Source organism: Shewanella sp. SP1S2-4, assembly GCF_031932075.1.
Classification (GTDB): domain Bacteria; phylum Pseudomonadota; class Gammaproteobacteria; order Enterobacterales; family Shewanellaceae; genus Shewanella; species Shewanella baltica.
Genome location: NZ_JAUOET010000003.1, coordinates 288,358 through 346,028 on the forward strand (window position 1 = coordinate 288,358; position 57,671 = coordinate 346,028).

Sequence of the window (57,671 nt, forward strand, 5' to 3'; positions counted from 1 at the left end):
CTTCATCGGATGAATACTTCACTTTCATGCTTTCACGCAGTGCGACTAAGTCTGTTAAATCAAACTCTTCGCAATAGGTAAAGTGCGGAATGCTCGACACCGACTCAACCATCATGCGTGCCATCACAGCTTTTACGCCGCGAATAGGCTCAACCGTGTCAGCGCGTTGAGTCACTGTAGATGTTTGGACTTGGGTTTGAGATGCTTGCGTCGCTTGAACTGGCGCCTCTTTTACCTGAGTCGCACTTGGAGCAGAAACATTGCTCGCGCCTTGTTGGAAGCGAGTGATGTCTTCCTTATACACACGGCCGTGCTTTCCTGTGCCAGGTACTTGGCTCAAATCGATATCTAACGACCGCGCCATACGACGAACCGCAGGGCTGGCTAAAGCTTTACCTTGGCGAGCAGGTTCTGCATTCACAGTCTGCGCTGTTGGTGCCGCATTGGCCACAGTATCAGTGTTTGTTGCTGCAGGTGCAGAAGCCGCCAGTTCAACTTCAATGGCAAATAAAGGCGCATGCACTTTAGCTAGCTGACCTTTGCGATAATGCAGTTTGGCAATTTTACCCGCTTTAATGGCAGGAATTTGCACCAGCGCTTTATCTGTCATCACGTCGGCAATCGGTTGATCTTCCTCAACCCAATCACCTTCACTCACTAACCATTCAACGAGTTCACATTCAACAATGCCTTCGCCGATATCCGGTAGTAAGAACTCTTCTATGCTGACGGATGAACTGGATGACGTATTGACAGTTGTTGCCGCCACAGACTCAGTCACTTTTGCAGTCGTCGCAGCAGGTTCAGTCGCGGATTCTTCACCCGCGATTTCAACGGCACCTTCAATTTGTACGGCATAGAGCGGCGCATGCACATTCGCAATATCGCCCTTAGCGTAATACAGCTTAGTGACCACACCCGCAAAAGGCGCAGGGATTTGCACTAGGGCTTTGTCTGTCATGACATCGGCAATCGGCTGATCTTCAACGACTGTGTCGCCTTCTTTGACCAACCATTCAACCAATTCACATTCCACTACACCTTCGCCAATATCCGGCAAAATAAAATCTTTAATCATACCGGACTCCTAGAAGGTCACTGATGCTTTGATGGCTTCAAACGTTTTGAACGCATCAGGCATGTATTCTTTTTCATGAATCAGTGGGTACGGGGTATCTAAACCACAAACGCGGCTGATGGGCGACTCGAGATACAAGAAGCATTCTTGCTGGATTGTCGCGGCAATTTCACCGGCAAAACCACCTGTTAATGGCGCTTCATGGTTAACCAGCAAACGTCCTGTCTTTTTAACTGAATCGGCAACGGTATCGATATCCCAAGGTGACAAGGTGCGTAAATCAATAATTTCGCAGGAGATCCCTTCTTTAGCGGCCATGTCGGCGGCTTTTTCAAGGATTTCCATTTGCGCGCCCCACGCCACTAAGGTGATGTCTTTACCTTCGCGAACCACTTCAGCCTTGCCCAGTTCAATTTCATAATCGCCCGCTGGTACTTCGCCAACCGATGCGCGATATAAACGCTTAGGCTCAAAGAAGATCACCGGGTTTTTGTCACGGATTGACGCCAATAGCAGGCCTTTGGCTTGCTCTGGGTTACGTGGCACAACGACTTTTAACCCCGGCGTCTGGGTAAAATAAGCTTCGGGTGATTGCGAGTGATAATGTCCGCCCGCGATACCGCCGCCATAGGGCGTACGGAACACTAATCCACCGACATCGAACTCATTACCGCTACGGTAACGGAACTTAGCCGACTCGTTGACGATTTGATCGAACGCCGGAAAGATATAATCGGCGAATTGGATTTCAGCCACAGCAGTCATGCCATTTGAGGCTAAACCATTAGCAAAACCGGCGATACCTTGCTCTGTCAGCGGGGTATTGAAGCAGCGATCGCGACCAAATTTTTCTTGAAGACCGGAAGTGGCGCGAAATACCCCGCCAAAGTGCCCCACATCTTCACCAAAAACCACCATGCGCTCATCGGCTTGCATGGCTATCGACAAGGCCTCATTGACGGCCTGTAACATATTCATTTCAGCCACGGCTTATAGTCTCCCTGCACTTTTTGGATAGGCTTGCGGATATTTTTTGATATGTTCTTTAAGATCGGCGAGTTGCTTTTTCAGCACAGGCGTCGGCTTGTCGTACACATCTTCAATAATTTCATCCAGCATAGGCACAGGAATTTTTTCAGCCACTTTTACCGCAGCCAATACTTCTTCACGATATTTCTCATGCAGTTTCACATCATCCGCTTCAGCTAACCAACCTTTGTTGATAAGCCATAATTTGAAGCGTTTGACCGGATCGTGTTGCTGCCACTTGGCTTCTTCATCTTTCGAGCGATAACCTGATGGATCGTCTGATGATGAATGCGCGCCGAGACGGTAAGTCATGGCTTCGATCAGCACAGGGGCATTATGCTCAATCGCATAGGCGCGAGCTTGCTGCGTTGCGGCTAACACGGCCAGCATGTCATTGCCGTCAACACGAATGGTGTGCATGCCATAACCCACACCGCGACTCGCAATACCGTTACCAGCAAACTGCTCTTCAGTTGGGGTTGAAATGGCGTAGCCATTGTTACGACAGAAGAAAATCACTGGACACTTCAATACTGCGGCCATGTTTAGACCGGCATGGAAGTCCCCTTCCGATGCAGCGCCTTCGCCAAAATAGCAAACCGCGACTTTGCGCTTACCTTGCATTTTTAAGCTGTAGCCCACACCCGTCGCCTGCGGGATTTGTGTCGCAAGGGGTGAAGAAATCGTTTGATAATGCAATGCCGCACTGCCGTAATGAATGGGCATTTGGCGACCTTTACCGAGATCTTTCTCGTTACTGAACATCTGATTCATAAACTGTTCAGTAGTAAAGCCGCGATAACGCAACGCCGCATGCTCACGGTATTGCGCGAGGATAACGTCTTCTTGATCGAGAGCGGCCACACTGCCGACAATCGCCGCTTCTTCACCCGTACAGGTCATATAGAAGCTGATGCGCCCTTGGCGCTGGGCACCTAACATACGTTCATCGAGTACCCGAGTGAATACACAGGTATCGTAAATTTTAGTGGCTAAGGTTTCATCTATCACAGGCAAAACCGCGGTTTCATAAGTGGTGCCGTCGGCTTGTAGAATTCGAAGGATAGGAATGTGTAGCGATGCCTTATCCAAGAAGCCGACACGGTGCACTGTATCAGTGTTGAGTGTTGCTTTGCTCATATTGTGCTCTTGTTATCTCATTACGCACCAAAGCGTTTTGATGCGTCTGTTTATACGAATATGCCCGACGAACATTACGTTAACGTAAACTACCTATCAACCATTGGCATAGCTCAAACCACAAGTTATCCCTGCTCCGCATGTATATATTGCTTTACAAGCCTAACGCACGTCCGCATTCACCGCAGGGATCAGGCAAATCACAGTGCGATTGCCAATAGGCACTTTGGCATTAGGGAACACGACAGACTCAAACTCATGTTCCACTTTAATTTCTTGCCCACCTTCCCGCGCTAAAACAAAGCCCTTCGGGAAAGATCTGAAGTTTTCGACATCAGTTGCGAAGGTAAATTCAAAATCATCGAAATGTTTATTGATGACGCGGCACACTTGATACAAGTTAACCTTATCGGCATCAAATGCATCCAGCTCCAACGGCTTAGCGGTGATCAAGCGCATAAACATTTCATGGGTCGCGATAAAACGCGTCATGTCGTTCTGCCCCATGGGATAGACTTTGCCAAGCTCAATGGTAAAGGCATCGGCGCCGTAGTGTTCGGAGGAAAAATAGCTGAAGGTCGTGGTCGGTTCGTGGTGAAAAAGAACCGTATCAACGCCGCTAGCGGCTAAAAACATGATTTGCTCGCCGCTAAAGGCACGCCCTGGACGATAGGGATAGATAGCGAACTTTTCATGCTTCGAGGCGCGCATCGCCGTGTGCAGATCATAATGAATGCGCTGACGACCATCGGCAGCCGCGGTATAAAAACGGTCGACATAGGCTTCGAGTTTTTTGGCGCGCACTCGCTCAGGATTGACTAATCCCGGAGGATTGGAATGCTCACCACTAAAGAGACGATTCATGTTCTCATCGATAATCCGCGTGCCGTTATTAATCGCTAATGGATTACCAATCAGGAATAAAGTGCGCTGTTTCGCGATGATCTTTTGCTGTAAAAGCTGCTTAATTAAGCCATTGCAGAGTTCAATGGGCGCGGTCTCGTTACCGTGAACACCGCAAGAAAGGACAACATCTTTTCCTTCATTCTGGGCGGGCTCAAAAACGATAACGCCAGTATCCCACACTTCAACTTGGGTATGGTCGCCTAAGCTAAATGAAAACTCGCCATCGAACTGTTCAGGATGGGCTAAGGTGAGCGCTAAAAAATCCTTTGAATCTAACAGAGCTTGTAACACAGAATTCTCCTTATAATGGTGTGTAACAGTAACGGCGCAATAGCATCAGTGCAGATAGCAATAACCACTCAAGCATTCATCTCACCGCGGTTAGGCTTACTCGCACCTTAAAAAGCGGCTTCAATACTAACACATGTTTTTAATGCTGTTCTCAGACATTTATCGCCATAGGACCCAGTTTTGAACGGAATAAGATCAACGCGGCGCTTTGCTATGCCGAGTGTAAATTTCCAATCATCTTATCGAAAAATCGTCCTGCATAAATATTCCTGCTAGAGGCTTGCTTTTGCGCGCGAGTTTTATCACAATCCTTAGCCATCTAGACTTCTATTGGATTTAATTATGGCGTTAGCAACCTTTGGTGCCGGCTGTTTCTGGGGCGTAGAGTATTTTTTTAGACAAGTGAACGGCGTATCGAATGCCACCTGCGGTTACATGGGCGGCAATAATAGCGCGACCACCTATGAAGAAGTCAAAAAAGGCAAAACTGGCCACGCCGAAGTGGTACAAGTGGAATTTGACCCTGCCCTGGTCAGTTATGAAGACTTGCTCGAGGTATTTTGGAAAAACCACAATCCAACCAGTCTGAACATGCAAGGTGGAGATATAGGCACTCAATACCGCAGTACGATTTTCTTCCATGACCGCGAACAAAAAGCCGCGGCAGAAGCCTCAAAATTAGCTTTTGCCCGCTCAGGTCGTTGGGGATTACGCCATATCGTGACTGAAATAGTGCCATTGCAACAGTTCCATGTGGCTGAGGAATATCACCAAAATTACATTGATAAGAATAACTTACCGAGTTGTCATATCGAATACTAAATACGGTCAAATCAGCATGAGAAAATACTCATAACTGACATTAGACACAAACAAAAACGCACTCAAAACTAAGTGCGTTTTTTTTGATACTTTATAAACCTACTGCTGCATTAAGCGTTCAGCGCCTTATCAATTAATGCCTGCGCATCTTTGATGATCTCAGCTAGATGCTGCTCACTGATAAAACTCTCGCCGTAAATCTTAAATAACGCTTCCGTGCCCGATGGACGCGCCGCAAACCAACCATTCGCCGTAGTCACTTTAATGCCACCAATGGCAGCATTATTGCCCGGTGCATGGGTTAACACGTTTTCGATTGCCTCACCCGCAAGCACTGTGGCATTTAAGGTTTCAGCATTTAATAACGCAAATTTGGCCTTGTTTTCAAGACTGATTGGGCTATCGATACGCTTATAAAAGCTTTGGCCAAACTGTTTTACTAGCTCTTGATGGCGTTGACCTGGAGTTTTACCTGTCACCGCAAGAATTTCTGCGGCAAGTAACCCTAGAATAAAGCCGTCTTTATCTGTACACCACGTAGTGCCATCACGGCGCAAAAACGCCGCGCCAGCGCTCTCTTCACCGCCAAAGGCGATGGTGGCTTCGGCTAAACCATCAACAAACCACTTAAAACCCACAGGCACTTCGAGTAACTTTTTGCCATGGAAAGCACAGATTTTATCGATAAGCGCACTCGATACTAAGGTTTTACCTATGGCTAAGCTATCGCTCCAATCCGGTCTGTGCGTCAGTAAATAATCGATAGCGACCGCAAGGTAGTGATTAGGGTCCATCAAGCCTGTATCAGGGCAGACAATGCCGTGGCGGTCATAGTCAGGATCGTTACCAAGGCATAAATCAAAGGATTCTTTATGGGCGAGTAACCCAGCCATCGCATAGGGAGAAGAGCAATCCATGCGGATTTTGCCGTCTTTATCCAACGGCATAAAGCTAAAGCTTGGGTCAACTTTATCATTAACTAAGGTGATATCGAGCCCATAACGCGCGGCAATCGGTGCCCAGTAGAAAATCCCTGAACCACCGAGCGGGTCAACACCGATACGCAGCTTAGCGTTGGCAATCGCCTGCATATCGATAACATTCTCTAAATCAGCCACATAGGGCGTTACCAAATCAATGGCGTTGACATAGCCTGAGGCCAGCGCTTCGGCATACGCTAATTTTTGCACGCCAGCTAACGCTTGGCGTAAGTAATCATTAGCACGCGACTCAATCCAAGCCGTGATATTACCTTCGGCAGGTCCGCCATGGGGTGGATTGTATTTGATCCCGCCATCTTGAGGCGGATTATGGGAAGGCGTGATAATCAAACCATCGGACAGTGCCGCACCTGTGATATTTGCTTCGCGATTGGCGCAAATCACCCCATGGGACACCACAGGCGTTGGCGTGAAACCATCATTCTGCTGGATATGCACTGTGACTTTATTTGCCGCCAGCACTTCAATGGCCGATAAATAAGCGGCGTAGGATAACGCATGGGTGTCAATACCGAGGATCAACGGCCCATTAATATTCACCGATTGGCGATAATCCACCACAGCTTGGGTAATCGCCCAAATGTGTTGTTGGTTAAAACTGCCATTAAAAGCGCAGCCTCTGTGCCCAGAAGTGCCAAAGGTGACGCGTTGTTGTACGTCATCCATATTTGGCGTGATGCTGTAATAATGGCTCATCAGTTTTGGAATATTGACCAGATCCGTCTGATTAGCGATTTGTCCTGCCCTTTGATGTATTGCCACCTATGGCTCTCCTGCACTCAATTACAATTAAAAACAATGATTAAACTTAGCTCAATGACTGATTAAATGGCTCGCCCGCGGATTAAACGCGCTCGGCGATGCCCGCAGCAACCGTTGCATCACAGCCAAATTGCACTAAGACTTCGGATAAAATGGTGCGTTTCTTGGCGGTATTGTTGTTGCTTGTTACCCAGAAACCACTGGTACCGATCTCTTTAGGATTCGCCGATGCGCTCGCTTCCAGTAATTGCTCTTTAGAGCGGGCAAAATACAAACGATCGCGCCCTTGGATCTGCAGAATTTGCGAGAACTGCTCTGGGGCTAATTGATACAGACTTTCGAGCAAAAAGAGGAAACGCCCTACCGCGCCTTTTTGTTGCGATAACAGATGTTCATCGACTAAGCGACTGAAGTCATTCACAGCAGGTGCAGCTTGCACCGCCACAGCTTGAATCGGCTCAGCCTCTAAACTTGGTTGGCTTATCGCCAAAGGCTGAGGATGTTCGACCGCATCGACGGAAAGGCCGAGTAATCGACGAAGAATGTCAGAGGCGCTCTCACCAATACGTTCTGTTTTGCTGGCAATATGACGATAGAGCTCTTCATCAACTTCGATATATTTCATAACCTTAATTATCCTTTGTTATTCGACAGGCTTAACCGAAAAAAGTGTACCACAGCGATCGGGGCAGATCATTGCGATCGGTTACCAGTGTATCCATGTCTATCAATCTGATAAAGCGCCATTATTCTAAAAATGCGTGAAATAGCACAGCAAACTAGCAGATAATCGACAATTGCCGAAAAAGCGCCCAAGTTAATCGCCGCATATACGCTAAAGTAGCAACTGACTTGTCAAGCCAACGGCATTAAGGGCACAATTCGCGCCACGTTAAGCTAAACATATTCAACAGGAATCACCATGAACTTTGTTTCTACAGGCCAAGGACCCGCAGTACTCTTGATCCACGGCTTGTTCGGCAACCTAGATAACCTCAAAGGCCTAGGGCAAGTATTAGAAAGCCAGTATCAGGTTATTCGTGTCGATGTGCCCAATCATGGTTTAAGTGAGCATTGGGATGAGATGGATTACCCTCGCCTCGCCACGGCCATGGTTGCATTACTCGACGAACTGGCTATTGAACGCGCCCATATAGTGGGTCACTCCATGGGCGGTAAAATCGCCATGGCGACAGCGTTAGCTCATCCAGAGCGCATTATCAGCATGGTGGCAGCCGATATCGCCCCCGTCGCCTATGAGCCAAGACACGACACAGTGTTTACTGCATTAGAAAGTCTGCCCTTAGAAGGCCATACCGACAGGCGCTTTGCCCTAAACCACTTAATAGACAATGGTATTGACGAAGCGACGGCACAATTTTTACTCAAAAATCTACAACGCACTGATACTGGCTTTCGTTGGAAAATGAACTTAAGTGGCCTAAAGGCTTGTTATCCTAATATTATTGGCTGGCAAAATCAGACGCCAAATCCAGTACAAAGCTATGCTGGACCAAGTCTGTTTATTCGCGGCGGCGACTCAAATTATGTCACTAGCGAGCACAGAAGCGCTATCATGGCGCAATTCCCCGCGGCACAGGCAAAAACACTTGAAGGATGTGGTCATTGGTTGCATGCACAAAAACCCGTCATTTTTAACCGGATCGTGTCTGAATTTATTGACAAACATTCAATGTAAATCAGCAGCAAACTCGACCGAAAGCATATGGCAGCCGCCATCTTGTTGTGATATATTCGCGCCTCTTTTGGCCTTAGAACACTCTCAAGGACTAAGAAAGTATGTTATCTCAGTACATGGAACAAATTGAAACCATCGGCCTGAACCTGTTTTTTGCCTCGATATTTTTCTTTATCGGCATGGCCATCCACGATGTGCTTAAACAAGGTAACGTGCCGAAATTTGGTCGATTTATTGTTTGGTTAGTGTTATTTCTCGGCTGCGCCGGGTTTATTGTAAAAGGTATTATCCAGATCACTTGGGAAGGCTCAGGGATCGGTTAACAATAAGAACATGGCAAAAGAAGCGACAGACAGAACCACCATTGACCTTTTTGCCAATGAAAAGCGCCGGGGCCGCCCACGAAGTAATCCTTTGTCCCGTAGCCAGCAGCTTAAGGTCAACAAACGCAATCAAATCCAGCGCGATAAAGCCAACGGATTAAAGCGAATAGAGTTAAAGGTGTCACAAGATTTGTATGACGCCTTGAATGAGCAGGCATTGGCCAGTAACATCAGCCGTAGCCAGTTAATCGAATTAATTCTTCAGCAACAAGTTGAGTGCTGAACGAGTACCAGCAAGATTAACGTAATAAGTGAACTAGACATTAAAGGATAGACAATGGCAACTGTAGGTCTTTTTTTCGGTAGCGACACAGGTAACACCGAAGCCGTAGCCAAGATGATCCAGAAAAAACTGGGTAAAAAAATGGTTGAGGTGAAAGATATCGCCAAAAGTACCAAAGAACAGATTGCAGAGTATGACTTGCTGCTGTTCGGCATCCCAACCTGGTATTACGGCGAAGCTCAATGTGACTGGGACGATTTCTTCCCTGAATTAGAGCAAATTGATTTTACTGACAAACTTGTCGCTATTTTTGGTTGTGGTGATCAAGAAGACTACGCTGAGTATTTCCTTGATGCCATGGGCATGGTTGGCGATATCGTTCAGGCGCGTGGTGGTATCATCATTGGTCACTGGCCAACTGCAAGCTACAACTTCGAAGCCTCTAAAGGTCAAGTTGATGACGACCACTTTATTGGTTTAGGTATCGATGAAGATCGTCAGCCAGAGCTGACCGAAGAGCGTGTCGATGCTTGGGTTAAGCAAATTTACGAAGAAATGTGCTTAGCTGAATTAGAAGACTAATTGGGCTAACTATTCGATTAAAGCGGCCTTAACGCCGCTTTTTTTATGCTTATATTTCTACTTGTTTCAATTATCTACTTGTTGTAAATAAGAATAACGACTTACCACACTCATGACCAACACACCCCGCTCCACTCATTGGGATATTTTTTGTACCGTCGTCGATAACTATGGCGATATTGGCGTCACTTGGCGTTTAGCCAAACAAATGGCTAATGAGTACCAGATTCCCGTTAATTTGTGGGTCGACGACCTCGCAAGCTTCTCGCACATATTACCGACACTCGATCCACTAAAAACCGCTCAAAGCTTCAATGGTGTGAATATTCTTCATTGGACTAAGCCTTTACCCGTAGCGTTTGTCGCAGGGGAAGTACTCATCGAAGCCTTTGCCTGTGAATTACCCGAACAGGTAAAAGCGCAGTTGGTATATTTACATCAGAACGCCCCCGAATCTGTGCCTATCTGGTTGAATTTAGAATATTTAAGCGCTGAGGATTGGGTCGAAGGCTGCCATGGTTTGCCTTCATTACAAGCCAATGGTTTAAAGAAGTATTTTTACTTCCCAGGCTTTGGCGCAAAAACCGGTGGGCTCATCTGCGAGCAAGATTTGTTTGCCGAGCGCGATGCTTGGCAAGCTAACTCAGCTAACAAATTACAGCTTTTTAGTCAGCTAGGTCTTAAGGGGATTGAGGCTCAAGATACTGTGATTAGCATCTTTAGCTATGAGACCGAGGCACTCCCGGCGTTATGCGAGTTATGGCAGCAATCGGCCGAGAAAATTCATGCGTTAATCCCCAAGGGTCGCAGCTTAAACAGTCTGACGCAGTTACTGCCCTGTGATATTGCCGCGCTAGTACCGGGTCAGCAAATAAATCATGGCAATTTAACCCTGCATATTTTACCCATGACAGACCAACAGGGGTTTGATCGTCTGCTCTGGAGCTGCGATTTTAATATCGTCCGCGGTGAAGATTCCTTTTTACGCGCCCAATGGGCCGCAAAACCCTTCATTTGGCACATTTATCCCCAAGAAGATGATTATCACCTCGTAAAATTAGAAGCTTTTCTCAAACTTTACTGCGATAATCTGCCACCTAAAATTGCTTGTTATTGGTCTGAATTGAATCTTGCGTTCAACCAAGCACAGCAATCTGCCGTGAGCCTTCACTGGCAAAACCTTAATCCTGTTAATTTGCCCTTGTTGCACCATGCTAAACAATGGCCAATTAATGCATTAAATGCTGCAGATCTCGCTACTCGACTAGTTCAGTTCGTTAAAAACAGCTAAGATACTGCGCGAAAACAGAAAAATCTAAATATAGGAAATAGTGTAATGAAAACTGCTCATGAAATCCGTCCTGGTAACGTGATCATGTTAGATGGCAGCCCATGGGTTGTGCAGAAAACTGAAACAACTCGTTCTGGCCGTAACGCTGCTATCGTTAAGTTAAAGTTGAAAAACTTACTGCTTAACTCTGGTACTGAAACGACTTTCAAAGGTGAAGATAAGTTAGAAGACATCATCCTAGATCGTCTTGATTGTACTTATTCTTACTTTGCTGATCCTATGTTTGTATTCATGGATGCAGAATATAACCAATACGACGTAGAAGCTGAAAACTTAGGTGATGCAGCGGCTTATATCGTTGACGGTATGGAAGAAACTTGCCAAGTGACTTTCTACGATGGCAAAGCTATCTCTGTTGAAATGCCAACCACTATCGTACGTGAAGTGATCTACACTGAGCCTTCAGCTCGTGGCGATACTTCAGGTAAAGTGATGAAGCCTGCAACTATCACTGGCGGCGGCACTGTTACTGTTGCTGACTTCGTGAAAGTTGGCGACAAGATTGAAATCGATACTCGTACTGGCGAATTCAAGAAGCGCGTTTAATCGCCCTTCTCGTTTCCAGACGAAGAAAAGCCAGTGCTTGCACTGGCTTTTTTGTTGCTGTTTTTTAGTCGCGTGATTTGTGGGATCTATTTGTGGGATGTTGAGTCACTCAAGGAAATAAAGCGTTATCCAGCAACATCCCCTCAGCAATTAAGCGCTAGCATTGCGGCCCTAAGAAACGTCGCTCCCAAGCACCTATCTCACTCAAATAACTTTGAAACTCAATCTCCTTCACCGACACAAAACCCGTGACAAAATCATCCCCGAGTAAACGCCTTGCCGAATCACTTTGGCGCATTTGCGTTAATGCAGCCAGAAATGTCTGCGCTAAGTCATGGCTGCTCTCATAAGCGCTACCGGTTTCTGGCGCGCTTGGGGATAGTTTTTCTTCCATTCCCGCAAGTCCCGCAGCCAATGAGGCCGCAATCATCAAATACGGATTGGCATCGGCGCCCGCAATGCGATTCTCAACCCGTCGCGCCACTGGAGCACTCAATGGCACACGTAAGCCTGTGGTGCGGTTATCTACGCCCCAGCTCAAATTAATCGGCGCTTGGCTGCCGGAAATGTAACGTCGGAATGAATTGATATTGGGTGCGAATAACAACATTAAATCAGGTAGATACTTTTGTAATCCGCCGATGTAATGGTGAAAACGTTCAGTGTCACTACCATCTGCATGGCTGAAAATATTGTTGCCTTTATCATCCACGACACTTTGATGTAAATGCATAGAACTGCCGGGTTGGCCTGCTATGGGTTTCGCCATAAAAATCGCGTTCAAGCCATGTTTAATGGCGATTTCTTTCGCCGCGTATTTAAACATAAAAGCTTGATCCGCTAAGGCCAGCGGATCGCCATGCACTAAGTTGATTTCATATTGCGATAGCCCCATCTCATGGATCCAGGTATCACCTTTAATCCCAATCGCATCGATGGCGGCATTAAACTCATCCCAAAATGGCGCGAGTTCATTGAGCATATTCATACTAAACGCAGATTGACCGTTTTCAGCTCGGCCACTTTTTGAAATGGGCGCCTGATACGGCTCACTCGGATCGGTATTGGCTTCAGTCAGATAAAACTCAATCTCAGGGGCCACCACGGGCGTTAACCCAAGGGCTTGGTAACGGGCCAACACATTTTTTAAAATGGAGCGCGGCGCAAATGGGCATAAATTGCCATCGAGCAACACACAGTCATGGATGGCAAATGCGCGCGGCACTGTGCTCCACGGGATCATTTTTAGGGTGCTGTAATCGGGGACGAGTAACAGATCAGGATCGGCATCGGGGAAAATTGGATCGTAGGAATACTCACCGGTAATCGCCTGCATCGAAATCGCTTGGGCAATACGTAACTCAGCACTCTGAGCAAAGCTTCGGGCTGGCATGAGCTTCCCCCTTGGATAGCCTGAGATATCAGGGAATAAACATTCGACATCACGTATTGTGCCGTGCTGGAAAAACGCAGTAAGAAGGGTTGAGTCCATTTGATTCGTTTGCCACTAATGTTGAAAATAACACCATGAAGGATGCAAAGTATAATCAGGCTTTGATTTGAAAAGCTACATGGCAACGATGAAATGTGTAAAATATAAATGACAATACCGTAAAATATAAGTTGACATCAGCTGAGCGTCTTCATTTAAGAGTGTAATCACGGTTATCCTAGTTCAAGCCTAGCCACCCTCCACTCGCCTTTTCCCCACTTCAACCGCTGAACCCAATGACGGCAGATATAAAAAAACCAGCCGCAGCTGGTTTCTTATTCTAACAGTGACTAATTCAATAGTGACTTAGTTTACGCAATCACAATAAAGCCGATAAACGCCAGTACAGCGGCGATCAGCGCATAAGGCAACTGAGTCACAGCATGGCTCACTAAGTTACAACCTGAGCCTTGGGCGGCCAATACGGTTGAATCTGAGTAGAAGCACGCTTGGCTACCAAATGATGATGCCGACAACAAGGCACCAATCACTAATGGGATATCCGCGCCCACCGATTGCGCTAATGGCATAACGATAGGAATGGTCACCGCAAAAATGCCCCAGCTCGAACCCGTCGCAAACGCGAGGATCGCCATGGATAAAAACACCACTGCAGGCAGCAATTTAGGCGTCATAAACGGGCTTAAGGATTCAATCACGTACTGCGGCAGTAATAACTGATCGCATACGTCCTTAAACACAAATGCCGCAATCACAGTGCTAATCGCCGGTAACATGCTCTTAAAGCCATCAATCATCTGGTCCATCATCTCGGATAACGGCATCAAACGCTGCACAGCATAATAAGGGATAGTGATGACTAAAGTCGCCAGCAAGCCTTTCCACACGTCGATATCAAAGTACACGGTAAAAGCCACTAACAAACCAATCGGCACTAAAAAGTTATGCAGCTTGCCATGATTATCGGCGTGCTTAAATTCCTCTTCTATGGCTTTAACCGCATACTCATCCGAGGTTTGCACTTGGTCGAAATCCACCTGGGCTTCTGCTGGCTCGCCTTGGGCGGCGCGCAGCTGCGCAGTCTTCATCGGACCAATGGCAGGCACTATGCCGAGTACTACAAGTAGCACCATAGCCACGGCTAACCAAGCGTAAAGCATGTAAGGAATCGCTTGCATGTAGACAGCAATGCCCTGACCTTCGGCCGCCACACCGTTATCGACCAATAACCCACCAAAGAATACTGCCCAAGTCGATAATGGCACTAACACGCACACAGGCGCGGCAGTGGAATCCACAACATAGGCGAGCATCTCACGGGACACTTTAAATTTATCCGTTACACGCTTCATGGTTTCACCCACGGTCAGCGCATTGAGATAATCATCAATAAAAATCACGATCCCAAGAATAAACGTCATCAACAATGAAGATTTGGGTCCCTTAGCAAATCTCAGTGCATTACGACCGAACGCTAATGCGCCGCCAGTGCGGACCAAAAGCGCAATCAGCGCACCAAAACCACCACACACCAGAATCAACCAACCTATGGTTTCATCGGCCATGACCTTCAATGACACACTGGCAAAATTGTTTAAGACTTGACTGGGATCGAGTAACAGGAAACCGGTTACCGCACCTATGATCAGAGATAAAATGGGACGGCGTAACCAAATAGCTAACACCAATACCACCAAAGGTGGGATGAGACTTAACGCTGTCGGTTCAGACATGCACTTAGGTCCTCTAAATAAATCGCCTAAAAGGCAAATGGTTTTAGAATAACGTCTGAAATCAACATGATTCAGAACGTCAACACAGCTGCTTCATGATGACTAACCCTGAAGATAAAACCCGCAAATTGCTTGCTATCTGAGGTGCCTTGCCAAAAACATCGCGCAGAAAATAAAGCGCATCGAATATTGAGTCAACTATAAATTTAACTTGATTGAAAATAATTTTAACGGCTGCAAACAAAATCAATATAACATCATGACTTTAAAGTCTTTTAACTCACTCGCAACGAAACCGTTTATGATCCTCTCAGCTTAATAAGCATTCAATAAATATGCCTATTTATCACAAGGTCATATACAGCTTGCATAAGTTGATCTTATCGAGGAACTGTGATTAAAAATCAATCATTAAGCTTTTGCTAAAATACACTTTTCCCCTACTAAGATTTATAGGACAAACAAATAAAACGAAATAGCCGTCAACCACTGAAAATGCATTTCCATCAAGCGTGATTATTTTCTTCCTACATGCCAAAAACACGTAAAGCGGGTTTTATTTACCACCAACATTAGCTAAACACTCTTAAAACCATCCAAAAGTCAGAATATAAAACTTGTTCTTATTTCATTAATTGACTGTTAAAGCATATTTAACTAAGCAGTATTTACAAAAAAAGTCCCATTCTGTGCAGTTCCCCCCTTTCATCTACAGTGAAATTTCGTTATGGTGCGCTAACTTAAGCCAAACTTTATGCATGTTCCGAGGTGTAAATGCGCCCTATCATCAAATCCAACAAGCTGGATAGCGTTTGCTATGACATCCGCGGCCCAGTGCACAAGGAAGCCAGACGTTTAGAAGACGAAGGTCATCGGATCCTCAAACTTAACATTGGTAATCCTGCCCCCTTCGGTTTCGAAGCGCCGGAGGAAATTGTGCGCGATGTGATCCTTAATTTACCCAGTGCCCAAGGCTACTGTGAGTCAAAAGGATTATTCTCTGCCCGCAAGGCCATAGTGCAGCATTATCAAGCCCAAGGGATTTTTGGTGTCGATATCGAAGATATCTATATAGGCAACGGCGTCTCTGAACTCATTATGATGGCGATGCAAGGTTTGCTTAACACCGATGATGAAATTTTAATCCCCTCGCCTGACTATCCACTGTGGACGGCGGCTGCCAATCTCGCTGGCGGCAAAGCGGTGCATTATCGTTGTGATGAAGAAGCGGACTGGTTCCCCGATCTCAACGACATTAAAAGTAAGATTTCATCGCGTACCCGCGGTATTGTGCTGATCAACCCAAACAATCCTACAGGCGCGGTTTACAGCAAAGAATTACTGCTGCAAGTGGTTGAGCTTTGCCGTGAACACAGTTTGATTTTATTTGCCGATGAAATTTACGACAAAATTTTGTATGACGAAGCCAAGCATGTTCCTGCGGCTGGCCTGTCGGACGATATTTTAACTGTTACCTTCAATGGTCTATCAAAGGCTTATCGCGCAGCGGGCTTTCGCGTCGGTTGGATGATGTTGTCTGGCAATCTTAAGGCAGCGAAGAGCTATATCGAAGGTTTAGAGATGCTGTCCTCAATGCGCCTATGTGCAAACGTGCCCAATCAACATGCGATTCAAACCGCGCTCGGTGGCTATCAAAGTATTAACGAGCTAATTTTACCTAAGGGTCGCCTGACAGTTCAACGGGATGCCTGTTACGAGCTGTTGAATCAAATCCCGGGCGTCAGCGTGAAAAAGCCTAAGGGCGCACTGTATGCTTTCCCTAAACTGGATATGAAGAAATTCAATCTGCGGGATGATGAGCGCTTAGTGCTGGATTTACTCAGAGAAAAGAAAATTTTGTTAGTGCACGGCACCGCCTTTAATTGGCCTGAGCCCGACCATTTACGCGTGGTTTTCTTACCCTATAAAGAAGATCTGAAAAAAGCATTTACCGAGTTTGGTGCATTCCTCGAAAACTATCGACAGTAGGTTTAGCCTCGGCTAACGGTTTGAGTCATAAAGCGATCCTAGTGGTCGCTTTATTTTTAGCGATTTTTACAAAATCTCCCGCTCATACTCACGTGTCATCCGAGGCTGTGATAATCTAAGACTTCATTAGCGTCAATACTGCTTATTCAACCCGTGTCACGTCTTCCAATGCAGCTTGTCGCCTTTCTACTCACTCATTAGCAGGCAAACTAAGAGTCATTTATGTGCCGTTTTTAGAAAACGAATGACGCTTATCCAACGCTGACCCTCGAATTAACAGGAAAACTATGAGTCACTTATTTGCCCATTTAGCTCGAATGAAGCTTATCCAACGCTGGCCTTTGATGTACAACGTTCGCACTGAAAATGTTCAAGAACACTCGCTACAAGTCGCCATGGTGGCCCATGCACTGGTGATCATCAGTAATAAAAAGTTCGGCACGACGCTTGATCCCCATCAAGCTACAAGTCTGGCGATTTTTCACGATGCCAGTGAAATTCTCACGGGTGACTTACCGACGCCGGTGAAATACTTCAACAAAGAAATCGAAGCCGAGTATAAAAAAATTGAGGCGATTGCCGAGCAGCGCATGCTGGATATGGTGCCTGAGGAATTTAAAGAAGATTATCGCAGTCTGTTCATCAGTGATTACGCCGATCCCATTTACAAGACCATAGTGAAATCCGCCGATACTCTGTGCGCTTACCTTAAATGTCTTGAAGAAAACCGCGCCGGCAACAGTGAATTCAATACCGCCCGTAAGCGTCTCGAAGACATGCTGGCGACAAATCCTGATCCCGCAGTACAGTATTTTATGAGCTGCTTTGTGCCAAGTTTCACCTTGAATTTAGACGAAATTAACAAGATGCTTTGATTTTCCACTCTCGCTAGGAATGCATATGACTTCAAGTGTTTGGCAAGAACGCCGTCATGGTGAAGATAAACAACGGCGTAACGATCACCGCAGCCCTTACCAAAGAGACAGGGCGCGTATTCTCCACTCGGCCGCCTTTCGCCGCCTGCAGGCCAAAACGCAAGTGCTCGGCGTTGGCATGAATGACTTCTATCGCACTCGATTAACCCACTCACTCGAAGTCTCGCAAATTGGCACTGGCATAGCCGCCCAGCTCAGACGTAAATATCCACAGCATAAGCAGCTGCTTTGCTCTATGAGCCTATTAGAGTCCCTGTGTTTGGCCCACGATATTGGTCATCCTCCCTTCGGCCACGGCGGCGAAGTCGCATTGAATTACATGATGCGCGACCACGGCGGCTTTGAAGGCAATGGCCAAACTTTTCGAATTCTCTCTAAGCTTGAGCCCTATACATTAGATTTCGGGATGAACTTATGTCGGCGTACCATGCTCGGGATTTTGAAATACCCCGCGCCGCACTCGAAGCTATTTGTTGCGGGCGAGCATAGTGAAATCACCAACCATAGACAGCTCAAACCGTCACAATGGCCGCCGGTTAAGGGCATTTTCGACGATGATAACGACATCTTCGCTTGGGTACTTGAGCCTTTGTCTGAGGCAGACCGCAGTCGTTTTACATCGACGCAGCAAGGATCACACCCTGCCCTACACCACTATCCACATCTGCGCACTCAGTTTAAATCCTTCGATTGCTCGATTATGGAACTGGCAGATGACATTGCCTATGCGGTGCACGATCTCGAAGATGCGATAGTGATGGGTATAGTCACGGCATCCCAGTGGCACCAAGATGTTGCACCAACACTCACAAACAGCGGCGATACGTGGATACGACAAGAGCTTGCCGATATTGGCAACAAGCTGTTTTCCCATGAGCATCACCTACGTAAAGATGCCATAGGCACCCTCGTTAATGGCTTTGTCACCGCGATTGTTATCTCAGAAGATGACGAGTTCGAAGAACCATTATTACGCTTTAATGCCACGTTAGAGCCGGAATTTGCCATTGCGCTCAATGTGCTCAAGCAACTGGTTTATAAATATGTGATCCGTAAACCTGAGATCCAAATGCTCGAATATAAAGGCCAGCAGATTGTGATGGGCTTATTCGAAGCCTTCGCTTCCGATCCTGAGCGTTTACTGCCACTGAACACCCAAGAGCGCTGGCGTGAAAGTGAGCAACAAGGCTTAAACAGTCACAGAGTGTTGGCGGACTATATTTCAGGGATGACAGATGAGTTCGCGGGGCGACTGTATCAACAGTTATTTAGCCCCAAAGCGGGTTCGAATGTGGAACTGAGCAAGGAAATGTAGGCAAGCAGACATTGCGCTGCCCGACTTGCTATAAAGCCAGACCGTTTGTAAATGTGCGAATTTCTATAAAAGCTAAACTTTCTATAGCGCCCGCTGTCACAGACATTCTTTATCAAAGGCGAAAGATGAAAGACAAAAAACCACCTTGCGGTGGTTTTTTATTTTTGTCGCTATTTCAAGCTCGACCTATAAAGCGCCGATGGCGTCTTTACAAAGTTGAGTGATACGATCCCAATCGCCGTGTTCCATTGCATCCGTTGGCGCAATCCAGCTGCCACCAATACAATCGACGTTCTTCAGCGCTAAATAATCTTTATAGCTGCTTGGCGTAATGCCACCTGTTGGGCAGAAGCGAATATCCGCAAGCGGACCCGAGAAGGCTTTCAGTGCATCCACACCACCCGAAGCTTCGGCTGGGAAAAATTTAAAGTGGGTGTAACCAAGCGCCATACCCGTCATCACTTCTGAAATGCTCGCAACGCCTGGTATCAATGGTACAGGACCATGCATACCGGCTTTGAGCAGTTCAACTGTCGCGCCTGGGGTGATAATAAATTGCGCACCAGCGGCAATCGCAAGATCTAGCTGAGCTTCGTTTAAGATAGTACCCGCGCCCACTAAGGCCTCTGGCACTTCTTTGGCGATTTTAGTGATAGCTTCGAGTGCGCAAGGCGTACGCAAAGTCACTTCTAACACGCTAATGCCGCCAGCAACCAGTGCTCGCGCTAATGGCACTGCATGTTCAATCTTGTTAATCACCATCACAGGAACAATAGGGCTGCGTTTAAAAATATCTTGTGGCTGTAGTGACCAGTTATTCTCAAGCATTGCGTTATTCTTCCTTTGTTTTAATAAAGTTCATCGATGGCATTAGTACAACGCGCACCAGTTTCTGGACTGCTTAGATTGGAACGTAGCGCGCTAAACAACTCGCGGCCCATGCCATAACGTGAGCGATGTAAATCCACTATTCCCGCGGCTCTGGTGGCAAGTTCAGCTTCAGAGACCAGCAGGCTCAGTTCGCCAGTTAACGCATCGACACGGATCAAGTCGCCATCTTGGACTTTGGCAATTAAACCGCCATCTAAAGCTTCTGGCGTTAAGTGAATCGCCGCAGGGACTTTACCCGACGCGCCAGACATACGACCGTCGGTCAACAGCGCAACTTTAAAGCCTTTGTCCTGAAGCGTGCCCAATAATGGGGTTAACTTATGCAGTTCTGGCATACCGTTGGCTTTCGGGCCTTGGCCTTTAACCACCACAACACAATCTCTATCCAGAGCACCGGCTTGGAATAAGGCATCAAGTTTGTTTTGATCGTCAATCACTACAGCGGGCGCTTCAACGACACGATGTTGTGCTTGTACCGCCGATACTTTGATCACAGCGCGGCCTAAGTTACCTTTCAGTAATTTCAAACCACCATTGCCTTGGAAAGGTGATGCGACAGAAGTTAACACTTCAGTATCTAAACTGGTTGTTGGACCATCGACCCAGCGCAATTCACCGTCGAGCAGTTTTGGCTCTTGGGTATAACGGCGTAAACCAAAGCCCGCAACGGTGTTCACATCTTCATGCAATAGACCCGCATCGAGTAATTCTTTGATTAAGTACGCCATGCCGCCTGCTGCGTGGAAATGGTTGATATCGGCGTGACCGTTTGGATATACGCGCGCCACTAATGGCACGGCATCGGATAATTCAGAAAAATCATCCCAGTTCACGATAATACCGGCAGCGCGAGCCGCGGCGACGATGTGCATGGTCAAGTTAGTAGAACCGCCAGTAGCCAAAAGTGCCACTATGCCGTTCACCACAGACTTTTCGCTGACCACTTCACCGATTGGGGTATATTGAGTACCCATTTCGGTTAAACGACACACTTGCTTAGCCGCCATCTTGTTTAAGGCTTCACGCAGTGGATCATCAGGATTCACAAATGACGAGCCGGGTAACTGCAGGCCCATCACTTCAAGCATCAGTTGATTCGAGTTTGCCGTGCCGTAGAAGGTGCAGGTTCCTGCACTGTGGTAAGACTGGGCCTCGGCTTCTAACAATTGCGCACGATCCACTTTACCTTGGGCAAATTGCTGACGAATGCGGGCTTTCTCTTTGTTCGGGATACCTGACTTCATCGGCCCAGCAGGCACGAATAACATAGGTAAGTGACCAAAGCTTAAGGCGCCGATAAGCAAACCAGGAACGATTTTATCGCAAATGCCGAGCAGTAAAGCACCATCAAACATGTTGTGAGACAAGCCCACAGCCGTTGCCATAGCAATCACTTCACGACTCAGTAAGCTCAATTCCATACCGGGTTGACCTTGAGTCACACCGTCACACATGGCCGGCACACCGCCCGCCACTTGTGCAACACTGCCGACTTCCTGACAGGCTTTTTTAAGCAATTCAGGATAGCTTTCATAGGGTTGGTGCGCAGATAACATGTCGTTAAATGCCGTCACTATGCCAATGTTCGCCTTATTCAATTGACGCAATGCATTTTTGTCGTCTGGATTACAGGCGGCAAAACCATGGGCCAAGTTGCCACAGCTCAATGAGCTACGATGTACACCATGGTTACGGGCATCATTCAATGCGGCGAGATAACCTTCACGTGACGCTTTGCTACGGGCAATAATTCTGTCGGTAACAGCTTGAACTACTGAGTGCATCTTGACTCCTTAAGCGCTCCAGAACACATCAACGGGCGTTTTACGCTGCGCTAATACGGCTCTGATAGGCATAGCATGGACATCATCACTTTCTAACGCTTGACGATATACGGATAATTTCTGTTCCCCGACCAAGTGCAGATAAATTTGTCTGCTGTTCAGAATCGCACTCTTAGAGAGCGTTATTCTGCCGTGGGGCGCTGTGGTGGGGTTAGTCGCCACACACAGGGCTTGGGTTGTGAGCGCATTTTCAAGCTCAGCGCTACAGGGAAACCAAGAACAAGTATGACCATCGTTACCCATGCCTAATACCACCACATCAAAAGGACGTGGGAAATTAGACAAAGACTCGGCGGCCATATCGGCGCCCGCTTCTGCGGTCGAAAACATGTTTTTTAAACCGCGGAATTTGGCATTCGACGCACGGTTTTGTAATAAATGTTCACGCACTAGACGTTCATTAGAAGCATCGGCGTCGGCTTCAACCCAGCGCTCATCGGCGAGAGTGATATAAACATCACTCCAATCGATGGACTTCATGCTCAATAGTTGAAATAACTTAAGCGGCGTCGAACCACCGGAAACCACTAGGCTCGCTTTTCCGCGGGCATCAACGGCTTCCTGTAACTGGCTTGCAATCTTGCTGGCCAGTTGCTGTTCTAACGCACTTGGCGTATCGAAAGATTTGAATACGGTTTCTTTAATCATCAAAGTCTCCTACTCGTCCCACGAACGGCCATCTTTGGTGATCAAAGCAACTGACGCAACTGGACCCCAAGTACCCGCAGGATAAGGTTTTGGTTTTTCGTTGCTTTGTTCCCACGATTGGATAATGCCATCCACCCAAGTCCATGCCTGCTCGACTTCGTCGCGGCGCACGAACAGCGCTTGATTACCGAGCATAGCTTCGAGTAATAGACGCTCGTAGGCATCGGCGATACGTTCATTTTTGAAGGTATCGGAGAAGCTCAAATCGAGTTTAGTGGTTTGTAAACGTTGTTTCTGCTCCAAACCTGGCACTTTGTTCATCATCTGGATTTCAACCCCTTCATGGGGTTGCAGACGAATAGTCAGCTTGTTGGGTGGCAGATTACGGTAGCTTGAGCGATACAGGTTATGCGGTGGATTTTTGAAATACACCACAATTTCAGAGCTTTTAAACGGCATACGTTTACCGCTACGTAAATAGAAAGGCACGCCCGCCCAACGCCAGTTGTCGATATCCACACGAATCGCCACGAAGGTTTCTGTGTGTGATTGAAGGTTGGCGCCTTCCTCTTCTAAATAACCCGGTACTGGGCTGCCCTTTAGGAAGCCAGCACTGTACTGACCGCGTACGGTATTTTCATACACATTGTCAGAATTAATCGGACGCAGTGATTTAAGCACTTTGACTTTTTCATCACGAATGCTGTCAGCGTCTAAGTTGACCGGTGGATCCATAGCAACGAGCGTTAACACTTGTAGCAAATGGTTTTGGATCATGTCGCGCATCTGACCCGCTTTGTCGAAGTAACCCCAACGGCCTTCGATACCCACTTCTTCTGCGACTGTTATCTGGACGTGGTCAATCGTACGGTTGTCCCACTTAGAGGCAAATAAAGAGTTAGCAAAACGCAGTGCAATCAAGTTCTGTACGGTTTCTTTACCTAAGTAATGGTCGATACGGTAAACCTGACGTTCTTTGAAGTAAGCGGAAACTTGATCGTTGATAACGCGAGAAGAGTCTAAATCTGAACCGATTGGCTTTTCGAGTACCACGCGTGAATCTGGGTGAATAAGATCTTGCTCGTGCAAACAACGGCAAATGTCACCGAATATCGCAGGTGGCGTAGCAAAGTAACTCACCATGACACGCTCTTCTGGTTTGAGCAGTTCATGGAAGGCACTGTAGCCCGCTGAATCGGTAAAGTTAGTGCCTATATAGTGGCAGCGGGACAGGAAACGTTGGAGAGTCTCTTCGCACAAAGGCTCTTTAACGAAGGTGTTTAAGGCAAGCGTGACTAATTCGATAAACTCTTCTTGAGTAAACTCATCTTTCGCGACACCGATCACTTTCGTATCTTTATCGAGAAGTTCAGCTTTATCTAGCTGGTATAAAGAAGGTAACAACTTGCGTCGTGCCAAATCGCCTTTAGTACCAAAGAGTACGAAGTCACAAGCTTTGGCGCCTGATGTTGTTTTGCCCATTGCGTTACGATCTCCTTTGTATGTCGTGTCCCTTCATGTCGATGAAGAAATCCACACTTTTGTTGTAATATAACAACAGAATTTGTTAAATGCATCTATTTTTATAAATATTAACATTCTTGCTAACTAGGCACTTGCAGCATAAATCTGATATGCTTTTTGTGCTTAAATTACTGAAGCTAGTAAAGTCTTATTTCAAAATTGTACTGAAAAGTTACTACAAAGAGTCTCTTTGTGGGCCGCCGGCCTTGATCTGTCACCCACAAAACTAAAAAAATAAAATTACATTCTCACTTTAGCGGACATACGCGTATGAATACCCTAGAAAAGGTTCAAAAAAGCCTCACCCATTTTAGTAAATCAGAACGCAAAGTTGCAGAGGTGATCTTAGCATCACCACAGACAGCTATACATTCTAGCATCGCCACACTGGCTAAGATGGCAGATGTCAGTGAACCTACTGTGAATCGTTTCTGTCGCCGCTTAGATACTAAAGGCTTCCCTGATTTTAAGTTACATCTAGCGCAAAGTCTCGCTAACGGTACTCCATATGTGAGCCGCCATGTTGAAGAAGATGACTCACCAGAATCTTACACGACAAAAATCTTCGAATCTTCAATGGCTTCGCTTGATACCGCACGTCAAAGTTTAGATATTTCAGCCATCAATAAAGCCGTTGATATACTGACTCAAGCTAAGACGATTTCCTTTTTTGGCTTAGGTGCCTCCGCTTCTGTTGCCCATGACGCACAAAATAAATTTTTCCGCTTTAATGTGCCTGTCATCTGTTTTGACGATGTTCTAATGCAACGCATGAGCTGCATAAACAGCAATGAAGGCGATGTTGTCGTGTTGATATCCCACACTGGCCGTACTAAGTCATTGATTGAGATAGCACGTTTAGCGAGAGAAAACGGTGCAGCTGTAATTGGTATTACTGCCCGCAACTCACCGTTGTCGATGGAATGTACGCTGCCAGTGACAATGGAAGTGCCAGAAGATACCGACATGTATTTGCCTATGGCCTCGCGTTTAGCCCAATTAGTCACTATAGATGTATTGGCAACGGGTTTTACCTTACGTCGAGGTCCACGTTTCCGCGATAATTTGAAACGCGTAAAAGAAGTGTTAAAAGAGTCTCGCATCAATAAAGATCCGATACTGTAACTCACCTCCTTTTCTAAAAATGGCTAGCGTTGATCCTTTACCTAGCCATTTATCGTGCAAATATCAGCGATACCTCACAAATTTCATACATAACTTTAGATCATTTTGATTGTAACTTTACTACATAATCTGGAATTGCATGGTAATATAGGCCCAAGATTTTTTTAACTTTAACGGAGTATCCTTATGTTCCGCAGAACCAAAATCGTCACCACTCTAGGTCCCGCTACCGATCGTGATGATAATCTACGCCGCATCATCGCGGCAGGTGCAAACGTTGTACGTCTTAATTTCTCCCACGGTTCCCCTGAAGATCACTTAAAACGAGCGACTCAAGCGCGTGAAATCGCTAAAGAGTTGGGCGTTCATGTGGCCATTCTTGGTGACTTACAAGGCCCTAAAATCCGTGTTTCTACTTTCAAGGACAATAAGAAAGTACAACTGGTATTAGGTCAAGCCTATGTACTTGATGCCGAGTTAGCCAAAGGTGAAGGCGACGATACCCAAGTGGGTATCGATTACAAGCAATTGCCAGACGATGTGACTGTTGGTGATATCCTGATGTTAGATGATGGCCGTGTTCAATTACGCGTTGAGCGTGTTGAAGGCCGTAAAGTGCATACCACAGTGACTGTGGCAGGCCCTTTATCTAACAACAAAGGTATTAACAAGCAAGGCGGCGGACTTTCTGCTGCTGCACTAACCGAAAAAGACAAGGCTGACATTTTGACTGCGGCAATGATCCAAGTGGATTATTTAGCCGTGTCTTTCCCGCGCAGTGGTGCTGATTTAGATTACGCCCGTGATCTTGCCCGTCAAGCCGGTTGCAATGCCTTGATCGTGGCTAAAGTTGAACGCGCTGAAGCCGTTGCGACCGATGCGGCTATGGACGATGTGATCTTAGCATCTGACGTGGTTATGGTTGCCCGTGGTGACTTAGGTGTTGAAATTGGTGATGCTGCGCTCGTTGCGGTGCAGAAGAAATTAATCGCCCGTTCACGCCAACTGAATAAAGTCGTCATCACGGCCACTCAGATGATGGAATCGATGATTTCAAGCCCAATGCCAACCCGCGCCGAAGTAATGGACGTGGCGAACGCTGTGCTTGATGGTACCGATGCTGTGATGTTATCTGCTGAAACTGCTGCCGGTGACTTCCCAGAAGAAACCGTTAAGGCAATGGCAAACGTGTGTGTTGGCGCTGAATCTCACCCAAGTGTGATTGTGTCTAAGCATAGATTAGATGTGCGTTTCACTTCAGTTGAAGAAACCATTGCACTCTCGACTATGTATGCAGCAAACCACCTTGAAGGCGTTAAGGCTATTATTGCTTTGACTGAATCAGGTGCGACACCACAGCTAATGTCTCGCATCAGTTCTTCACTGCCGATCTTAGGTTTATCACGTCACGCGACAACGCTGGCTAAAATGGCCTTGTACCGCGGCGTGTTACCCATCTACTTCGATTCAACTATCCACCCAGCCGATGAGCTAGCGCAAAAAGCGTTAGAAGCATTAACAGCGGCAGGTTATTTGAATAGCGGTGATATGGTACTGATGACCAAAGGCGATGCAATGGAAACGATTGGCGGCACTAACACCTGTAAAGTGTTGATCGTAGCTTAAATTGCTTTAGCTTTATCTAACGACTAAAGCGCGTTAGATAAAGCCAATAAAAAACCACCTCATGAAGGTGGTTTTTTTATATTGACTGTTTTCTGTAAGTGCAGATTTCTATTAATGCTAATTTGTCGTTCTCTCATTGCTGAGGGAAATCCAAGCGGCCCAAGCGGAGTAATCATTGAACTTAATACCGCTTAGACCAGACCGTACTAACATTAAAAGCTGACATTAAACACTAACATCAAACACTAGCAATCATTATAACGTTTCGAAATCATTCACATTAATTGCCGCTAAGCGTAACTTATCAGCATGCTGCAATTTCTGCTCTTCATCGGCAGTGATTACGCCAGTCTCGAGGGCTTTTGCAAACAAGACGAGATTAGGCACTTTGGCTGGCAATTCACCGGCACGCTGCGCTTTCTTCAGCTTTTTATAGATATCTTTACAGGCATACTGAGCGACAAACGCTTGCTCAACTTCAGCAATACCGCCCTTATCTCCTTCAAATTCAGGACATAAGAAGGTAATACGGTCACGAGCAGGACCAGGCTTCAACATGCCGCCGACTAAATCAGTCGCCATTTTATCGCTCGGTGCATTGAAGTGATTACCCAGCGGGAAGATTAAGCCGCGCAGTAACCATGCCACAGGACGGCTCGGGAAGTTACGAATAGTGTCTTCCAGTGCTTTCGCCGCTAAGTGCAAACGATTGGCCATAACGTAACGTACTGCTGGCAAATCGTCCTGTTGACGGCCATTGTCTTCAAACAACTTCAAAGTTGCAGAACCTAAATACAGCTGGCTGAGCACATCGCCCATACGCGCCGACAACATTTCTTTGCGTTTTAAATCGCCGCCCATGATCAGCATAGATAAATCTGTCATTAAGGCTAACGCAGACGAAATACGCGACATATCTTTATAGTACTGCTTAGTTTCACCGCTCACTGGCGCACTGCCAAAACGGCTACCGCTTAACGCGCTAAACAGAGCACTGAACGCATTGCGTGTGGCATAACCCATGTGGCCCATTAATAGCGCATCAAAACGCTCTAAGGCTTCATGTTGGTTTTCCATCGCAGCAGCTTCCATTTCGGCAAGCACGTAAGGATGGCAGCGAGTCGCACCTTGACCAAAAATCATCAAGGAGCGGGTTAGAATATTCGCGCCTTCGACAGTGATCGAAATTGGATTCGACATATAAGGGTGGCCTAAGTAGTTTTTAGGTCCTAATTGAATGCCCTTACCCGATTGAATATCCATGGCATCGTTCATCACTGAACGGCCTAACTCAGTCATGTGGAACTTAGCAATCGCAGTCACAACCGAAGGTTTCACTTTAAGATCGATACCCGTAGTTGTTAAACGACGCGCAGCTTCCAACTGATAAGTGTTGGCAATAATACGCGCAAGCGCTTCTTGCACCCCTTCAAACTGGCCAATCGCCATACCAAACTGATGACGCACGTAGCTGTAAGCCGTTGTCGTCTTTGTCGCCATGTGACCAGACGCCGTTGCCAATGCTGGCAATGAAATACCGCGGCCCGCCGACAAACACTCAACCAGCATACGCCAGCCTTTACCGGCAAATTCAGGGCCACCGATAATCCAATCCAGCGGGATAAATACTTCTTTGCCTTGAGTAGTACCGTTCATAAACGCCATGCCCAGCGGATTATGACGACGACCAATCACCACACCAGGATGATCCGTTGGGATCAACGCACAGGTAATGCCTAAGTTTTTCTTATCACCAAGCAAGCCTTCAGGATCGCGCATTTGGAACGCTAAACCCAAAACCGTCGCCACTGGCGCCAGCGTGATGTAACGTTTATCCCAAGTCAATTTTAGCCCGAGCATCTCTTCGCCATTGAAGGTATCACGGCACACAATACCCACATCGGGGATAGCGCCGGCATCACTGCCCGCTTCAGGACCGGTTAATGCAAAACAAGGGATTTCATCGCCTTTAGCTAAAGCGGGTAACCAGCGTTCTTTCTGCTCACTCGTACCATAGTGGGTCAGCAGCTCACCCGGACCTAAAGAGTTTGGTACCATTACTGTAACAGCAGCGCTTACGCTGCGGCTGGCTAATTTGCTGACAATGGTAGAGTTAGCATAGGCAGAGAAAGCTTTACCACCGAATTTCTTCGGAATGATCAGGGCGAAGAAACCTTCTTTCTTGAAGTATTCCCACAACTCTGGTGGTAAATCTTTACGGTTATGCACTATGTCGAAATCATCGATCATCGTCAGTGCTGTCATCACTTGATTATCGATAAAGTCTTTTTCTTCAGCGGTCAGCGTCGGTTTGCCGTAGCTGTGCAAGGTATTCCAGTTAGGATTTCCGCGGAACAACTCCCCTTCCCACCAGACATCACCGGCTTCCATCGCTTCGCGCTCGGTATCTGAAAGTGGCGGTAAGACCTTCTTGAAAAAACTAAAAACTGGGCGGGTAATAAACTGCATCCGGATATTTTTCACCGCAAACAACACGACAATGGCTATCAGGGCAAGAATTATAATCGTCAACATTATCAAGACCTTTTAATTAAGAAGAAACGGGGACTGATACGCCAGCCGCCATGTATGGGATCACTTTACGGATCACGGCTTCGATGTCGTTATGCTCACCAAACTCAGCAGCAGCGATATCGTTTAGGGCATCGGCGGACGCCATAGTGAATACGATAGTGCCTAAGGTAAAGTGTAAACGCCAAAACATTTCAGCGGGTGGAATATGTGGCGCACTGGCCGACACGGCTTTAACAAAAGCATCGAGATGCTGGCCGTAATGGGTAGTGATAAACCAACGTAAATGTCCTTGGCTTTCGATATAGCCACGGCCTAAAAGCTGCAGGAAGATCGTGGTGCCTTCGGTACGTAGCGCGTTTAAATCCAATAAAGGATCGACCAGCGAAGACAAGATCTCTTCGAGAGTTGCTTGTGCTGGCGCGGTATTTAAGCGATTAATTTGGTTTGAAGCCGCAGGCATAAACACGTCTAAATAACGCGCTAATACTGCACGGATCAGCTCTTTTTTAGAACCAAAGTGATAATTGACCGATGCTAAATTCACCTCAGCCTTACTGGTGATGAGTCGCAACGAGGTCTCAGAAAAGCCCCGTTCAGCGAACAGTTTTTCTGCGGCATCAAGTATTCTAGTTTTTGTATCGGATCGACTTGCCATTCCGTGACCTTGAATTAATTTAAAACACTCGTTTAAATTAAACATTGGCACCACGGATGTCAAACTAAAATTGGACAAATTCGCCGCTTTCTAGCCTGCATTCAAGCCGTATATGGAACATCTGCGAAATAAGTGTAACTAACAAGCTCATTAACCCTTGTGCAATACACCTTAGCTTTATGTAAACTGTGTAACACAAAAACAACAAGGACAAGTAGACATGGTTATTTCATTGAATCGTCGCAGTAAAATCGCCCTCACAGTCGCCTTAGCGCTGGGATTAACGGCCTGTAATGATGCACAAAGTAAAACAGACAAGCCTGCTAGCACTGAAGCGGCGGTCATCAATACCACACCTAATAAAGCACAAGCGATTGCTTTTATTAACGATGCAGAAGCCAAAATGGCTGAATTATCGATAGAATCTAATCGCGCCGAGTGGATTTACAGCAACTTTATTACCGATGACACTGCTGCCCTCTCTGCCGCAGTCGGTGAAAAGGTCAGCGCAGCGTCAGTAAAATTTGCAACAGAGGCGACTAAGTACGCCAATGTGGACCTCGATCCCGTTAATGCTCGCAAACTCAATATATTGCGCAGCGCGTTAGTGTTACCCGCCCCGCTCGACCCTGCGAAAAATGCCGAGCTTGCACAAATAAGCTCAGAGTTAAATGGCTTATACGGCAAAGGAAAATACTGTTTTGCCGACGGTAAGTGTATGACCCAGCCTGAGCTATCGAGTTTAATGGCCGAATCACGTGATCCCGTTGCATTACTGGAAGTGTGGAAAGGCTGGCGTGAAATCGCCAAACCTATGCGCCCCTTGTTTCAACGTGAAGTGGAACTGGCCAATGAAGGCGCGAAGGATCTCGGTTATGCAAACCTGTCTGAGCTATGGCGCAGTCAATATGATATGAAACCCGATGATTTTTCACAGGAACTTGACCGTCTTTGGGGCCAAGTCAAACCCCTTTATGAGTCATTGCACTGCTACGTACGCGGTGAACTCAATAAAGAATACGGCGATAGCGTCGCACCGACCACAGGACCTATCCCTGCACATTTACTCGGTAATATGTGGGCCCAGCAATGGGGCAATGTGTATGACTTAGTCGCCCCTGACAATGCCGACCCAGGTTATGATGTCACTGAGTTACTGGCAAAAAATGGCTATGACGAGCATAAAATGGTGAAACAAGCCGAAGGCTTCTTCACGTCGCTAGGATTTGCGCCATTGCCTGAGAGTTTTTGGGCTCGTTCACTGTTTGTTCAGCCAAAGGATCGTGATGTGGTTTGCCACGCCTCGGCATGGGATCTCGATAATCTCGACGATATTCGCATAAAAATGTGTATCCAAAAGACCGCCGAAGACTTTAGCGTGATCCACCACGAACTTGGGCATAACTTCTATCAACGCGCTTATAAGCAGCAACCATTCCTGTTTAAAAACAGCGCCAACGACGGTTTCCATGAAGCGATTGGTGACACGATTGCGCTGTCGATCACCCCAAGCTACTTAAAACAGATCGGTTTACTTGAAGAAGTGCCTGATGCCTCTAAGGATATTGGGCTTTTACTGAAGCAAGCTTTAGATAAAATCGCCTTCCTGCCCTTTGGTTTGATGATAGATCAGTGGCGCTGGAAAGTGTTTAGCGGCGAAATCACACCAGCGCAATATAACCAAGCTTGGTGGGATCTCAGGGAGAAATACCAAGGCGTAAAAGCACCAGTTGAACGTAGTGAAGCAGATTTTGATCCGGGCGCTAAATACCATGTACCAGGCAATGTACCCTACACCCGTTACTTCCTAGCACATATTTTGCAATTCCAATTCCATCAAGCGCTGTGTGAAACTGCAGGTGATAAAGGTCCGGTACACAGATGCAGTATTTATGGTAATCAAGCAGCGGGAGAGAAACTCAATAAGATGCTCGAGTTAGGCTTAAGTAAACCTTGGCCAGAAGCATTGAAAGAAGTCACCGGCAAAGAAGCTATGGATGCCAAAGCTGTGCTCGATTACTTCGCGCCACTTAAAACATGGTTAGATGAGCAAAATACCGCGGCTAATCGCCAATGCGGTTGGTAATCATGAGTTAAACCATCGCCAAGTTGTATAAAACAAAATGCCCAACGAGATTGGGCATTTTTATTCGAGACTTTTTATTTCATACACGGCCTGTTTTGGTCTAACGCCAGCCTATGCCTTTACGATTGGCTTCACGGTTCTCAAGCTTTAGCTGTTCAGACTTAGTTAACATCACATACAGCGCCCCAGTGCCGCCCTGCTCCGTTTTCGCCGAATGATAGGCCAGCACCATATCAAGCTGTGATAACCAACAACACACAGCGGACTTAAGTAATCCCGCAAAGGGTTGGCTCTGATAACCTTTACCGTGGATCAACATCACACACCGCTCACCGTGCGCCTGCGCTGCCAGTAGATAGTTGAGTACGGCCTCGCGAGCTTGATTAAGCCGATAGGCATGCACATCGAGCTCCATCTTGATACTGTATTGCCCCATGCGTAACCGCTTGAAAACGCCGCCTTGTACCCCTTCACGTTTAAAGCTGACAATGTCATCCGGCGCTTGCTGCACAAACACTTTTAAATCCAGCGGCATACACGTTAAATAAGCTTCCCTTTGTAAGGCATCACGTCTGTGGATTTGTTCCGCCGTTAACGCTTTGGGCGCAAAACTCACCACAGGCACCTCGCCTTTCAGTGGTACAACTCCGGCCATTTCCTCAAAAAACAGTGCTGATTCATCATCCAGCATGGCAAGCTCCTTTACTTCACACTCTTGTACAGAAACACACTTTGTAATCATTCAAGGCTTTAGTTCAGCGGGCGGCTCCATTATAGTGACGCCATGATTGCCAGATTAGAATAAAGTAATGAAATTTTTGCCGCTAGTCCTGATGTGCCTATTGTCGCTGCCAAGCTTAGCCAATCCAGCTAAAACGCATACAAAATCCACAGATGATCAATTGATCAATGCTAATTATCCTTTATTTATTAGCGCTTTTAATCAATTATCCCCTGAAGTGACCCGTGAAATTTATGCCGATGATGCGAGCTACTTATCTGAGAGTCAAAGTAAAGAGATTTACTATGGACGAGATAATATCGTTGCGATTTACAAGAAATTTTTCGATAAAATCCGCGCTAAGAAAGCCACTATCGACGTGGATTTCCGCATTACTAAACGTAAAATTATCGGCAATGGTGCCATAGATACTGGCTATTATTTAGTTCGATTTTATCCCGCACAAGAAACGGGTGAACCTGTGAGTGAATTTGCAGGCAAATTTGCCATTGGTACAGAAAAGGTCTCAGCGACTCAGTGGAAAGTAAGTTTAGACACCAATAATCGTGCAGAACCTAGCTATTATCTAAATGCGAAACCTGTGCCTAACTTGTATTATGGTCGCCAGTTCCCGCCTTTACCTGCGGGTAAGAAATTACCCTAAGTTTTGTGCTGACGCTATTTAACGCATTCAGATATATGCTTAATGCATTAAAATAAAAGTATAATGCGTTAGAATAAAAGCTTAATTTATTGAAATAAATCATCATTTAATCGATACCGCAAAGAAAACATGATTACAACTGAACAAAGCTGCCCCTGTGGCAGTAGCAAACGCTATCAAGATTGCTGCAATCCACTGCATATTCATGTCGATTCTGGGCAAGTCATTGCGCACACGCCCGAGCAACTCATGCGCTCACGTTACTGCGCATTTGTGTTGAAAAATTTTGATTATATTTTAAAGACACATCACCCCGAGTATCTAAACGGTCTCACCCTAGCGAGTCTTAATACTGGCCCTCACCCACATTGGCTAGGACTAGAAGTACTCAGCAGCAGTGAAGCACCCGCCCACAACTCTCAAGCTGCGAATCAAGCAATCGCGGAGCCAAGACATGGCAATGTGACATTTAAGGCTTGGTACACACTCGAAGGTGAAATTGATGCTATCTATGAACGTTCGGAATTCATCTATCAAACGGGCCGCTGGTATTACAGCCAAGGCCTGCAAATGACGGCGAAGTTACCCGGCAGAAATGATCCTTGCGTTTGCCATAGCGGTAAAAAATTCAAACAATGCTGCTTAAAATCCCTCTGATTTAACAAGTACACCAGTCTAGTGGGTCAAGACCGAAGGGCTTTTGGCCGACAAAATAAATTGTGCAAACTCAGGCTCCCGCAATGCGGGGCTATAGAGATAGCCCTGCGCCTGATGGCAAAAACTTTTCGCTAAAAAGGCTTCTTGTTCAAGGGTTTCAACCCCTTCTGCCGTCAAGGAGATATTCAAGGCACTCGCCATGGCGATAATGGCTGAGACAATTTCGCGGCTTTCGCGGCTCACAGTCAGATCTGAAATAAACGACCGATCAATCTTAAGTTTACTGATCGGGAACTGCTTCAAATAACGCATTGAGCTATAACCCGTGCCAAAATCGTCAATCGCAAGCCCTACGCCTAATTCCGCTAATTCTTGGCATAACAGCGTCGCGTGGCGAATGTCGCCCATCAACTCAGTTTCAGTGATCTCTAAAATTAACGTCTTAGGTTTCAATCGATAACGAGTCAACAGCTGCCACACCTGCTCGAATAAATTGCCACTGAAAAACTGACGGGCCGACACATTCACGTGCATCGTCATATCCGCATTATGGTGTTGCCATAGGTTTAACTGGCGACATGCAGCCTCCAACACCCAGCTGCCGATGGAATTAATCATCCCCGACTGCTCGGCAATGTCGATAAAAGATGCGGGAAATAACACGCCTCTTTTTGGGTGATGCCAACGGATTAAAGCTTCAGCACCAATATAGGTATTCTGCTCTAAATCCCTCAGTGGCTGATAATAAAGCTCAAACTGACGGCCACGAATGGCACTGTGTAAATCGCGCTCTATCTGCGCATCTTCTTTAAATGCGCTCAACAAAGTACTGTTAAACACTTGGATTGCAGTGCCTTTTTTCTTTTTAGCATACTGAACAGCAATATCGGCACAGGTTAACGGCGCAAACAAACTCGCCACCGAGGCGATATCAACCACAGCTAAGGCAGGCTTAGGCTCGACTTGCTCGCGACCGATTAAGATAGGCATAGCCAGATGCTGATACAGACGCGTACTAAAATAGTCGAGATCGTATACCGCGTTATCATCGGTCAGCAGCACTGCAAATTCATCGCTACCGACGCGGGCAATTTCGGTGGCTTTATTGATCTCGGAGAAATGTTTCAAACGGCGGGCGATTTCAATCAATAAGCTATCGCCATTCTCATGACCATAGGTATCGTTAAACCGTTTAAATCCTACTAAATCAACTAATAACAACAAACCTTTATTGGTACGTTCAAGCACTCGATTAAAGTGGGTGCGGTTATGTAGCCCCGTTAATCCACAGCGCCAAGCGAGGCGTTCAAGCTCTGACTTGTAGTTGTGCTCATCGGTATTTTCTTCACACGAGACCAAGGCATAATGATTGCCGCGATCAGTAATGAATTGACTCAAGACGTATGTCAGCCAATAGCGACTGCCATCGGTACGGCTAAACTGCACTTCGCCTTTGGCAATCTCGCCCCTAAATATCTGCGCTAGGGTTTGCTCGGCTAATTGGGCATGCTGCTTAAAAAAAGCCAATTCACGGATATTTGCGCCGATTATCTGCTCACGGGGCATGCCAGTGATTTCACTGTGTGCCTGATTCACATACTCGACTTTTTCAGTATGCAAATTAATGAGCATGCTGATCTGCCGTGATTGCTCCGTCGCGCAGCGAAATAGGCTCAGGCTTTCTTCTTTGTCGTAGCTGTGTTTTGTCGCTAAAGTCAGGGCTAATTGATCTGCCATCTGGCACGCGAGGTGGATTTCGCTGTCGTGCCAATGGGGAGTGAACTGCGCCCGCTCGATGCAGAGCACACCTTCCAGACGACCATTGATGCGAATGGCGATGTCGAGAGTGGAATTGATGTGCCGCGGGATAAAGTAGCACTCTGCCAATTCACTTAAACGGGGATCGGTCAGCGTATTGCCAGCATCGATATGGCGCAGGGTTTTAAGCTCGTGCACATAACGGGGACAAGCTTGTAATAGCTTAGGCCTATGAATGTCTTGCAACATCATAGAACCAAATTGTGCAACGAGTGTTTGGGTTTGTTGATCAGCTGAAAACGTCCACACTGACACCAAAGAAACCGCTAAATTCTGGCACAACAACTCTGTGGCTAACTCTGCTGTCTTGGTGAAATCGCCCTGCTGTTTTGCAGTTGACTGAACCAAAGACTCCAATAAATGCTGATGCTGACGTCGCTTCACGCTGATTCCCTACAAAACTTCGTGTTGGGCTAAAGGTCTTTGCTACGCGCAAACGTAGCTTGAAATGTGCAATTAAGCTGATTGAATTATTCTTATTTGGAGGCAGATTACACTATCTATTGTAAGTGCAGCAACATGTGGCACAATTTATTACAATTCAGTTAACAATTGCAGCATTTTTAGACAGTTAAAACGATTAAGTTCGAATTCTATCCGCTAAAAGTGCTGCACAAAAACTTATAAACCGTTTTCCAATTGGAAAATCATTTTCTCAGCGCTCACACCAAAGGTCAGCAGTAAATCGATACCCGCAGCCGTGGTCACAAACTCAGTTTGCACTTCAGCAAATCGAGCTTGGGCACGGCTCGCCATACTTTCTGCATCTGTTTGCGCGCTATCGCCAACAAAATTTAACGTCAATAAGGTATCGTGTTCATCAATGACGGCGCCGATATCGACAAAACTGCCACAATCGGTGCAAGTATCATTCACTGCCGGATTCTGTGCTTCTATTATGCCTTTCATCTGTATTCCTTATTTATAAAGCGACTGATTAACGGCATCACTAAACTATGCTCGCTAATTTATTTGCGCGGTAAGTGGCTAACTCGATAGGTTAATCAGAATTATAGGTAATTAAGCCTCAAGATAACTGGCTTTAGCTCACGCTTATTTACTGAAATGGCGCAGATTGACGCAATTGCTATTGCTATAGCAGAACACGCGTTTTAAAGAACACTTACAGGAGTTGGTAACTAGGCAGAAGCAAGCAGAGGCACCAGATTACGTTGGATTGCCAATTGATCGGCAAAATGCATGATTTCGACCTTAGGCGCGCTGAGTTGGCCCCTCTGCCTAAGCTGGGTGACATGATCACAGTTACTCAGGGCCTCGGCCATTGCTACGCTCTCACCGCCTCGGATCACTAAGGCTTCCGGTCGCAGTGCCTGCTGTAATTGAAATGCCCGCGGACCTTGCGCCATAAAAATACTGCTATTATCGACCACAGGTTCAGCAGAAGATAAATCTGCCATTAAGCTTTGCTGCGGTGGCAACTCGAACTGACGCTGTAATTTTTGCGCCATATCAAGCTCGTTTTGCCATTGAAATTGCGCCATGTCCCGTGCGTCAACCGACAGTAACGACAGCAACAGGGCGAATTCGCCCCGTCTGTCGTTTTCTATCGCCGCGTTTAAGCGGGTGCCAATTTGGGCTTCGTTGACTAAAGGAACATCAATTTGCATAAAAAAACATCGTCAAAACAATTCGTTGTTAGTTAATCGACCATTTGATGCATAACTTTAGGAAAATTTTTAAATTGGGTATTTACATGCAAAAGGTTTCTGACTACTATGGCGGCCGCAATTGAGGAGGGGTTCCCGAGTGGCCAAAGGGATCAGACTGTAAATCTGACGGCTCAGCCTTCGAAGGTTCGAATCCTTCTCCCTCCACCATTTGCACTGTAAGTTTGTGAGTGTTGTTCGAAAATGATGTAGAGTTTTATAAAAGCGTTAAAGGTATTTGTGGAGGGGTTCCCGAGTGGCCAAAGGGATCAGACTGTAAATCTGACGGCTCAGCCTTCGAAGGTTCGAATCCTTCTCCCTCCACCATCTTTATCTTTAACGCAGATAATCATTTTCAAGTATCAAACATGGCCAATGTTTGGTTCAGCTTTAAAAGTAAAGAAAGTTTGTGGAGGGGTTCCCGAGTGGCCAAAGGGATCAGACTGTAAATCTGACGGCTCAGCCTTCGAAGGTTCGAATCCTTCTCCCTCCACCATTTCTTTCATTGTCTATACCGCTCTTGTTCAACTTCCGTTTTGTCTATTCCAGTTTTATATGCCATAGCTTCATCTATTCATTTTGTTCTAATTACATTCTTTGTATTAAACTGCACTTCTATTTGAAGCCATATTTTTTAGTTCGCGATATTTGTCTTTAACATCAATCACGCCTCGCGCGACTTCAAGCTAATGCCCCCAAGCGAGTAACGCCAAGCAGATCCAATAAAACCGCTTTGCCCGTCCCTGTGATATGCTCTAAAAATGATCCCTTTCGAAGTGACTATGATGATTTCTAACACGATTCAACCGCCAGTGGACTCACACAGCGCTCGCAGATTCTGCCCAACGTGGGAAGCCCATGCGATAGGCAAGATTGAAGCGGATTTTCAGCGCAGCGCCGATACCCATTTGATTAAACTTGAATTACCTATGCTCGATGGCATAGATATTTATCTTAAAGATGAAAGTACCCACCCGACAGGCAGCTTAAAGCATCGCCTCGCCCGCTCACTCTTCCTCTATGCCCTGTGTAACGGCTGGATTAAACAAGGCACGCCGATTATCGAATCCTCATCGGGCAGCACGGCGATTTCTGAAGCCTATTTTGCCCGCTTACTCGGTTTACCTTTTATTGCCGTGATGCCTAAAAGCACGGCTAAAAAGAAGATTGAACAGATCACTTTCTATGGCGGCCAATGTCATTTTGTCGACCATTCCAGTGAGATTTACGCCGAATCGGCGCGCCTAGCCGTGGAGCTTGGCGGCCATTACATGGATCAATTCACCTACGCCGAGCGCGCAACAGACTGGCGCGGCAATAACAATATTGCCAATTCTATTTTCAATCAGATGGAACGCGAGCCACACACAATCCCGCGTTGGATAGTGATGAGTCCGGGTACAGGCGGCACATCGGCGACCATAGGCCGCTACATCCGCTATCAAAGGTTGGCGACCCAGCTTTGCGTAGTTGATCCGCAAAACTCGGTATTTTTTGATTTTTATCAGAGCGGCGATGCCAGCTTAACCTGTTGCAATGGCAGTAAAATTGAAGGCATAGGTCGACCAAGAGTCGAGCCATCGTTTATTCCTGGCGTTGTGGATTCTATGCTGCAAATCCCCGACGCGGCTTCCGTAGCGACGATTCATTGGTTAGAGCAACTGATTGGCCGTAAAACCGGCGCATCGACAGGCACTAACCTTTACGGCGCATTGCAACTTGCCGTACAAATGCAAGCGCGTGGAGAACAAGGCTCAATCGTGACCCTAATTTGCGACTCGGGTGAACGTTACCTCGATACCTATTACGATGCTGATTGGATTGCGGCTAATATTGGTGATATTGCCCCCTATCAGCGCCAACTTGCGGCATTTAATCATTTTGGTCAGCTAAGCGAGCTTGATTAACCGACGAGATTAAATTCCTTGAGTCGATGGCTTTAAAGTCCACCGCTAAACGTCAGCCATAAAAAACGCCCCACAATTGTGAGGCGTTTTTTTATCGTTTATAGATTAACTGAAGGGCATTAATCAATATTCAAATACTTATGGGTTTGGATTGATAAACGCCAATTACGGGCAATACACACCTTCATAGCCAGTTCAGTCGCTCTGGGCTTTTGGCTAATCGGCTGCAGGCAAATCGTTTTCGCTGAAATATCGATGTCTTGTAGCAATTCATCCAATTCAGCAATGTGATTTTCAGTGGCGATAGGATGCTTGATCTCATTGGCACGGTTCAGCGCCTGCGCTAATACCTTATAGCCACCTTTCATGTTCACCTTGGGCGATACCGTCACCCAAGTGTTATCGGCACAGTTGATGTCGAAGGTGCCGCTGGTTTCGATTTGGGTGGCAAAGCCTTGGTTGTGCAAGGTTTCAGTTAATTCGCGTAAATCGTACATACAAGGCTCGCCGCCGGTGATCACTATATGGCGCGCAGTAAAACCTTTAGCATGAAAAGCTGCGATAAGACTTTGCGCCGTATGTTCTGCCCAGCGCCCAATAGTGCCGTCTACGGTAATGACTTGCTCTGGCGTCACTTTATTCACTTCAAGCACATCCCATGTCTGTTTCGTATCGCACCAAGCGCATCCCACGGGACAACCTTGCAGGCGGACAAATATGGCGGGCACTCCGGTAAAGACACCTTCACCTTGAATGGTTTCAAATACTTCGTTGACTGGGTAGTTCATGCTGGCGTTCCACTTTTCTGGGGCGGCATTTATAGTGGATTTTAGCTTGAGCTGCAAGTTTTTGCGCCGAGAAAGCCTATTTGATGCAGATCGCCAGAGTTTGCAAGGACTATGGCCTGAGTTACACTAACGGCCTATTTATAAGTGTTCTACGGTTAAGTGAAATCCTTTATGTCAACGAGCTTAGTGTCAAAACCCTTAGCGTCCAAAGCAGTGGTGGTATTCAGTGGCGGACAAGATTCGACAACCTGTCTTATCCAAGCCCTAACCCAGTACGATGAAGTACACGGGATCACCTTTGACTACGGTCAACGTCATCGCGAAGAAATTGAAGTCGCCAAATCCTTAGCCAAACGCTTGAAGATCACCAGCCATAAAGTCATGGATGTCACCTTACTCAATGAGTTAGCGATATCGGCGCTGACCCGTGATGCGATTCCCGTTTCACATGAGCTGATGGAAAATGGCCTGCCGAATACTTTTGTGCCTGGCCGTAATATTCTGTTTTTAACGCTTGCGGGCATTTATGCCTATCAATTAGGCGCGCAGGCGATTATCACCGGCGTGTGTGAAACCGACTTTTCTGGTTACCCAGATTGCCGCAACGATTTTGTTAAAGCGATGGAATCTGCCTTAGTTCAAGGCATGGATAAACAACTGAAGATCATCACGCCCTTAATGTGGTTCAATAAGGCACAAACCTGGGCGCTGGCGGATAAATATTCGCAACTCGAACTGGTACGCCACCACACCCTCACTTGCTATAACGGCATCATTGGCGATGGTTGTGGCGATTGCCCAGCTTGTCATCTGCGTAAACGGGGGTTGGACGATTATCTACAGGATAAAACCGCAGTCATGGCTTCACTCGACGCTAACGAGCCTAAGGCATGACACGCAGTCCCTATTGGGTTGCGCTGATAGTGAGTTTGATATGTACGGGTTTGTATGTCGCAGGCTTAGCCAGTCCCGCTGTCGACAACCTGCTCGCCTATCGCCGCAGTGCCATTGCTGATGGCGAATGGTGGCGCTTAATCAGCGGTAATTTATTACACACCAATCAGTGGCACCTGTTGATGAACCTTGCAGGGCTGTGGGTTGTACTGTTTTTGCATCATTTCCACTACCATCTCAAAGGCTTAAGCGCACTGTTCCTGGTGTTATGTTTACTCGAAGGTGTAGGCTTATATTTAGGCTATCCGCAATTACTCGGTTATGTCGGCTTAAGCGGTATGTTGCATGGCTTATTCGCCTTCGGCGCGGTGCAGGATATTGTCCGCAAGCTACGTTCAGGCTATCTGCTGTTACTTGGCGTTATCATCAAGGTCGGCCACGAACAGCTTTATGGCGCCAGCAATGATGTCACCGCCATGATAGGCGCGCGCGTGGCAACCGAGGCACATTTGGTTGGCTTAATCTGTGGGCTGATTTGTGCTTTAGCGGTTTTCATCACGCTAAAGTTTAGCCCCGTAAAAGCCTCTGCTTAATTCACTGACAGACATTAAAAAGCCGTCGCAGCATGATTGCTGGACGGCTTTTTTAATCTTTAGCGTTAAGGTTAACCTAGGCCTTGATCAACAAGTCCCGCAAATGCTTGACTTCATCACGCATCGCCGCCGCTTGTTCGAACTCTAAGTTGCGCGCATGTTCGTGCATCTTCTTCTCAAGCTGATCGATTTGATGGCTCAACTCAGTCGCATCGGCTTTATGGTAATGGGACTTAGGTTCAGCCACTTTGCCATACACAGCTTTACTGTCGCGGCCGTCATCAACATCCATCACATCGGTGATCCGTTTAACCACGCCCTTAGGTGTGATGCCGTGCTTTAAGTTGTGCGCGCGCTGGCGTTCACGTCGGCGGTCAGTTTCACCAATGGCCTTCGCCATCGAATTGGTAATGCGATCGGCATAGAGGATTACTTTGCCATTAACGTTACGCGCGGCGCGGCCAATGGTTTGGATGAGCGAGCGTTCTGAGCGCAGGAAGCCCTCTTTATCCGCATCTAAAATACACACTAATGACACTTCTGGCATGTCTAAGCCTTCGCGTAATAAGTTGATCCCAACCAACACATCAAACTTACCTAATCGCAGGTCGCGGATGATCTCCACCCGTTCAACCGTGTCTATGTCCGAGTGCAAATAACGCACTTTTACACCATGCTCGTCGAGGTATTCGGTCAAATCCTCCGACATACGCTTGGTCAGCGTCGTCACTAACACCCGCTCGTTAACAGCAACGCGCTTGGCGATCTCGGACAATAAATCGTCCACTTGAGTCCCAACAGGACGCACTTCTAATTCAGGATCGAGTAAACCCGTTGGCCGCACGACCTGCTCGGCAATCTCGCCTTCGCTTTTTTCCAGCTCGTAGACACTCGGTGTCGCCGACACATAAATGGTTTGAGGCATCAATTGCTCAAACTCTTCGAACTTGAGCGGTCGGTTATCTAAGGCAGACGGTAAGCGGAAACCGTATTCCACCAATGTGGTTTTACGGGAACGGTCACCTTTGTACATAGCGCCGATTTGCGGCACAGTCACATGGGATTCATCGATAATTAATAGACCGTCAGCGGGCAAATAGTCGAGCAAGGTTGGCGGCCCTTCCCCAGGAGCGCGGCCAGACAAATAGCGCGAGTAGTTTTCGATACCGGAGCAGTAACCTAACTCCACCATCATTTCCACATCGTATTGCACTCGCTCATGAATACGCTGCGCTTCGATTAACTTATTGTTATCGAGTAAATATTGTTTTCGCTCACGCAGTTCTTCTTTAATGAACTCAGTGGCGGCGATAATTTTTTCCCGCGGCGTCACATAGTGAGTCTTAGGGTAAACCGTCGTACGTGCTATCCGTTTAATAATATGGCCCGTTAACGGGTCAAACTCACTTAAACGCTCAATCTCATCGTCAAACAATTCAACACGAATGGCATTACGCTCAGAATCGGCGGGGAAAACATCAATCACTTCTCCACGCACGCGATAGGTGCCGCGCTGCAGTTCAATATCATTACGCGTATATTGCAACTCACTGAGACGGATTAAGATATCACGCTGCCCCATCACATCGCCTTGGCGCAGATGCAGCAACATTTTTAAATAGGAATCGGGATCACCCAAACCATAAATGGCCGACACAGAGGCGATGAGCACCACATCTTTGCGCTCTAACAGCGCCTTGGTCGCCGACAGGCGCATTTGCTCAATGTGGGCATTTACTGACGCATCTTTCTCAATAAAGGTGTTAGATGCAGGCACATAGGCTTCTGGCTGATAGTAATCGTAGTAAGAGACAAAATACTCGACCGCATTATGGGGAAAGAACTCTTTCATCTCGCCATAAAGTTGCGCCGCCAAGGTTTTATTCGGCGCCATGATAATTGTCGGGCGACCTAACTTTTGGATCACATTGGCAATCGTAAAGGTTTTACCTGAGCCCGTCACCCCAAGTAAGGTTTGGCAAGCTAAACCCGCTTCGAGTCCATCGACTAATTTGGCTATCGCTGTAGGTTGGTCGCCTGCGGGGGCGAATTGCGATTCAAGCTGAAAAACAGATTCTGACACGCGCACATATCCTTTTAATGAGTCGCCCCATTCTAATCAAGTCACCGACTAAGCTCCACAGTTATCCTTACTGTCGCCATTCATTACGCCGCAACACCACCAGATGACAATTTAGTGGAAGCAACATGAAACTTTTACACCAAGTCATTTTCAACGATTTTTGCTTACAAAACACCCGCAAACTAAGCAAAAATGCCAATTTAATACACAAGAAATCAATTTCGTTAGATTACAAAATTGCAACCTGATTTACCCCCTCAATAAAAACCACTTGCTTTTAGTATGCACTTGATAATGCTTATATTTATTTTTGAACCCCAAAATAGTGCATTTTAAGTCCGCCGCCCATACGCCAAGGCTTTGACGGCCGTTTATTAGGACAACTCACAGGGTTATCCACAGATTTTGTTGATAAGTCGAAATAACCTAGAAACCACGCGGGATTGGAGGCTGTCATGCCACTGAATAACAGCCAGTCAACATTTGGTAATTTAATTACATTTGATAAATGTTGCTACTTGTATCAATTTCACTAATTGCAACTGTAGCGCGCCACGAAATTTGATAAACCAATTCACCTAGATTGATAATTAGTGATTGATTTATTACTAAGTGCTTTACTTAGTTTGATAAATATGGGTTCATTCAATTTGATAAACTTCTCAATAGCCCCCTAAAACGGGAGCTATTGAGTCTTTTCTACCTAGTTAATACATTGGCTTACCAGTTCCAAATAAGCAGTTCTTGCTGCTCTGAAGAGCGTTGTGAGCCTCCAACTGTGTATCGTATATCTAGTGTTTTCATTTGCAACCCAGCGAATGCGTCGCGCATTTCTGGTATGTCATTAACACTGATAACCATTTTACCTTTTATTAACTTAGCAAGTTCAGCCATTAATTCATATTGCTCTAATCCAAACTCTACACCATAACCTGCTGTATTCCAGTATGGAGGGTCTAAATAAAACAAAGTTTCTGGCTTATCGTATCGCCTTACGCACTCAGCCCAGTCCAATCGCTCGATATAGGTTCTCGCCAAGCGTAGGTGAGCAATGCTGAGATCTTCCTCAATTCTTAACAAGTTCAAGCCAGCGGGTCGAGACGCTGAACACCCAAAGTTCTGACCGGAAACTTTACCGCCGAAGGCCAGTTTTTGCAGATAGTAGAAGCGACTCGCTCGTTGAATATCAGTCAGTGTTTCAGGGTTAGTATTCTTCTGCCATAGGAACTCTTCACGGCTAATTAAAGCCCATTTAAAGTGCCTTACAAACTCTTCTAAATGGTGTTTAATCACTCGATAAAGATTGACGAGATCGCCATTCATATCGTTTACCACCTCCACCCTCGCCTCGTCCTTGCTAAAGAACATTGCAGCGCCGCCGCAGAAGGGTTCAACATAGGTATGGTGTTCAGGGAATATCGGTAAAATCTGCTTAACTAATCTACGCTTACCGCCCATCCAAGGGATAATCGGTTTTGGCATGTGAGCCTCCTTTTTTAGGATTTTTTATGCTAGGCTCGGTTCGCCGTGTCGACGCGGTGAGGGAGCCTTGGTTGGCTCACAGGGTGTAATCCTGTGTGTTGACGGTCTAGCAGTGTTGGTAGCATTGCTAGACCGCTCTCTTTTATTAAATCTCTAATTCAACATAAGTCAGGTCGGCGGCTTGGCCTTGGATCTGACCATCAACGATATACACTTTTCCGCTGGCAACTGAGTCCCCCAAAACAGTCTGATAACTGCCATCGGCGTGCTGCACTGTCGTGGTGCCATTCGTCACGTTAATCACAGTGGCAACACTGCGCTGAGGCTTAGGGTTTAGGTTCGCTAAGCGTTGATAGATGTTGCTCATGCCATGGCCTCATTACGCAATAGCGTGACGGTCTGATTCACTGTAACTATCCCCGTTGACTCATTAACGCTGCCGCTTATGCTGAAGCTTTCACACACTGACTTAAACACCTCGGCACCTTTGCGAACCCCAATTAACATGCCTGGTCGCATGGGTGGCAAATCCGCCATGACCTTAGCGCGAATGCTGTTTTGCACCTTATTACCTGCGTTGGCTAACTCGGCCGTTGCGCGCATTCTCGCGGCTTGATTATCAGTGATTAATTTATCCACTATATCAGCAGCAAAGTTGTCACCAGCGGTCCCGAAACGTTTCACTTTCGCCGCCACGCCCTGCTGTTCACCACGTACAAACACCGCATTAGCATCGGGACGAATATCGATACGCTCGTTAAATTCGAGGATCACTCCATCGTGCAAAATCACATCGGGGATCGCGCTTGCGGTATTCCAAGGCACTACGGGCCACTGAGGGATCACGGTTATAGTCTGAGTTTCATCGTTCACATCGAGCATGGCTCCAATGCTATTTGCCATCATGTTAATGGCTTCTGCGGGTGTTTTAGCAGCATAGCTAAAGGCATTTGCAGGCACGGGATAATCGGTGATCTGGCTGGCGACAGTCCACCCAGTGTTGGCCACAATATCGACCATCAAACCAATAAAGCTGCGGGATACCACATTCACATAATTGATGGCCTTTCGGTTCGGGCTTGCGAGAGTTGCTAAACGGCCTCGACCTGTCGCGCTATAACTGGTTTTACCGAAGGCTTTAGACTCGCTGGGAGACTCACAAAGCAGGTAAAAGTCATAGCCGTTAATGCTTATTTTCAGTAGTTCATTAGCGGCACGCTCGGCATCAATACGGGATGAAAACGCTAAGCTTCCGCTACTGGCCCATTGCGAGCGGGACTGGGAAATGGATACTGATTTGAGCACCAAAGCAACGCCGTCACTCACACGAACACAACTTATTTGAGGCTGCATGAGGTAACTCCTTCTGATTTGCGGTTCGATGGGGATCTTAAAATCAATGGTAGGCAACGGTGGGTTGGCATCAATGAGGCCGCCGCCATCGTCCCAGTAGCACACGTTCGGTGAGGCCGTGAATCTAAGCTGTGTTGGGCTAGTTGAGTTAATCCAAGGTTCGCTAAAGCGCAGCGTGACCTTACCCACTGGCGGTACGTATTTACTGGAACATACCCATCTCGCCGCATGAGGAGCCCATGCCACAGTCTTATTATCACCTTGGCTTTGAATGTTGGTATAGCTAAGCGCTATCTCAGTCGCTAGTTGCTCGCCGAAATGCAGTTTAACGCTAATTTGCTGGCTCTTGGCGGCGGCTTGTGACCAATGCATTCCAAGCACTGTCTGCTGCAGCTCTGGCACTATCCAACTGCTCATAGCTTGCTGACTATGAGCCTCTGGTACCAACCAATTCATATCAAGTTGAAAAGGTACCAACGTATTCCATTGCCACTCAATGGCGAACGTTTCTCCTGCTAATGGTGGCGAGGCATTCCATAACATGCTGATTTGCTGCTTTAGAAGAATGCTTTCCCATGCAAAAAGTGCATGAGTGCCGTGTGATTGACTACGTGTAATGAGGCTAATTTTCTGCTTAATACTTTGGCCTGTATCCATTACCAAACCGCAAAGCATACCTATGCTGCCAACACGAATAGGCGGGTCTGGTAACTCAGGAATAGGGTCATCACCAAACCGGATTTTTATCGGTGAAGTTTTATTAGGCCAAGGCTTAGTAAATCTTAAAATGATGGCTGTCATTAGCGTACATTCACAATGTTGCCATTAATTAATTCGGCCTTAACTCCATCAACTATTTCAGAGTTATAAACGTTATCATCATCTAATATCCCAACCAGTAAGGAGTGAGTATTACTGTGTTGGATTGGAACAATAAATTTCATCACTTTATTGTTTTGCAATTTGAAATTTTGATATGTTTCACCACTTAAACGATCAATAATCAACACTCGTTCAGCGTTAACATCGGCATCAACTTCAACCATGGCCTGAGCGAATGTCCTATCTTTTGCTGCAGAAACATTGATAATTTTAGTCATACCATTGCTCCGTATTAATCCAAAGATGCGGGGAAAGATTCGATCTTAATAGCGTATGCATAACACCATTCATCGGCAGATCAATCGGCCAATTTTCATCCCTGTACCCCATAAAGCATGAGGAATACATACCAGGTATTTTGGCTCTCACCATTGGGCTAATCATGCTGTTTGCCGCAGCATCACCGTTACGATCTGTTGAGTTATAAGGAATGGTCAGTAGTAGTGGTGATAATATGTGCTGAATACCTGACGTTTCAGCATTGAGATTATAACTTGTAATATTGTTATTGCCTGTGAACGGATCGGAAGTATTGTATTCTTTTACTCCACCGTTTCCACCATCGACATCATAAAATCGTGCATATTTAACGTTATTGTTTACGCCCATATTACCTGTTGTATTGCCACCACCAGTACCACTAACCAAAGTAAAAGTGCTTTGGTCATTTGCATAAAACGACTCAACGTCACCAATGAAATACATTTGAAAATTGATATAGCTACTGGTGCCATTACCGTCTGACATTGTCATCTTATTAGTCTGATGTAAGATTAAATAGAATCCCCTTGATGTACCGATAATTTCCCACCCTCTATGGGTCGATTGCTGAGTCAAAGCACGGTACGGCACTCCTTTGATGAATGCATCGAGATCACTCATGCCTGCACTGGCCCACATGAGGCAAGTAACATTATTCGAGTTGGCACCACTAAATTGAAAATAACCGCCACTACCCCCGTCAGTTGTGGTGTTGCGAAACGCAACTTTAAAAGCGGCTGCATTTTCAAATTCCAATGTCCACCCAAGTGGTGCCATAGAACCATACCCCTCAACCAACACTTTTTTTAGAATGTTAATCCATTCTGACGAAGTGGCATTAACCAACTGCGGGGCGCCCTCATCGGTATAACGATAAACAGTAACTGGTAATCCCATTGCAATTGCTCCTATGACTCGTTGCCGAAAAATGACAATACGGCTTTATCTGTAGTGATTTGACTATGGCCAACCTGCACATTGCGCAGCAACATTATTGGGTTTGAGGCCGCGAACGTGCGAAAACGAATCGCTTCGCCTTGTTGCCAACCTCCGCCAAATGCGCCTGAGCGAATAATGAAATACGGGGCATTTGTCAGTGGGTTAATCGGTGCAAAATCATTCAGCGTATCGCCTGCGGCGATTTGACCAAGACGGCGGCCAACACAACGAAAGGCGGTGGCTGAGGTCATAATCAATACCCAATCTTCATTCACTGCAGTGGTGTTTTTGACTTCAAACGGATAGTCAACCGCATTCACGTTGCCCGTTGCTGGATCGCCATCGATGTCCCAATTGTTGGCCCATGCGGTCATATCCCGCACTCTGCCAACACGCGCCTGCAGGTCGCCAAGGATTTGCACACTGGCTAGTGTGGTACCTGCTGGATACTCACGGGCTAAGGGCTTAGCCAACACAACGCTATTGCCTGAAAACGATGACACTAGACCGAGTTCCATAATGGTATCGCTCAGCACAAACGGCGCAGTAAACCCCGTAAAATCACTGTTAATCGTGACCGTTCCGGCCACCTTGTTTACCGTGAAATGGTCATTGTTAGTGGTCCATAGGCTGGCACCATTGGCATCGGTAATATCTACAAACTGGGCATTTTCACGAATCGTAAACACTGTGCCGACAGAGCCTGTGACTTGCTGCACTTGGGTATGAGACAGCGCAACTGTGCCCCATCGTCTGAACATATCGACAATGCCATCATTGGGGATACGCAGTGGGTTGAGCCCGTAAATCTCGGCGGGTGGTAGCTGGCGCAATTGGTCAGTAATGTCATAGCGCAGTGTGGTCAAATCCACCGGATTGGTAAATAACAGCTCAACCAAACCATCTACGATAGTGCCGCTAATGCCACTGCCCGTTATCACGCCTTGGTTGTCAGATGAGGCGCTGATAATGGCGTGGTCGGATATCCGTTCAACCTGCACGTAAAAGCTCTCTAACAATGGATTAGCCACACTCAGGGCAAATTTAGCCGTAGTATCGCCTGCAGCCGCTGCAGTGGTTGATTCAACTAAACCTGAATAGGTCAATTCAAAACCACCACGGCTGACCGTTTGCTTGGTAACGACACCCGTAAAATAATCAATGGTCGCCAGCAACTCAGTGGTGTCATAGAGCTTACCGATACCGCTATTCACATTTTCAAATACGTCCTGAGGCACATAGTTACTATCAGCAAACACAGCGCGGCCTTTTATACTGCCGACCGTTAGCTGCTTATTGGCTGGGAATGCATTAGCGCTTGAGTAAATACTGTATTTGTACGCAGAAACATAATAGAGCGAGACAGTGGGATTATAGGCAAAGCGCACATCAGGCCGCAGCGTAACGGTCACGTTACCTGTCCCGACAGTAATCGACTGAACTAATGAATTACTCCCGCCGAAAACGCCATAAGGATCGGTAGAAACTGCCGTGACAACATCAGTATCTATCAGTAAATCCGCTGTCGTGAAGGTATAGCTATACGTCCCTACTGCGCTTGGCTGGCTAATCACTTTGCGGATCACTTGGCTAACAGTGGCATCGCCGTTATCACTGCCACCCGTGATGGTATTGCCTGGCTTTGGCGCTAAGGTGGTAATCGCAGGCAGTAACGATAATTGAGTCGCGCCCACAGCTAAATTTACCCCGCTGGCGGCGGCAGTCAGCTTAGTTACCCCGTGGAATTTCAATGGGGATGCAGTGTTAGATAATCGCAAGCGAGTGCATTTATTCTGGCCATTGATTTGCAAACCTGGTTCTGGTGTTGCAAAGGTGATCGGTGGGTCAAATACTACGGTACCCACAGCGCCATTCACTATGCTGGTTCGAGTGACTTTACAAAAATGGGTTTTGCGTGGCCATGCCACGTTTTCAATACCAGGATATTCCACGGTGATGCAGATCACTTGGCCAACCTGCAGATAAGTGGTTTTCCAATAGTCGCGATCATTAAAGCGATAAGACGACTGCAGGTAATCCGAGGAAAATGAGTTTTGATTCACAAGGAATCCGGGACCACCTTCACGGATCAATTCCCCTGCAGTGACTGACGACTCAATGATCTCTTTCATATCTGTCATGCGAGATTCATCATCCAGCGCGGCAGACTCGATCATGAATACGTTAACTAATGGGTCTATCGGTGGCTCACTGATAAACACATGTGCATCAATCAAAGTGCTGGTGTCTGGCGTATCGAGCGCAGGGAACGCTTTTACAATGTCGATACTGGATTGGGCATGGTCGATATCGGATATCGCTGAAAATAGCTCGTTAAGCAAGCCTGACTGCACAGCGTTCTTAGTCCGTTGGCCGCCAGCCTCATTACTTGAACCCAGTAACTCGGGTTTAAATACTTTTAAATCTAAACGGGAAATAGTCATAGCACTCTCACAATAGGTAAATGGCCTTTAAACGGTGATTAACTTCAAGGTGATGGCCTCGATTTCGTCGGGGTCGGTATCGCTGTAATTGATCGCTGGCGTGCCGCTAATGGGCTGTTCTCTGTAGTCCCACATCACGGTTAATGCAGTGCCATTGATATCCAGGTTAAAGCTGGTCGCGCCCTTTGAATTGGCGTGGGCCTCAAGGGCGTTAAACACCGCTAATGTTTCTGCATCGCTAAATAACACCACAGGGCGGCCCGCTTGTTTGGCGGCGACTTCAACATGCTGCGAGCCATCGAGAGCAAACTCAGTGCTGCTCACAAAGGGCGTATAACCAAAGCGGTTAAGCCAAATAAAGTGCGGTAATTGAAGCGTGTCTAAGGTGATCATGAGGTGGCCTTAATCTGTTCTAGTTCGCGCAAAAACAACTGCTTAAACTCATCAAGCAAATCGGCCTTCACTACATTGCCCGAGGGCATCGCTAGCTCTAGCCGATACACCTGCACGCTGCCGCCTGTGTTCTGATTGCTCACAGATGCCGAAGTTGTTTGGCTTACGGGACTGCGAGTGGGATTAGTCGCAGTGCTTGTACTACTTGATTCGCGCTCGTTCGCCTGCGCGCTACGTTCTGCCGCCTCTGCTTCGATTTGTTTTAGTTTGGTGGCGTAGATTTGCTGACTCAGTTGCAGGGCTTCTGCCGCACTGGCAATGGACTCTTTATCCTGAGCCGTGCGGGCAGCTTCGAGCTGCGCCTTAAGCTCAGCCTGTTGCTGTTCATAGCGGCGTTTCTCGATAGCAGCTTGGTTATTGTTGAGCTGATCCATCTCATCTTTGAGACTGTCCAAGGTCGCGTTGATATCGTCACGCAGGCCGAGAATACGATCGCGGGTAGCATCAATGGCCGCTTGCAGTGGCTTAAGATCTTCGTCGCCTAGCTCGCGTATATTCCACTTTGCCTCGCGGCTAATTTGATTGACACGATCGAGGCTAATGCTGGAGCTTTCAAGTTCTTCAGTCCATTTACGGGTCAGTAAGGTTTCATTGATGATCTGCTTTTCGCGAATAAAGGCTTGGTTACTAAGCTGCGCCAGCACACCCCAAAAGCCGGTATTCACCCGCATATTATTCATGATGCTGTTAGTCAACTGTTCGACGCGGGCGTTGAGTTTTTCGGTGCTATCTTCGTTAAAATTGAACTGTTTGTTTAAGTGGGCATAGGCACCCGCAAATAGGTTGACATACTCAGTGGCGCGGCCAGTGGTTTCCTCTAACTGTTCAAGTTCTTCGCGTTGCTCAATTAAGGTTTTAGTGGTCTTTTTTACCTGTTCGTCAGTCTCTTGCTCACCATCTTCCAAGCCGCCCATTAAGCGTTGCAATATTCTGAGCACTTCGACCAGGCGCTCTTTTTGTCGCAGGTATTCTTCCGCCGTGATGCCGCCGTCTTTATAGGCTTGTTCGAGCCTTAACATCTCGTCAGATACCGCGGCATACTTACTTTTTATCTGTTCATAATTAGCCGCTTCGAGTGCCTGCACCTCACTCAGCTGCTTAGTTTGGTCACTCAACTTGCCCTGTAAACTAATCAGTTCTTGCTGCGCTTTGGCTTTGGCTTTACTCGATACCGTCAAGCTGTTCATCACATCGCGGCATTGCTTCAAACGGGCTTCGGTGTCAGCAACCGCGCGGCTTAGCTTGGCTTGCTCGGGTGAAAGTTCCTTCACGCTGTCTGTATAGCCGTATTGCTTTGCAGTCAGCTCGCTCAGTTCCTTGGTTAGCCCAAGGGTAGCGGCTTGCGCTTTCAAGGTTTCGGGGACCGCAGCCCCCGTCGCTTCAGCGGCCGTTAATGCCGCTTTCGCCCAGGCTAAAAACGCATCCTTTTGTTGCTCAATAGGTTCACGGTTGTTTTTAATCAGATTAAAGGCCGCTTCAGCTTTAGAATTCACCTGTTCTAAGGCATTGCTACTGGTCAGCCCTAAGTCCTTATAGGCTTGTTCCAATGCCTCAGTACCCTTAGCCGTGGCATCAAGATAGGTTTGCTGCTCTTCAAACTTGGCGCGCAGTATCGTGAGTAACTTAACGTGGCCTTCGTATTGATCCCCCGCCGCTTTTAACGGCACTAAGGCGGCATCAATTTGGCGAATGAAACCGCCCATACCACCTTTAACGCCATCGAGCGTTTTAGTTTGTTCGCTTAAGGTAAAGGTCAGGCGCAGCGCTTCTTCAACCGTTAATTTAATCGGCTCAACAACGTCAACCGCAGCCTGTTTGACTTCTTGCATGGCTTTAGCGGCGTTCTTCCACTTACCAGTGGCGTCGTCATAAATCAGTTTGCCTTCGTCTACCGCCTTGTTGAACTCGGCCATAGTGGTAAAGGCTACGCCCGTTTGCTCACTGAGATCCTTAAGTGAGTACTCCAACTGTTTGGCGCTAGACGCGGCAGCGCGTTTAGACTTTGCCAGTGCTTCTTCAGCAATCAATAACTCTTGGTATACCCGAGCGACCTCTATCAACTCACTAATCAGGGCTAAGTACAAACCCGCTTTAGCCGCTGCTGCCAAGGCGGTTTTAAGTTTGCCAGCAGCTAAGGCCGCGCCCTCACTCGCCGCAGTGGTACCCATGATCGCGCCAGTGTAAAGACGCATCACGCCGATGGCGGCATTGGCTCCGGTGATCACATCACTAAAATAGCTACCGACTTTTAACGCTAGAAATGCCTTAGCCACAAAACCAATTTCATCACGGAAGTGGTAAAGCATCGCCGCGCCATCTTGCACCGCTGAGCCAATGCTCACGATCGTGTCGCTGACTTGCTGCGCCCATTCCTTTAAACGGCCATCAGCGGCCATGGCGGCAAACTCAAGATTCAACTCACTGATCTGGCCCTTGAGCCAATCAAGTGCACCGGACTGAGCCACGAGATCATAGAAGGATGAAAGGTTATCTTTGAGGTTTGATACTTGGCCACTGAGCAAGGCCATCTGCGCCGCTGCACTGCCATTAGCGGCTCGCCCCATTTCATCAATCAAGCCTTGGATAACATCGCGACCAAGCTTGCCTTGCTCACTGAGTTTTTGCAGTTCGGTGGTGTTCTTGCCCGTGACCTTAGCCAGCATGTCCCATACGGGCACGCCGCGCTCAATCAACTGCAGGATCTCTTCGCCCTGTAGCTTCTGTTTTGCCCAGGCTTGGCCGAGTGCCAAGGTGATCCCCTCGACCTCTTGAAAACCGCCACCGAGTTTAAAGGCTTGATCCACAATCGCCTTCATGGTGCCGTTCATCGGATCAAGGCCAAAGGCTTTGGCCTTCACAAACGCTTGATTGACTTCGTTCAGTTGCAGTGGCACATCGATGGCGAATTGCTTTACCCAAGCGGTGGCTTGTTTGCCAGATTCAAAACCGCCCATCACGGCATTCATTTGCACGCCAAGACGTTCAAATTGATCGCCCGTGGCAAAAATGTCCTTCACCGCTTGGGCCACGCGGTCAAAGCCTAAGTAAGCCCCTGCTAAAGCGGTCACTTGGCCGATCACACCACGCAGGGAGCTGGCATGATCACGGGCGCTGGCATTGCCCTTATCTAACTGATTAGCAAACTTATCGACATTGCGGCCAGTGCCGTCAAATTCAGCACTTAACTTGCGCTGCGCTGTGGTCAGGTTGTTGTAGTCAATGCCTGATTTCGACAGAGCATTTTGCAGCTTAGTGTGGCTGGATGATTGCTGCGCTAACTCGCGCTGCATTTGCTCCAGCTCTTTTTCTGCCACATCAATAGAGCGTGCCAGCTGCACAAAAGGCGCATCTGTTTGGCTGGCACGTTGCTTTAAGTCCTGCAGTGCTAAGGCAGCGGCAGTGACAGCAAGCTCTTGTTGTTCAAGCTCATTACGTGACCGCTTAAAGGTGTTGATCAGGTCTTGCTGGTTAGCCAGCTCATCGAGCTTATTGGCTAAGGTATTGGCCTTTTGGCTGGTCGATTGGCTGCTATCGCCTACGTCATCAAGCCCAGTTGCTAAAGGCTTGAGGTCATTAGTGAGCTGCTCTGTTTGGTTGCTGGTATTACGGCCGCTTTGGGCCACTTGGTCTAGCTGGTCGCTTAACGGATCAAGGCTATTTTTGAGTTCATCAACTTGATTCGCACCCGCTTTGCTGGCATCACTCACACCATCGAGTTCATCAGCGAGCGCCTGCGTCTTAGGATTCGCCGCATCCGACTCGGTGCCGATGCGCTTAAGCTCATCGACTAAAGCCGCAATGTGTTGCTTGCCCGTGGCTTCTGCCACGATCCGCAGGGCGAGTTCTAAGGTTTTATCAGCCATGGCTATCTCGTTAATGCTCTCGTTAGTATCTAAATAATCGGTGTTTAAACGGCGGTTAAATGGGGATTAAAGGGCATGGCAATTGAGTACGGCCATACCCTTGGGTTAAGCAAAACCGCTTACGCATCCAGCTCTAGGTACTCGAACGGATGATCCTTACCCGCGACTAACTGGGCTTTACCCGCAAGGGTGGCGCTCACAAACTCACTGGCGGCAAAATCGATCGCAGCCGTAGGCGATAAGCTGGCGTCGAAAACATCGAGCTTAATCGGCTTGCCTGTTTCTAAGTTGGTACCTTCACCGAAGATCCGCGCACGGGTTTGGGCGTTAATGCCACCGCGAATGAGGGTGCCGCTAATGGCGTTATGTTGGCCTGTCACTGTCACCGCGCCGCCCGCTTCTATGTCGCCGCCTTTTACGGCGCGCACTAGCCCTAGGGCATAGTTCACCTCATAGTCAGTGCCCAGCACTAAGGTGGCAGCGTCTTTCTTCACCACAAAACCGAGGGCGGCAAAGTTACTTTCAGGTAGCTGTATCCAACGCTGATTATCAGGCAAGGTCACGGCCTCATCAGTTAAGGTGCCGCTGCCCGTGTTCAGCACTTGAGTATCACCCAACAGTGCCATAGCAATCAGTTCGGCGGGTTGATCGTCGAAGGACCATTCCACCTCAACAGGCTTAGAAATTTTCACCACGCTTAAGGCTTGGCCATAGCTTTCCTTCTTTTTACTGCCACGTACCTTTTCTTCGGCATCGGTTTTGATCGCGAGCTTAGTGGTGTTAATGGGGCCAATGATCCCCGTTGATTGCCCTTGGGCATTTAAGCGGTCAACAAAGAAGTTGCCTGCGACTAATAATCCATTCATAGGATTTTCCTCATATTAAGTTGTTGGGTTAGCTGGGTTTGAATCTCAGTTGCACACTCACGGCCACGGGGTAATAACCGTGGCTTTTAGTGAAACGGGGTTTAACGGGACTGTTAACGCGCACAAAGGGGCCAAGCATCTGACCATCCACCGCAATGGACTTACCCACAATCGCGTTTAACAGACTGACTAATAACTCACCTGCTTGGCCTTCGTGGATAGATAAACGGCAAGCCAATACCACAAGCCAAGTCTGCTTAATTTGGCTGGTGTTGCCGCCTTGTGCGGTATCCGCCAGCGTATCGCCCAGATACAACACATGGGCGGCGGGGGTGATTTGGCTGCGCTCATCCACTTCGCTTAGCTCATTGGCTTGATAGACCTTTTTCAGCTTCTGGCTCGTCACTAATGGCTCAAGTATTTGAGTCAGCGCATCACCTGCAGCAAGGTAGTTATCTTTAATTTCAAACATCAGATAAACCCCTTAGACGATGCACGGCCAAACACGCTGCCTGCACTTTCGATACTGACCACTAACTCACTTTGGCTAGCGACTTCTCCCGTATCAGCTAGCCCCAAACTGATATCGCCTTTGCTCACAGCGGTTAAAAACTTCACCACAGCGGTATAGCGCTTCTCGACTTGTTCAGGGGCTTTATCGCCATACAAGAAGTAACGGGCGATATCGCAGCAGTTACGCTCCAATACGGCGGGAACAGTAGTTAACGGCAAGGTGTAACGGCCCACGATATAGCCATCAATCTCGGCAGACGCATCGCGCAATGCTTGCTCAAGCAAGGCGAAATTGATTTCCCCTGGCACACTGCCTTCGCGCTCGGTGAGCAGCATTAAGTCCTGCGCACCAAAGCGACTCAGCATGTTGTCAGGGGTGGCGTACATGGCTCTTGTGATGGCTAAGTCGGCCATGACTACTCACCTGCTGCGTTGGTGGTTGTGCCAGATGGTTCAGTGCTTTCCGTTTCAGCGCTAGGCGTTTCAGTGTTTTGGGTAGCCGTTTCGTTTTCACCAGGCACTGTGACTTTTACTGCCTGAATCGCACTAATTAAGTCAGTTTTATTCATCGAGTTAACACCCGTGATCGCCAAGTCTTTTGCCAGTTCTTTCAGCTCTTTTACTGACAGTTCACCCAAGACTTTCTCTTCA

50 protein-coding genes and 3 tRNA genes (2 of these 53 only partly in view) are annotated in these 57,671 nt (G+C 47.1%); 21 read left to right on the forward strand and 32 right to left on the reverse strand.

The window, feature by feature from the left end:
• From Q4Q52_RS05400 to astE, 4 genes are all read right to left on the reverse strand, one after another.
• A protein-coding gene (locus Q4Q52_RS05400; protein WP_311990018.1) for a dihydrolipoyllysine-residue acetyltransferase crosses the window boundary here: on the reverse strand, positions 1-1,078 show its 5' portion. The gene continues 542 nt to the left of window position 1, outside the view; 1,078 of the gene's 1,620 nt are visible here — the first part of the coding sequence; it begins with the start codon at positions 1,076-1,078; its stop codon lies beyond the left edge, outside the window.
• A gap of 9 nt (positions 1,079-1,087) precedes the next feature.
• The gene (locus Q4Q52_RS05405; RefSeq protein ID WP_006081587.1) at positions 1,088-2,065 is read right to left on the reverse strand and encodes an alpha-ketoacid dehydrogenase subunit beta; all 978 of its coding nucleotides are present in this window, start codon (positions 2,063-2,065) and stop codon (positions 1,088-1,090) included.
• A 3-nt stretch (positions 2,066-2,068) separates the two neighbouring features.
• Entirely contained in the window at positions 2,069-3,247 is a 1,179-nt protein-coding gene (locus Q4Q52_RS05410) for a thiamine pyrophosphate-dependent dehydrogenase E1 component subunit alpha (RefSeq protein WP_006081586.1), read from the reverse strand.
• 162 nt (positions 3,248-3,409) lie between these two features.
• Positions 3,410-4,444 (reverse strand): succinylglutamate desuccinylase, encoded by a 1,035-nt coding sequence (gene astE / locus Q4Q52_RS05415; RefSeq protein ID WP_311990019.1) that lies wholly within the window; start codon positions 4,442-4,444, stop codon positions 3,410-3,412.
• Positions 4,445-4,786: 342 nt separating this feature from the next.
• Here astE and msrA point away from each other — a divergent pair, with 342 nt between their 5' ends.
• Positions 4,787-5,266 (forward strand): peptide-methionine (S)-S-oxide reductase MsrA, encoded by a 480-nt coding sequence (gene msrA / locus Q4Q52_RS05420; RefSeq protein WP_006087174.1) that lies wholly within the window; start codon positions 4,787-4,789, stop codon positions 5,264-5,266.
• A 110-nt stretch (positions 5,267-5,376) separates the two neighbouring features.
• Here the strand turns inward: msrA and pgm are convergent, their stop codons facing one another.
• Positions 5,377-7,029, reverse strand: a complete 1,653-nt coding sequence (pgm, locus tag Q4Q52_RS05425) for a phosphoglucomutase (alpha-D-glucose-1,6-bisphosphate-dependent) (RefSeq protein WP_311990020.1) — start codon at positions 7,027-7,029, stop codon at positions 5,377-5,379.
• 82 nt (positions 7,030-7,111) lie between these two features.
• Entirely contained in the window at positions 7,112-7,654 is a 543-nt protein-coding gene (gene seqA / locus Q4Q52_RS05430; RefSeq protein ID WP_311990021.1) for a replication initiation negative regulator SeqA, read from the reverse strand.
• Positions 7,655-7,951: 297 nt separating this feature from the next.
• On the opposite strand from seqA, the gene Q4Q52_RS05435 reads away from it, so the two are divergent.
• From Q4Q52_RS05435 to efp, 6 genes are all read left to right on the forward strand, one after another.
• Complete coding sequence (locus Q4Q52_RS05435; RefSeq protein ID WP_311990022.1) at positions 7,952-8,728, forward strand: alpha/beta fold hydrolase; 777 nt, start codon at positions 7,952-7,954, stop codon at positions 8,726-8,728.
• Positions 8,729-8,829: 101 nt separating this feature from the next.
• Positions 8,830-9,051: a DUF2788 domain-containing protein gene (locus Q4Q52_RS05440; RefSeq protein WP_006081578.1), complete on the forward strand. Its 222-nt coding sequence runs from the start codon at positions 8,830-8,832 to the stop codon at positions 9,049-9,051.
• Positions 9,052-9,061: 10 nt separating this feature from the next.
• Positions 9,062-9,334 carry a LexA regulated protein gene (gene ybfE / locus Q4Q52_RS05445; RefSeq protein WP_006081577.1) on the forward strand — a complete coding sequence of 91 codons (273 nt, stop codon included), beginning with the start codon at positions 9,062-9,064 and terminating at the stop codon, positions 9,332-9,334.
• A gap of 54 nt (positions 9,335-9,388) precedes the next feature.
• Positions 9,389-9,916, forward strand: coding sequence for a flavodoxin FldA (gene fldA / locus Q4Q52_RS05450; RefSeq protein WP_006081576.1), 528 nt, complete (start codon positions 9,389-9,391; stop codon positions 9,914-9,916).
• 112 nt (positions 9,917-10,028) lie between these two features.
• A complete protein-coding gene (earP, locus tag Q4Q52_RS05455) occupies positions 10,029-11,207 on the forward strand; it encodes an elongation factor P maturation arginine rhamnosyltransferase EarP (RefSeq protein WP_311990023.1) in 1,179 nt (392 codons plus the stop codon).
• Positions 11,208-11,252: 45 nt separating this feature from the next.
• Positions 11,253-11,813 carry an elongation factor P gene (gene efp / locus Q4Q52_RS05460; RefSeq protein WP_006081573.1) on the forward strand — a complete coding sequence of 187 codons (561 nt, stop codon included), beginning with the start codon at positions 11,253-11,255 and terminating at the stop codon, positions 11,811-11,813.
• Between the two features lie 157 nt (positions 11,814-11,970).
• On the opposite strand, the gene Q4Q52_RS05465 is transcribed toward efp, so the two are convergent.
• On the reverse strand, positions 11,971-13,305 hold the full coding sequence (locus Q4Q52_RS05465; RefSeq protein WP_311990024.1) for a glutamine synthetase family protein: 1,335 nt from the start codon (positions 13,303-13,305) through the stop codon (positions 11,971-11,973).
• A gap of 311 nt (positions 13,306-13,616) precedes the next feature.
• On the reverse strand, positions 13,617-14,999 hold the full coding sequence (locus tag Q4Q52_RS05470; protein ID WP_006081571.1) for a Na+/H+ antiporter NhaC family protein: 1,383 nt from the start codon (positions 14,997-14,999) through the stop codon (positions 13,617-13,619).
• A gap of 774 nt (positions 15,000-15,773) precedes the next feature.
• On the opposite strand from Q4Q52_RS05470, the gene Q4Q52_RS05475 reads away from it, so the two are divergent.
• The 3 genes from Q4Q52_RS05475 (at position 15,774) to Q4Q52_RS05485 (ending at position 19,238) form a co-directional block, all read left to right on the forward strand.
• Positions 15,774-16,988, forward strand: coding sequence for a pyridoxal phosphate-dependent aminotransferase (locus tag Q4Q52_RS05475; protein WP_006081570.1), 1,215 nt, complete (start codon positions 15,774-15,776; stop codon positions 16,986-16,988).
• Positions 16,989-17,275: 287 nt separating this feature from the next.
• A complete protein-coding gene (gene yfbR / locus Q4Q52_RS05480; RefSeq protein WP_115334657.1) occupies positions 17,276-17,863 on the forward strand; it encodes a 5'-deoxynucleotidase in 588 nt (195 codons plus the stop codon).
• Between the two features lie 25 nt (positions 17,864-17,888).
• Positions 17,889-19,238: an anti-phage deoxyguanosine triphosphatase gene (locus tag Q4Q52_RS05485; protein WP_311990025.1), complete on the forward strand. Its 1,350-nt coding sequence runs from the start codon at positions 17,889-17,891 to the stop codon at positions 19,236-19,238.
• 186 nt (positions 19,239-19,424) lie between these two features.
• Here Q4Q52_RS05485 and Q4Q52_RS05490 read toward each other — a convergent pair whose 3' ends face one another.
• Genes Q4Q52_RS05490 through zwf form a run of 4 tightly spaced genes read right to left on the reverse strand, consistent with a single transcriptional unit; the run spans position 19,425 to position 24,103 of the window.
• Positions 19,425-20,066, reverse strand: coding sequence for a bifunctional 4-hydroxy-2-oxoglutarate aldolase/2-dehydro-3-deoxy-phosphogluconate aldolase (locus Q4Q52_RS05490; protein WP_006081567.1), 642 nt, complete (start codon positions 20,064-20,066; stop codon positions 19,425-19,427).
• Positions 20,067-20,086: 20 nt separating this feature from the next.
• Entirely contained in the window at positions 20,087-21,913 is a 1,827-nt protein-coding gene (gene edd / locus Q4Q52_RS05495; RefSeq protein ID WP_311990026.1) for a phosphogluconate dehydratase, read from the reverse strand.
• A gap of 9 nt (positions 21,914-21,922) precedes the next feature.
• Positions 21,923-22,621, reverse strand: coding sequence for a 6-phosphogluconolactonase (gene pgl / locus Q4Q52_RS05500; protein WP_006081565.1), 699 nt, complete (start codon positions 22,619-22,621; stop codon positions 21,923-21,925).
• A gap of 9 nt (positions 22,622-22,630) precedes the next feature.
• A complete protein-coding gene (gene zwf, locus Q4Q52_RS05505) occupies positions 22,631-24,103 on the reverse strand; it encodes a glucose-6-phosphate dehydrogenase (RefSeq protein ID WP_106650437.1) in 1,473 nt (490 codons plus the stop codon).
• A gap of 312 nt (positions 24,104-24,415) precedes the next feature.
• On the opposite strand from zwf, the gene Q4Q52_RS05510 reads away from it, so the two are divergent.
• Together Q4Q52_RS05510 and pyk are read left to right on the forward strand one after the other, a co-directional pair.
• A complete protein-coding gene (locus Q4Q52_RS05510; protein ID WP_106650436.1) occupies positions 24,416-25,270 on the forward strand; it encodes a MurR/RpiR family transcriptional regulator in 855 nt (284 codons plus the stop codon).
• Positions 25,271-25,456: 186 nt separating this feature from the next.
• Positions 25,457-26,896: a pyruvate kinase gene (pyk, locus tag Q4Q52_RS05515; RefSeq protein ID WP_311990027.1), complete on the forward strand. Its 1,440-nt coding sequence runs from the start codon at positions 25,457-25,459 to the stop codon at positions 26,894-26,896.
• A gap of 255 nt (positions 26,897-27,151) precedes the next feature.
• On the opposite strand, the gene Q4Q52_RS05520 is transcribed toward pyk, so the two are convergent.
• Both Q4Q52_RS05520 and Q4Q52_RS05525 read right to left on the reverse strand, forming a co-directional pair.
• Positions 27,152-29,431 carry an acyl-CoA dehydrogenase gene (locus tag Q4Q52_RS05520; protein WP_220592919.1) on the reverse strand — a complete coding sequence of 760 codons (2,280 nt, stop codon included), beginning with the start codon at positions 29,429-29,431 and terminating at the stop codon, positions 27,152-27,154.
• Between the two features lie 16 nt (positions 29,432-29,447).
• Positions 29,448-30,086 carry a TetR/AcrR family transcriptional regulator gene (locus Q4Q52_RS05525; RefSeq protein WP_106650433.1) on the reverse strand — a complete coding sequence of 213 codons (639 nt, stop codon included), beginning with the start codon at positions 30,084-30,086 and terminating at the stop codon, positions 29,448-29,450.
• A gap of 220 nt (positions 30,087-30,306) precedes the next feature.
• Here Q4Q52_RS05525 and Q4Q52_RS05530 point away from each other — a divergent pair, with 220 nt between their 5' ends.
• A complete protein-coding gene (locus Q4Q52_RS05530) occupies positions 30,307-32,172 on the forward strand; it encodes a M2 family metallopeptidase (protein WP_311990028.1) in 1,866 nt (621 codons plus the stop codon).
• Positions 32,173-32,272: 100 nt separating this feature from the next.
• Here the strand turns inward: Q4Q52_RS05530 and smrA are convergent, their stop codons facing one another.
• Positions 32,273-32,863 (reverse strand): DNA endonuclease SmrA, encoded by a 591-nt coding sequence (smrA, locus tag Q4Q52_RS05535; RefSeq protein ID WP_311990029.1) that lies wholly within the window; start codon positions 32,861-32,863, stop codon positions 32,273-32,275.
• A 118-nt stretch (positions 32,864-32,981) separates the two neighbouring features.
• Between smrA and Q4Q52_RS05540 the strand changes: the two genes are divergently transcribed.
• Together Q4Q52_RS05540 and Q4Q52_RS05545 are read left to right on the forward strand one after the other, a co-directional pair.
• Positions 32,982-33,557 (forward strand): DUF4440 domain-containing protein, encoded by a 576-nt coding sequence (locus Q4Q52_RS05540; protein ID WP_311990030.1) that lies wholly within the window; start codon positions 32,982-32,984, stop codon positions 33,555-33,557.
• 129 nt (positions 33,558-33,686) lie between these two features.
• Positions 33,687-34,214, forward strand: coding sequence for a YchJ family protein (locus tag Q4Q52_RS05545; protein WP_311905879.1), 528 nt, complete (start codon positions 33,687-33,689; stop codon positions 34,212-34,214).
• Positions 34,215-34,232: 18 nt separating this feature from the next.
• Here Q4Q52_RS05545 and Q4Q52_RS05550 read toward each other — a convergent pair whose 3' ends face one another.
• From Q4Q52_RS05550 to Q4Q52_RS05560, 3 genes are all read right to left on the reverse strand, one after another.
• Positions 34,233-36,416, reverse strand: a complete 2,184-nt coding sequence (locus Q4Q52_RS05550; protein WP_261271610.1) for a bifunctional diguanylate cyclase/phosphodiesterase — start codon at positions 36,414-36,416, stop codon at positions 34,233-34,235.
• Between the two features lie 237 nt (positions 36,417-36,653).
• Positions 36,654-36,941, reverse strand: coding sequence for a DUF406 family protein (locus Q4Q52_RS05555; protein ID WP_006081553.1), 288 nt, complete (start codon positions 36,939-36,941; stop codon positions 36,654-36,656).
• 230 nt (positions 36,942-37,171) lie between these two features.
• Positions 37,172-37,660, reverse strand: coding sequence for a VC2046/SO_2500 family protein (locus tag Q4Q52_RS05560; protein ID WP_006081552.1), 489 nt, complete (start codon positions 37,658-37,660; stop codon positions 37,172-37,174).
• A 125-nt stretch (positions 37,661-37,785) separates the two neighbouring features.
• Here Q4Q52_RS05560 and Q4Q52_RS05565 point away from each other — a divergent pair.
• The 4 genes from Q4Q52_RS05565 to Q4Q52_RS05580 all read left to right on the forward strand — a co-directional run bounded on the left by Q4Q52_RS05565 (position 37,786) and on the right by Q4Q52_RS05580 (position 39,606).
• Positions 37,786-37,870: transfer RNA gene (locus Q4Q52_RS05565), tRNA-Tyr, on the forward strand.
• Positions 37,871-37,941: 71 nt separating this feature from the next.
• Positions 37,942-38,026, forward strand: a tRNA-Tyr gene (locus Q4Q52_RS05570).
• Positions 38,027-38,110: 84 nt separating this feature from the next.
• Positions 38,111-38,195: transfer RNA gene (locus Q4Q52_RS05575), tRNA-Tyr, on the forward strand.
• 265 nt (positions 38,196-38,460) lie between these two features.
• Entirely contained in the window at positions 38,461-39,606 is a 1,146-nt protein-coding gene (locus Q4Q52_RS05580) for a PLP-dependent cysteine synthase family protein (RefSeq protein WP_311990031.1), read from the forward strand.
• A 119-nt stretch (positions 39,607-39,725) separates the two neighbouring features.
• Here Q4Q52_RS05580 and queE read toward each other — a convergent pair whose 3' ends face one another.
• On the reverse strand, positions 39,726-40,394 hold the full coding sequence (gene queE, locus Q4Q52_RS05585; RefSeq protein WP_311990032.1) for a 7-carboxy-7-deazaguanine synthase QueE: 669 nt from the start codon (positions 40,392-40,394) through the stop codon (positions 39,726-39,728).
• 171 nt (positions 40,395-40,565) lie between these two features.
• Between queE and queC the strand changes: the two genes are divergently transcribed.
• Entirely contained in the window at positions 40,566-41,288 is a 723-nt protein-coding gene (queC, locus tag Q4Q52_RS05590; RefSeq protein WP_311990033.1) for a 7-cyano-7-deazaguanine synthase QueC, read from the forward strand.
• The gene (rrtA, locus tag Q4Q52_RS05595; protein WP_311990034.1) at positions 41,285-41,881 is read left to right on the forward strand and encodes a rhombosortase; all 597 of its coding nucleotides are present in this window, start codon (positions 41,285-41,287) and stop codon (positions 41,879-41,881) included. The genes queC and rrtA overlap by 4 nt, the downstream gene beginning before the upstream one ends.
• A gap of 76 nt (positions 41,882-41,957) precedes the next feature.
• Here the strand turns inward: rrtA and uvrB are convergent, their stop codons facing one another.
• From uvrB to Q4Q52_RS05660, 13 genes are all read right to left on the reverse strand, one after another.
• Positions 41,958-43,964: an excinuclease ABC subunit UvrB gene (gene uvrB / locus Q4Q52_RS05600; protein ID WP_311990035.1), complete on the reverse strand. Its 2,007-nt coding sequence runs from the start codon at positions 43,962-43,964 to the stop codon at positions 41,958-41,960.
• Between the two features lie 720 nt (positions 43,965-44,684).
• Complete coding sequence (locus Q4Q52_RS05605) at positions 44,685-45,446, reverse strand: DNA adenine methylase (protein ID WP_311990036.1); 762 nt, start codon at positions 45,444-45,446, stop codon at positions 44,685-44,687.
• A 145-nt stretch (positions 45,447-45,591) separates the two neighbouring features.
• Positions 45,592-45,813 (reverse strand): hypothetical protein, encoded by a 222-nt coding sequence (locus Q4Q52_RS05610; RefSeq protein WP_076500504.1) that lies wholly within the window; start codon positions 45,811-45,813, stop codon positions 45,592-45,594.
• Complete coding sequence (locus tag Q4Q52_RS05615; protein WP_311990037.1) at positions 45,810-47,600, reverse strand: hypothetical protein; 1,791 nt, start codon at positions 47,598-47,600, stop codon at positions 45,810-45,812. Before Q4Q52_RS05615 ends, Q4Q52_RS05610 begins: the two co-directional genes overlap by 4 nt.
• A complete protein-coding gene (locus tag Q4Q52_RS05620; protein ID WP_012586819.1) occupies positions 47,600-47,899 on the reverse strand; it encodes a hypothetical protein in 300 nt (99 codons plus the stop codon). The genes Q4Q52_RS05615 and Q4Q52_RS05620 overlap by 1 nt, the downstream gene beginning before the upstream one ends.
• Entirely contained in the window at positions 47,892-48,839 is a 948-nt protein-coding gene (locus Q4Q52_RS05625) for a hypothetical protein (protein WP_311990038.1), read from the reverse strand. Before Q4Q52_RS05625 ends, Q4Q52_RS05620 begins: the two co-directional genes overlap by 8 nt.
• Positions 48,840-48,850: 11 nt before the next feature.
• Positions 48,851-51,325 (reverse strand): hypothetical protein, encoded by a 2,475-nt coding sequence (locus tag Q4Q52_RS05630; RefSeq protein WP_311990039.1) that lies wholly within the window; start codon positions 51,323-51,325, stop codon positions 48,851-48,853.
• Positions 51,326-51,352: 27 nt separating this feature from the next.
• Complete coding sequence (locus tag Q4Q52_RS05635; protein ID WP_311990040.1) at positions 51,353-51,718, reverse strand: hypothetical protein; 366 nt, start codon at positions 51,716-51,718, stop codon at positions 51,353-51,355.
• On the reverse strand, positions 51,715-55,641 hold the full coding sequence (locus Q4Q52_RS05640) for a tape measure protein (protein ID WP_311990041.1): 3,927 nt from the start codon (positions 55,639-55,641) through the stop codon (positions 51,715-51,717). The genes Q4Q52_RS05635 and Q4Q52_RS05640 overlap by 4 nt, the downstream gene beginning before the upstream one ends.
• A gap of 119 nt (positions 55,642-55,760) precedes the next feature.
• Entirely contained in the window at positions 55,761-56,507 is a 747-nt protein-coding gene (locus Q4Q52_RS05645) for a hypothetical protein (protein WP_311990043.1), read from the reverse strand.
• A gap of 28 nt (positions 56,508-56,535) precedes the next feature.
• Positions 56,536-56,979: a hypothetical protein gene (locus tag Q4Q52_RS05650; RefSeq protein WP_311990044.1), complete on the reverse strand. Its 444-nt coding sequence runs from the start codon at positions 56,977-56,979 to the stop codon at positions 56,536-56,538.
• Entirely contained in the window at positions 56,979-57,434 is a 456-nt protein-coding gene (locus tag Q4Q52_RS05655; protein WP_311990045.1) for a DUF1320 domain-containing protein, read from the reverse strand. Before Q4Q52_RS05655 ends, Q4Q52_RS05650 begins: the two co-directional genes overlap by 1 nt.
• Before the next feature lie 2 nt (positions 57,435-57,436).
• Positions 57,437-57,671 carry the 3' portion of an HI1506-related protein gene (locus Q4Q52_RS05660; RefSeq protein WP_311990046.1) on the reverse strand. Its footprint extends 278 nt past the window's final position, so the window shows 235 of its 513 coding nt (coding positions 279-513); its start codon lies beyond the right edge, outside the window; it ends in the stop codon at positions 57,437-57,439.

What these genes read in the sequence shown, in the direction of transcription:
- Q4Q52_RS05410 (WP_006081586.1), bottom strand. Translation starts at nt 3,247, where the DNA reads ATGAGCAAAGCAACACTCAACACTGATACAGTGCACCGTGTCGGCTTC.
- msrA (WP_006087174.1), top strand. Translation starts at nt 4,787, where the DNA reads ATGGCGTTAGCAACCTTTGGTGCCGGCTGTTTCTGGGGCGTAGAGTAT.
- seqA (WP_311990021.1), bottom strand. Translation starts at nt 7,654, where the DNA reads ATGAAATATATCGAAGTTGATGAAGAGCTCTATCGTCATATTGCCAGC.
- Q4Q52_RS05435 (WP_311990022.1), top strand. Translation starts at nt 7,952, where the DNA reads ATGAACTTTGTTTCTACAGGCCAAGGACCCGCAGTACTCTTGATCCAC.
- Q4Q52_RS05440 (WP_006081578.1), top strand. Translation starts at nt 8,830, where the DNA reads ATGTTATCTCAGTACATGGAACAAATTGAAACCATCGGCCTGAACCTG.
- ybfE (WP_006081577.1), top strand. Translation starts at nt 9,062, where the DNA reads ATGGCAAAAGAAGCGACAGACAGAACCACCATTGACCTTTTTGCCAAT.
- fldA (WP_006081576.1), top strand. Translation starts at nt 9,389, where the DNA reads ATGGCAACTGTAGGTCTTTTTTTCGGTAGCGACACAGGTAACACCGAA.
- earP (WP_311990023.1), top strand. Translation starts at nt 10,029, where the DNA reads ATGACCAACACACCCCGCTCCACTCATTGGGATATTTTTTGTACCGTC.
- efp (WP_006081573.1), top strand. Translation starts at nt 11,253, where the DNA reads ATGAAAACTGCTCATGAAATCCGTCCTGGTAACGTGATCATGTTAGAT.
- Q4Q52_RS05465 (WP_311990024.1), bottom strand. Translation starts at nt 13,305, where the DNA reads ATGGACTCAACCCTTCTTACTGCGTTTTTCCAGCACGGCACAATACGT.
- Q4Q52_RS05470 (WP_006081571.1), bottom strand. Translation starts at nt 14,999, where the DNA reads ATGTCTGAACCGACAGCGTTAAGTCTCATCCCACCTTTGGTGGTATTG.
- Q4Q52_RS05475 (WP_006081570.1), top strand. Translation starts at nt 15,774, where the DNA reads ATGCGCCCTATCATCAAATCCAACAAGCTGGATAGCGTTTGCTATGAC.
- yfbR (WP_115334657.1), top strand. Translation starts at nt 17,276, where the DNA reads ATGAGTCACTTATTTGCCCATTTAGCTCGAATGAAGCTTATCCAACGC.
- Q4Q52_RS05485 (WP_311990025.1), top strand. Translation starts at nt 17,889, where the DNA reads ATGACTTCAAGTGTTTGGCAAGAACGCCGTCATGGTGAAGATAAACAA.
- Q4Q52_RS05490 (WP_006081567.1), bottom strand. Translation starts at nt 20,066, where the DNA reads ATGCTTGAGAATAACTGGTCACTACAGCCACAAGATATTTTTAAACGC.
- edd (WP_311990026.1), bottom strand. Translation starts at nt 21,913, where the DNA reads ATGCACTCAGTAGTTCAAGCTGTTACCGACAGAATTATTGCCCGTAGC.
- pgl (WP_006081565.1), bottom strand. Translation starts at nt 22,621, where the DNA reads ATGATTAAAGAAACCGTATTCAAATCTTTCGATACGCCAAGTGCGTTA.
- zwf (WP_106650437.1), bottom strand. Translation starts at nt 24,103, where the DNA reads ATGGGCAAAACAACATCAGGCGCCAAAGCTTGTGACTTCGTACTCTTT.
- Q4Q52_RS05510 (WP_106650436.1), top strand. Translation starts at nt 24,416, where the DNA reads ATGAATACCCTAGAAAAGGTTCAAAAAAGCCTCACCCATTTTAGTAAA.
- pyk (WP_311990027.1), top strand. Translation starts at nt 25,457, where the DNA reads ATGTTCCGCAGAACCAAAATCGTCACCACTCTAGGTCCCGCTACCGAT.
- Q4Q52_RS05520 (WP_220592919.1), bottom strand. Translation starts at nt 29,431, where the DNA reads ATGTTGACGATTATAATTCTTGCCCTGATAGCCATTGTCGTGTTGTTT.
- Q4Q52_RS05525 (WP_106650433.1), bottom strand. Translation starts at nt 30,086, where the DNA reads ATGGCAAGTCGATCCGATACAAAAACTAGAATACTTGATGCCGCAGAA.
- Q4Q52_RS05530 (WP_311990028.1), top strand. Translation starts at nt 30,307, where the DNA reads ATGGTTATTTCATTGAATCGTCGCAGTAAAATCGCCCTCACAGTCGCC.
- smrA (WP_311990029.1), bottom strand. Translation starts at nt 32,863, where the DNA reads ATGCTGGATGATGAATCAGCACTGTTTTTTGAGGAAATGGCCGGAGTT.
- Q4Q52_RS05540 (WP_311990030.1), top strand. Translation starts at nt 32,982, where the DNA reads ATGAAATTTTTGCCGCTAGTCCTGATGTGCCTATTGTCGCTGCCAAGC.
- Q4Q52_RS05545 (WP_311905879.1), top strand. Translation starts at nt 33,687, where the DNA reads ATGATTACAACTGAACAAAGCTGCCCCTGTGGCAGTAGCAAACGCTAT.
- Q4Q52_RS05555 (WP_006081553.1), bottom strand. Translation starts at nt 36,941, where the DNA reads ATGAAAGGCATAATAGAAGCACAGAATCCGGCAGTGAATGATACTTGC.
- Q4Q52_RS05560 (WP_006081552.1), bottom strand. Translation starts at nt 37,660, where the DNA reads ATGCAAATTGATGTTCCTTTAGTCAACGAAGCCCAAATTGGCACCCGC.
- Q4Q52_RS05580 (WP_311990031.1), top strand. Translation starts at nt 38,461, where the DNA reads ATGATCCCTTTCGAAGTGACTATGATGATTTCTAACACGATTCAACCG.
- queE (WP_311990032.1), bottom strand. Translation starts at nt 40,394, where the DNA reads ATGAACTACCCAGTCAACGAAGTATTTGAAACCATTCAAGGTGAAGGT.
- queC (WP_311990033.1), top strand. Translation starts at nt 40,566, where the DNA reads ATGTCAACGAGCTTAGTGTCAAAACCCTTAGCGTCCAAAGCAGTGGTG.
- rrtA (WP_311990034.1), top strand. Translation starts at nt 41,285, where the DNA reads ATGACACGCAGTCCCTATTGGGTTGCGCTGATAGTGAGTTTGATATGT.
- Q4Q52_RS05605 (WP_311990036.1), bottom strand. Translation starts at nt 45,446, where the DNA reads ATGCCAAAACCGATTATCCCTTGGATGGGCGGTAAGCGTAGATTAGTT.
- Q4Q52_RS05610 (WP_076500504.1), bottom strand. Translation starts at nt 45,813, where the DNA reads ATGAGCAACATCTATCAACGCTTAGCGAACCTAAACCCTAAGCCTCAG.
- Q4Q52_RS05615 (WP_311990037.1), bottom strand. Translation starts at nt 47,600, where the DNA reads ATGACAGCCATCATTTTAAGATTTACTAAGCCTTGGCCTAATAAAACT.
- Q4Q52_RS05620 (WP_012586819.1), bottom strand. Translation starts at nt 47,899, where the DNA reads ATGACTAAAATTATCAATGTTTCTGCAGCAAAAGATAGGACATTCGCT.
- Q4Q52_RS05625 (WP_311990038.1), bottom strand. Translation starts at nt 48,839, where the DNA reads ATGGGATTACCAGTTACTGTTTATCGTTATACCGATGAGGGCGCCCCG.
- Q4Q52_RS05630 (WP_311990039.1), bottom strand. Translation starts at nt 51,325, where the DNA reads ATGACTATTTCCCGTTTAGATTTAAAAGTATTTAAACCCGAGTTACTG.
- Q4Q52_RS05635 (WP_311990040.1), bottom strand. Translation starts at nt 51,718, where the DNA reads ATGATCACCTTAGACACGCTTCAATTACCGCACTTTATTTGGCTTAAC.
- Q4Q52_RS05640 (WP_311990041.1), bottom strand. Translation starts at nt 55,641, where the DNA reads ATGGCTGATAAAACCTTAGAACTCGCCCTGCGGATCGTGGCAGAAGCC.
- Q4Q52_RS05645 (WP_311990043.1), bottom strand. Translation starts at nt 56,507, where the DNA reads ATGAATGGATTATTAGTCGCAGGCAACTTCTTTGTTGACCGCTTAAAT.
- Q4Q52_RS05650 (WP_311990044.1), bottom strand. Translation starts at nt 56,979, where the DNA reads ATGTTTGAAATTAAAGATAACTACCTTGCTGCAGGTGATGCGCTGACT.
- Q4Q52_RS05655 (WP_311990045.1), bottom strand. Translation starts at nt 57,434, where the DNA reads ATGGCCGACTTAGCCATCACAAGAGCCATGTACGCCACCCCTGACAAC.